The sequence below is a fragment of the Lacrimispora sp. genome, assembly GCF_032078915.1.
GTDB lineage: Bacteria > Bacillota > Clostridia > Lachnospirales > Lachnospiraceae > Lacrimispora.
Genome location: NZ_DAMAUN010000001.1, coordinates 115344 through 173014, shown reverse-complemented (window position 1 = coordinate 173014; position 57671 = coordinate 115344). Strand labels below are relative to the sequence as shown.

General features: G+C 45.3%; 51 protein-coding genes (2 of these 51 cut by a window edge). 41 read left to right on the top strand and 10 right to left on the bottom strand.

The features are described from left to right. Positions 1-1670, top strand: partial view of a sensor histidine kinase gene (locus tag RT269_RS00805; protein ID WP_313180108.1) — the 3' portion only. The gene continues 118 nt to the left of window position 1, outside the view; the window shows 1670 of its 1788 coding nt (coding positions 119-1788); the start codon falls outside the window, past its left edge; it ends in the stop codon at positions 1668-1670. A gap of 3 nt (positions 1671-1673) precedes the next feature. Next, a complete protein-coding gene (locus RT269_RS00800; RefSeq protein WP_313180107.1) occupies positions 1674-3218 on the top strand; it encodes a helix-turn-helix domain-containing protein in 1545 nt (514 codons plus the stop codon). 10 nt (positions 3219-3228) lie between these two features. Here the strand turns inward: RT269_RS00800 and RT269_RS00795 are convergent, their stop codons facing one another. From RT269_RS00795 to RT269_RS00785, 3 genes are all read right to left on the bottom strand, one after another. Then, positions 3229-4059, bottom strand: a complete 831-nt coding sequence (locus tag RT269_RS00795) for a carbohydrate ABC transporter permease (RefSeq protein ID WP_313180106.1) — start codon at positions 4057-4059, stop codon at positions 3229-3231. Positions 4060-4085: 26 nt separating this feature from the next. Continuing rightward, complete coding sequence (locus RT269_RS00790) at positions 4086-4967, bottom strand: carbohydrate ABC transporter permease (RefSeq protein WP_313180105.1); 882 nt, start codon at positions 4965-4967, stop codon at positions 4086-4088. 92 nt (positions 4968-5059) lie between these two features. Next, entirely contained in the window at positions 5060-6403 is a 1344-nt protein-coding gene (locus RT269_RS00785) for an ABC transporter substrate-binding protein (RefSeq protein ID WP_313180104.1), read from the bottom strand. 269 nt (positions 6404-6672) lie between these two features. On the opposite strand from RT269_RS00785, the gene RT269_RS00780 reads away from it, so the two are divergent. The 3 genes from RT269_RS00780 to RT269_RS00770 all read left to right on the top strand — a co-directional run bounded on the left by RT269_RS00780 (position 6673) and on the right by RT269_RS00770 (position 11027). Next, positions 6673-7806, top strand: a complete 1134-nt coding sequence (locus RT269_RS00780; RefSeq protein WP_313180103.1) for a glycoside hydrolase family 88 protein — start codon at positions 6673-6675, stop codon at positions 7804-7806. A gap of 19 nt (positions 7807-7825) precedes the next feature. Beyond that, positions 7826-9559 carry a DUF2264 domain-containing protein gene (locus tag RT269_RS00775; protein ID WP_313180102.1) on the top strand — a complete coding sequence of 578 codons (1734 nt, stop codon included), beginning with the start codon at positions 7826-7828 and terminating at the stop codon, positions 9557-9559. A 67-nt stretch (positions 9560-9626) separates the two neighbouring features. Next, a complete protein-coding gene (locus RT269_RS00770) occupies positions 9627-11027 on the top strand; it encodes a glycoside hydrolase family 18 protein (protein WP_313180101.1) in 1401 nt (466 codons plus the stop codon). 84 nt (positions 11028-11111) lie between these two features. On the opposite strand, the gene RT269_RS00765 is transcribed toward RT269_RS00770, so the two are convergent. The 3 genes from RT269_RS00765 to RT269_RS00755 form a co-directional block, all read right to left on the bottom strand. Next, the gene (locus RT269_RS00765; protein WP_313180100.1) at positions 11112-11822 is read right to left on the bottom strand and encodes a hypothetical protein; all 711 of its coding nucleotides are present in this window, start codon (positions 11820-11822) and stop codon (positions 11112-11114) included. Next, positions 11806-13347, bottom strand: coding sequence for a DUF1538 domain-containing protein (locus RT269_RS00760; protein ID WP_313180099.1), 1542 nt, complete (start codon positions 13345-13347; stop codon positions 11806-11808). Before RT269_RS00760 ends, RT269_RS00765 begins: the two co-directional genes overlap by 17 nt. 173 nt (positions 13348-13520) lie before the next feature. After that, positions 13521-14495, bottom strand: a complete 975-nt coding sequence (locus RT269_RS00755) for a helix-turn-helix transcriptional regulator (RefSeq protein WP_313180098.1) — start codon at positions 14493-14495, stop codon at positions 13521-13523. A gap of 252 nt (positions 14496-14747) precedes the next feature. Between RT269_RS00755 and modA the strand changes: the two genes are divergently transcribed. The 4 genes from modA (at position 14748) to RT269_RS00735 (ending at position 17855) form a co-directional block, all read left to right on the top strand. After that, positions 14748-15641, top strand: coding sequence for a molybdate ABC transporter substrate-binding protein (modA, locus tag RT269_RS00750; protein ID WP_313180097.1), 894 nt, complete (start codon positions 14748-14750; stop codon positions 15639-15641). A gap of 29 nt (positions 15642-15670) precedes the next feature. Beyond that, positions 15671-16369, top strand: a complete 699-nt coding sequence (modB, locus tag RT269_RS00745) for a molybdate ABC transporter permease subunit (RefSeq protein WP_025234677.1) — start codon at positions 15671-15673, stop codon at positions 16367-16369. Position 16370: 1 nt separating this feature from the next. Further along, a complete protein-coding gene (locus RT269_RS00740; protein ID WP_313180096.1) occupies positions 16371-17423 on the top strand; it encodes a sulfate/molybdate ABC transporter ATP-binding protein in 1053 nt (350 codons plus the stop codon). Between the two features lie 222 nt (positions 17424-17645). After that, positions 17646-17855, top strand: a complete 210-nt coding sequence (locus RT269_RS00735; RefSeq protein ID WP_312445116.1) for a TOBE domain-containing protein — start codon at positions 17646-17648, stop codon at positions 17853-17855. Positions 17856-17943: 88 nt separating this feature from the next. Here the strand turns inward: RT269_RS00735 and RT269_RS00730 are convergent, their stop codons facing one another. Further along, positions 17944-19494: a polysaccharide biosynthesis protein gene (locus tag RT269_RS00730; protein WP_313180095.1), complete on the bottom strand. Its 1551-nt coding sequence runs from the start codon at positions 19492-19494 to the stop codon at positions 17944-17946. A 228-nt stretch (positions 19495-19722) separates the two neighbouring features. Here RT269_RS00730 and nifS point away from each other — a divergent pair, with 228 nt between their 5' ends. From nifS to RT269_RS00700, 6 genes are all read left to right on the top strand, one after another. Then, the gene (gene nifS, locus RT269_RS00725; RefSeq protein WP_313180094.1) at positions 19723-20907 is read left to right on the top strand and encodes a cysteine desulfurase NifS; all 1185 of its coding nucleotides are present in this window, start codon (positions 19723-19725) and stop codon (positions 20905-20907) included. Positions 20908-20976: 69 nt separating this feature from the next. Beyond that, the gene (gene nifU / locus RT269_RS00720; protein WP_313180093.1) at positions 20977-21414 is read left to right on the top strand and encodes a Fe-S cluster assembly scaffold protein NifU; all 438 of its coding nucleotides are present in this window, start codon (positions 20977-20979) and stop codon (positions 21412-21414) included. Between the two features lie 47 nt (positions 21415-21461). Beyond that, positions 21462-22541, top strand: a complete 1080-nt coding sequence (gene mnmA, locus RT269_RS00715; RefSeq protein WP_313180092.1) for a tRNA 2-thiouridine(34) synthase MnmA — start codon at positions 21462-21464, stop codon at positions 22539-22541. Then, entirely contained in the window at positions 22538-23677 is a 1140-nt protein-coding gene (locus RT269_RS00710; RefSeq protein ID WP_313180091.1) for an N-acetylmuramoyl-L-alanine amidase, read from the top strand. Before mnmA ends, RT269_RS00710 begins: the two co-directional genes overlap by 4 nt. 133 nt (positions 23678-23810) lie before the next feature. Next, positions 23811-24701 (top strand): patatin-like phospholipase family protein, encoded by an 891-nt coding sequence (locus RT269_RS00705; RefSeq protein ID WP_313180090.1) that lies wholly within the window; start codon positions 23811-23813, stop codon positions 24699-24701. 47 nt (positions 24702-24748) lie between these two features. After that, the gene (locus RT269_RS00700; RefSeq protein WP_313180089.1) at positions 24749-25222 is read left to right on the top strand and encodes a GNAT family N-acetyltransferase; all 474 of its coding nucleotides are present in this window, start codon (positions 24749-24751) and stop codon (positions 25220-25222) included. A gap of 86 nt (positions 25223-25308) precedes the next feature. Here the strand turns inward: RT269_RS00700 and RT269_RS00695 are convergent, their stop codons facing one another. Continuing rightward, positions 25309-26535 carry an argininosuccinate synthase gene (locus tag RT269_RS00695; RefSeq protein ID WP_313180088.1) on the bottom strand — a complete coding sequence of 409 codons (1227 nt, stop codon included), beginning with the start codon at positions 26533-26535 and terminating at the stop codon, positions 25309-25311. Positions 26536-26808: 273 nt separating this feature from the next. Here RT269_RS00695 and argC point away from each other — a divergent pair, with 273 nt between their 5' ends. From argC to RT269_RS00665, 6 genes are all read left to right on the top strand, one after another. Next, positions 26809-27849 carry an N-acetyl-gamma-glutamyl-phosphate reductase gene (gene argC / locus RT269_RS00690; protein WP_313180087.1) on the top strand — a complete coding sequence of 347 codons (1041 nt, stop codon included), beginning with the start codon at positions 26809-26811 and terminating at the stop codon, positions 27847-27849. An 86-nt stretch (positions 27850-27935) separates the two neighbouring features. Further along, positions 27936-28382 (top strand): GNAT family N-acetyltransferase, encoded by a 447-nt coding sequence (locus RT269_RS00685; protein ID WP_313180086.1) that lies wholly within the window; start codon positions 27936-27938, stop codon positions 28380-28382. Positions 28383-28396: 14 nt separating this feature from the next. Beyond that, entirely contained in the window at positions 28397-28789 is a 393-nt protein-coding gene (locus RT269_RS00680) for an ACT domain-containing protein (RefSeq protein WP_313180085.1), read from the top strand. 1 nt (position 28790) lies between these two features. After that, positions 28791-30014 (top strand): bifunctional glutamate N-acetyltransferase/amino-acid acetyltransferase ArgJ, encoded by a 1224-nt coding sequence (gene argJ, locus RT269_RS00675; protein WP_313180084.1) that lies wholly within the window; start codon positions 28791-28793, stop codon positions 30012-30014. Between the two features lie 176 nt (positions 30015-30190). Beyond that, positions 30191-31102, top strand: coding sequence for an acetylglutamate kinase (gene argB, locus RT269_RS00670; RefSeq protein ID WP_313180083.1), 912 nt, complete (start codon positions 30191-30193; stop codon positions 31100-31102). Then, positions 31077-32276, top strand: coding sequence for an aspartate aminotransferase family protein (locus RT269_RS00665; RefSeq protein WP_313180082.1), 1200 nt, complete (start codon positions 31077-31079; stop codon positions 32274-32276). Before argB ends, RT269_RS00665 begins: the two co-directional genes overlap by 26 nt. Before the next feature lie 59 nt (positions 32277-32335). Here the strand turns inward: RT269_RS00665 and RT269_RS00660 are convergent, their stop codons facing one another. After that, entirely contained in the window at positions 32336-34234 is a 1899-nt protein-coding gene (locus RT269_RS00660; protein WP_313180081.1) for a PfkB family carbohydrate kinase, read from the bottom strand. A 309-nt stretch (positions 34235-34543) separates the two neighbouring features. On the opposite strand from RT269_RS00660, the gene RT269_RS00655 reads away from it, so the two are divergent. From RT269_RS00655 to RT269_RS00585, 15 genes are all read left to right on the top strand, one after another. Further along, positions 34544-35671, top strand: coding sequence for a BMP family lipoprotein (locus RT269_RS00655; RefSeq protein WP_313180080.1), 1128 nt, complete (start codon positions 34544-34546; stop codon positions 35669-35671). Between the two features lie 139 nt (positions 35672-35810). Then, entirely contained in the window at positions 35811-37328 is a 1518-nt protein-coding gene (locus RT269_RS00650) for an ABC transporter ATP-binding protein (RefSeq protein ID WP_313180163.1), read from the top strand. Next, complete coding sequence (locus RT269_RS00645; RefSeq protein WP_313180079.1) at positions 37325-38356, top strand: ABC transporter permease; 1032 nt, start codon at positions 37325-37327, stop codon at positions 38354-38356. The genes RT269_RS00650 and RT269_RS00645 overlap by 4 nt, the downstream gene beginning before the upstream one ends. Positions 38357-38370: 14 nt before the next feature. Next, complete coding sequence (locus RT269_RS00640; protein WP_312445148.1) at positions 38371-39303, top strand: ABC transporter permease; 933 nt, start codon at positions 38371-38373, stop codon at positions 39301-39303. Between the two features lie 15 nt (positions 39304-39318). Then, a complete protein-coding gene (locus RT269_RS00635; protein ID WP_313180078.1) occupies positions 39319-40257 on the top strand; it encodes a nucleoside hydrolase in 939 nt (312 codons plus the stop codon). A gap of 5 nt (positions 40258-40262) precedes the next feature. Next, positions 40263-41546 carry a M20 family metallopeptidase gene (locus RT269_RS00630; protein WP_313180077.1) on the top strand — a complete coding sequence of 428 codons (1284 nt, stop codon included), beginning with the start codon at positions 40263-40265 and terminating at the stop codon, positions 41544-41546. Then, the gene (locus tag RT269_RS00625; RefSeq protein WP_313180076.1) at positions 41539-42285 is read left to right on the top strand and encodes a glutamine amidotransferase; all 747 of its coding nucleotides are present in this window, start codon (positions 41539-41541) and stop codon (positions 42283-42285) included. Before RT269_RS00630 ends, RT269_RS00625 begins: the two co-directional genes overlap by 8 nt. Before the next feature lie 10 nt (positions 42286-42295). Next, positions 42296-43471, top strand: a complete 1176-nt coding sequence (locus tag RT269_RS00620; RefSeq protein ID WP_313180075.1) for a M20 family metallopeptidase — start codon at positions 42296-42298, stop codon at positions 43469-43471. After that, positions 43455-44486, top strand: a complete 1032-nt coding sequence (locus RT269_RS00615; protein ID WP_313180074.1) for a LacI family DNA-binding transcriptional regulator — start codon at positions 43455-43457, stop codon at positions 44484-44486. Before RT269_RS00620 ends, RT269_RS00615 begins: the two co-directional genes overlap by 17 nt. Further along, on the top strand, positions 44483-45370 hold the full coding sequence (locus RT269_RS00610) for a ribokinase (protein ID WP_313180073.1): 888 nt from the start codon (positions 44483-44485) through the stop codon (positions 45368-45370). Before RT269_RS00615 ends, RT269_RS00610 begins: the two co-directional genes overlap by 4 nt. A 342-nt stretch (positions 45371-45712) precedes the next feature. Further along, positions 45713-46549: a PRD domain-containing protein gene (locus RT269_RS00605; protein ID WP_313180072.1), complete on the top strand. Its 837-nt coding sequence runs from the start codon at positions 45713-45715 to the stop codon at positions 46547-46549. 253 nt (positions 46550-46802) lie between these two features. Continuing rightward, positions 46803-48668: a glucose PTS transporter subunit IIA gene (locus RT269_RS00600; RefSeq protein ID WP_313180071.1), complete on the top strand. Its 1866-nt coding sequence runs from the start codon at positions 46803-46805 to the stop codon at positions 48666-48668. Positions 48669-48729: 61 nt separating this feature from the next. Then, positions 48730-50199, top strand: coding sequence for a glycoside hydrolase family 1 protein (locus RT269_RS00595; RefSeq protein ID WP_313180070.1), 1470 nt, complete (start codon positions 48730-48732; stop codon positions 50197-50199). Between the two features lie 22 nt (positions 50200-50221). Further along, positions 50222-50926, top strand: coding sequence for a glucosamine-6-phosphate deaminase (locus tag RT269_RS00590; RefSeq protein WP_313180069.1), 705 nt, complete (start codon positions 50222-50224; stop codon positions 50924-50926). Positions 50927-51250: 324 nt separating this feature from the next. After that, the gene (locus tag RT269_RS00585; protein ID WP_313180068.1) at positions 51251-51643 is read left to right on the top strand and encodes a hypothetical protein; all 393 of its coding nucleotides are present in this window, start codon (positions 51251-51253) and stop codon (positions 51641-51643) included. A 168-nt stretch (positions 51644-51811) separates the two neighbouring features. On the opposite strand, the gene RT269_RS00580 is transcribed toward RT269_RS00585, so the two are convergent. Then, complete coding sequence (locus tag RT269_RS00580; protein ID WP_313180067.1) at positions 51812-52351, bottom strand: ECF transporter S component; 540 nt, start codon at positions 52349-52351, stop codon at positions 51812-51814. A 244-nt stretch (positions 52352-52595) separates the two neighbouring features. Here RT269_RS00580 and RT269_RS00575 point away from each other — a divergent pair, with 244 nt between their 5' ends. From RT269_RS00575 to RT269_RS00555, 5 genes are all read left to right on the top strand, one after another. Then, positions 52596-53507, top strand: coding sequence for an HD domain-containing protein (locus tag RT269_RS00575; RefSeq protein WP_313180066.1), 912 nt, complete (start codon positions 52596-52598; stop codon positions 53505-53507). Between the two features lie 192 nt (positions 53508-53699). Then, complete coding sequence (locus RT269_RS00570; protein ID WP_313180065.1) at positions 53700-54371, top strand: AroM family protein; 672 nt, start codon at positions 53700-53702, stop codon at positions 54369-54371. A 160-nt stretch (positions 54372-54531) separates the two neighbouring features. Further along, positions 54532-55701 (top strand): M20 metallopeptidase family protein, encoded by a 1170-nt coding sequence (locus RT269_RS00565; protein ID WP_313180064.1) that lies wholly within the window; start codon positions 54532-54534, stop codon positions 55699-55701. A 160-nt stretch (positions 55702-55861) separates the two neighbouring features. After that, complete coding sequence (locus RT269_RS00560; protein WP_313180063.1) at positions 55862-57487, top strand: ABC transporter substrate-binding protein; 1626 nt, start codon at positions 55862-55864, stop codon at positions 57485-57487. Positions 57488-57576: 89 nt separating this feature from the next. After that, a protein-coding gene (locus RT269_RS00555; RefSeq protein WP_313180062.1) for an ABC transporter permease crosses the window boundary here: on the top strand, positions 57577-57671 show its beginning. It continues 859 nt past the right edge of the window; the window shows 95 of its 954 coding nt (coding positions 1-95); the start codon lies at positions 57577-57579; its stop codon lies beyond the right edge, outside the window.

Below are 57671 nucleotides of genomic sequence, written 5' to 3'. Positions count from 1 at the left end.
GTATCGTTAAGGATACGAATGCGGCTAGCATTGAAAAACTGAAGTATTTAAGCATGAATATCGAGCGTCAAATAGATGCTGCGGAGCAGTTGCTTGGCTGGATAACATATAATCAACGTCTGGAACAAATTTTGAAAAAATCTTATGATCAGGTTTATGAAAAACAGATGGATATTATTGAATTCAGCTCCTATACCACGGAGTACGCCATCAATGCTAACGTAGAAAATAAGATATTTAAAATATTGATCGTGAATGAGGATGGTTCTTCCTTTCAGATGGGCAATGGTTATTCCCTTCTTCGGGAAGCGGATATCATGGATGCAGGCTGGATGGAAACATTCCAGAAAAGGACAGCGGATGAACTGGTTCTGAGCATGGACCGGTATGTGAAGGATACCTTTGTTTTCCCTATGAGCAGCCGTATTTATGATAATTTGACCGGCAGACCCATAGGCTGGTGCTTATTGATCTTTCAGAATAATATGTATTCAGACTATCTGATTTCCGGAAGCGAGGATAAAGGACAGGAGAACCTTTTTATCATCAACGGAAGTGGGCAGTGCATTGCACATACGGATAAAAACCTGGTGGGGTCAGATATGTCAGGCGTTTCTATGGTTAATGAGATTCTTCATTCCGGTCAGGAGACCGGTCATGTTACGGGAATCTATGATGGAGAGGCCATGATTCTCCATTACTATCAGATTCCGAATACAAATATGATAGAGATTCAGGGTACTTCCCTAGAAACATTCTTACAGGAGAAACGCAGCATGACCAGACTTCTGGCCGTGCTCATCATCACTACGGTGGCGGCAATTTTATTTGTAATTCTCTATCTGAGCAATATGCTGATGCGGCCGATTAATACTATCAGTGAGTACATCAAGAAAGTACCGGAAAGTGGTTTTAAGGGGAATATGGTCCTCAACGGGGATGACGAGTTTAAGAAGATAGCGATATCCATTAACAACATGGAACGGGAGATCCTCCAACTGATGGAACGGGAAAAGCGGGAAGTGGAAGTGAAGAAGAAACTGGAATTTGAGGTTCTTCAAAATCAGATTAATCCTCATTTCCTATATAACACTCTGAACTCCATCAAGTGGATAGCCACACTGCAGCATGCGGATACCATCCGGGATATGACATCTGCACTAGGCCGCCTTCTTCAGAATATCTCCAAAGGCACGGACAGTAAGATCCCGATTTATGAGGAGATGTCCCTATTAGATGATTATATTCTGATTCAGGACATCCGTTACAGCGGAAAGATACAGGTGGAATACCACATCGGGAACAGTGAGATCACCCAGGCCTATATTGTGAAATTTTTGCTGCAGCCAATTGTGGAAAACGCCATCTTCCATGGAATCGAGCCGAAGGATTCAGGCGGCAGGATTGATATCTATCTGGACCGCGTGGAAGAAGATATTCATATTAGCATCGTGGACGACGGAATTGGAATGACAGAGGAGCAGATTGCTTCACTTTTATATCCGGAAGAGGCAGGGAAAAACGTACGGGGACTCAGCGGAATCGGTGTCAGCAATATTCGAGAGCGGATTATGATGACCTACGGAAAAGAGTATGGAATCGAAATCACCAGCCGGCTGGGAGAGTATACCAAAGTGATGATTAAATTCCCCTATGAGAGAGAAGGTTGAAAATTGAATACAATCATGATAATAGATGACGAACCTCTGATCCGGCGAGGCCTGGAGAGCATGATTCACTGGGAAGATATGGACTGCCGGTTGGTTGGACAGGCTGCAAGTGGGGAAGAGGGGCTTATGAAAATCCGGGAATGGAAGCCGGATATTGTATTTACCGATATCAAGATGCCGAAGATGGACGGAATTGCCATGATGAAGGCGGCTGCGAAAGAAGCAGATCCCCCTGTATTTGTCGTCCTCAGTGGATATAATGATTTTGAGCTGGTCAGGGCGGCTATGCGTTTAGGAGCTGTGGACTATCTGATGAAGCTGAATCTGGAAGAAGAGGAATTGATCCGTGTAGTGAAAGAGGCAACAGAGCGGGTAGCCGAAAAGAGGAAAGAGCCGGTTTCGGTTCCTCCATCCTATGATTTTAAAGAGCATTTTCTTAAAGAACTTTTAAGGATGCGTCAGGATAAAGAGTTTTACCGGAAGATAGAGCCACAGTCTTTCAACTTAAAAGCAGGAGCCTCTTATCGGCTGCTTGCTATAAAGCTGTCAGAACTTCCGGACGCACAATGGATACAAAGTACATTGTCCCAGAATTTCCTGATCAATATCTGTAAAGAACAGATTTCAGAAGATGTAGAGGTCTATGAGTATCACCTGGAGGCTGATACATTTGTGCTTTATATTGAGAGCCCAGGAGTCCTTTCTAAAACAGCGCTGGTTTCTCAGTGTGAAGCGATGGAGTTGGCAATTAAGAAATATCTGAATCAGGAAATCAGGATTGGAATCAGTGCCCCCCATCATAATGCCATGCATCTTCCAGAGGCATTTGAGGAAGCCTTGCAGAGCATTGCCTTTCATATCGGCGGAGTTAATACCAGGATACATTTTTATATAGATCTTTTGAATACCCATTATCTGGAAAAACAGCTGGAGCACATAAAATCTGAGACGGATTTGTTTGATGCTATAGAAAACTTTTTGCTGCAGCTGCAGAAGTTTATTACCCAGCGTGCCACCAGGGAGGAAGCAGTCCACATCTGTTATCTGCTGATTTGTCAGATTTATGAATTAGATTCCAACAGCAAGCCTTTTTTTGTCCGCTGGTTCGGGAAAGAATATACCTCTGTCCGGGATTTTAGCAGCGAGGTGGATTTAACGATGGTAAGTGCCTGGGTACTTCGGCTGGAACAGGGGATTAACAGTTTCAGCCAGGAATATATGGGGGAAATTTACCGGTATAGAGTTAAGAAAGCAAAACAGTATATTTTAGAGAATGTTTATCAGAAGGTTTCTTTGAATCAGGTGGCGGCTGAACTGGAGATTACGCCGGGCTACCTGAGCAGAATCTTTAAAAAGGTCACTCAGCAATCTTTTTCTGACTACATTGCAGAGGTAAAGATTGAGGAGGCGAAAGAGCTTCTGCTTCAGGATAACAACCGGGTATATGAAGTGTCGAGTAAGCTGGGATATGAGGATCCATATTATTTCAGTAAAGTATTCAAGCGGGTGACCCAGATGACACCCAGCGAGTATATTGCCAGAAATTAAGCAATGCCTGTCAGCCCTTTAAACCACTGGTGGCTACCCCTTCGATGAAGAACCGCTGCATACTTAAGAACAGTGAGCCTACCGGAATCAGAGAGATCAACGCAGCGGCCATAATCAGGTTGTAGTCTGCCGAATACTGTGTGATGAACATACGAAGGCCCAATTGTATGGTTTTTAATTCATTGGAATTTAAGTAAATCATGGGCCCCATGTAATCATTCCACACATTAACAAAGCTGAAGATGACCAGGGTCGCAATCGCAGGCTTGGACAGTGGCAGCATGATTTTTTGATAGATTCCGAATTCATTGAGGCCGTCGATCCTGGCGGCCTCTGACAGTTCCGTCGGGACGCCTAAGTAAGCCTGGCGGATTAAAAACACGCCGAATGCCGTGAATGCCTGCATTAGGATTAAGGACAGGTGAGTGTCGGCCATATGCATTTTCCGGATCAGGATAAACTGTGGAATCATATATACCTGCCATGGCACCGCAATGGTTGCGACATAGCATAGAAAAATGAAGTCCCTGCCGGGAAATTTCATCTTGGCAAACGGATAAGCCGCAAAGCTGCTGGTCAGCACCTGAAGTAAGGTGATGATGATAGCTAATTTAAAGCTGTTTTTGAAGAAAAGCAGCAGGGGAATCTTTGTCCAGATGTCTGAAAAATTTTTCCAGGCAACCTGTTCAGGAAGCCAGTGCATGGGAACGGAAAAAACATCCTGGCTGGTTTTCAGTGAGGAGGACATCATCCAGAAAAATGGGAGCAGGATGATGAGGCTTAATATGATCAACAGACCATAAATGATAATCTTTTTAAAAGAACTAGTTTGTGAGTTCATTCCTCTTAATTCCTTTCTCTCGTTTTTTACATGTAGCTGACCCATTTTTTCTCTGCCCGGAACTGGACGATGGTGATAGCCAGGACTATGATAAACAATATCATGGAGATAGCACTTGCATAGCCGAATTCATAGTTAATGAAAGCAGTATTGTAGATGTTGAACACCAGTACATTAGTAGCCCGGCCCGGCCCTCCGTTGGTCATGACGGATACCAGGTCAAATACCTTAAAGCAGGCGATGGTGAGCATGATGCTGACGAAAAATGTGGTCGGTGTCAGCATGGGCAGGGTGATGCTTTTAAAACGCTGGAAGGAATTCGCCCCGTCCACTTTGGCTGCCTCGTAAAGTTCACGGGGGATTGCCTGAAGGCCGGACAGATACAGGATCATATAGTAACCCATGCTTTTCCAGATGCTTACGATAATGATAACCGGCATAGCCCAATCAATGGAGGAGGTCCAACCCGGTGGGTTTGCGACACCGAGGAACCTTAGAATATTGTTGACTGGTCCCAGCGTTGGGTGGAACAATAAGTTCCACACCACTGCGATAGCTACCAGGGATGCCACATGTGGAAAAAAGAAGATGGTACGGAAAATATTAATGCCTTTCATCTTCTGGTTTAAAATGATTGCAAGGCCCAGAGCTGCCGCCATGGTAAGCGGTACGGTGAAAACAGAGTAATATACCGTGTTCCATAGAGAAATCTTAAAGGTGTCATCGGTCCAAAGACGTTTGAAGTTTTCAAACCCCACGAATACCATGGGGTTGGCTGAATCCCATTCCATAAAGCTGAGCCCCATGGAGCACACGATTGGAATCAGGGTGAAAATCAGAAAGCCAATCAGATTGGGAAGTAAGAATAAGTAGGCTATTGCCATATTTTTAACTTTTCGCTTTGTCATAGTTATGCTGTTGCCAGCTCCTCCTTCGATTAGAATTTTAAAATCCTCTAGATCCAATGCAAGGCAGATTTAGAGGATTTTAATGGATTATACTATTTGTTCAGCAGCTTCTGAACACGTTTTGCCATATTGTCAAGGCCGTCATCCACGGTTTCTGCTCCGAGCATAATTAAGTCATGCTCTTCGGAAATTATTTTGTCAACGGCACCAGCTTCAGGAATCATCTGACATTCCAGCACGAAGGAATTAACAGTAATAGCTTCTTTGAATCCTTCCGGCATACCTTCTACATTCACCAGGGTGTTGATGGTTTTCTCATTCTGGTAAGCGGGAAGGGTTCCCAGACTTGCAAGGAGGTCAGCGCCGGGTTCGGAGCACATGAACTGAATGAACCGCCAAGCTTCTTCTGGATGAGCTGCATTTTTGTTGATAGCAATTGGAGTAGGGTTGCTGATAGCGATATTCGGATCCTGGCCCTCGAAGTGAGGTGCTTTTACCGCTCCCCATTCAACGCTTGTTTCACCCTTATTTTTGGCATTGATGATTAAGTTGGCAAACCAGGTACCCATAGGTTCCATGGCAACCTGCTCTTTATAAAATGGTCCGCTGTAATGGACATTTCCGGTTTTTAATGTACCGTAATCCATGGAAGTTTTATCTTCGTTCTGCATGCCCAGGAACAGTTCATATACAGGCTTTAAGAACTGGTAATCACCCTTGTCCATGGCATGATCTTTATCCATACCCCAGCGGTACAGGGAGCCTGGCCAGGTATGAAGATGGGAGCCATAGATCTTGTTATTACCTTCCCCGGAGGTCAGCTTCTTGGCCAGTTCGCGGTATTCGTCCCAGGTCATATCGTTGGAAGGATAATCCACGCCGGCTTTGTCAAACAGGGTTTTGTTGTAGTACAGCAGATAGTAATCGTTTCTGAACGGAAGACCATATAACTGATTACCGATCTTGATTCCTTCATCAGAACCGTAGTAGGGTGCCATATTCAGACCGCTTTTTGTAACCATATCATCCAAAGGCATCAACTGGTTCTTCTCTACCAGACTTGTGTAGATTGGCATGCTCTTGATTGTGATGACATCAGAGGTATCGCCGGAAGAAAGAAGAACCGGAATCTTGGTGTCGTAATCTGTTCCCCCGATATCAGTAACCTTTACCTTGATATCGGGATTTTCTTTTTCAAACGCTTCCACAAGCACTTTCCAGTAATCGGTTGTGCCATAATCCCAGACGGTGAAGGTGATTTCCACTGGTGCTTCACTGCCTTTTTGTGTGTTAGTGTTATCGGTCTGTGCAGCCCCCTGCTTTTCAGCCGGTTCGGTTTTAGCTCTTGTACTGCTGCAGCCGGTCAGCAGAGAAACACCACAGGCTGCGATACAGGTTAATGCGGCTGTTTTTTTCACCATTTGTTTCAGTTTCATGTAAACTCCTCCTGTTGTTTGCTTTAATATCTGTATTATAAAAAAATGGACGATGCAATTGAATGGAATATCTGTTATTATTTCGTCATTATTGAAACTCTGATGGATAATTTTTATTTTAACCCTATAAAATTATGGACTTTCATGGAATATATTGCAGTTGCTGCTGTTTGCAGGGATAAAATCATACAGTATTTATGAAAATCCTCCATGTATTTTCCGCCTATATTCTACTATACTTATGTCAGAATAAAAAGGAGGTTTTAAGAATGGAAGAGTGGATGAAACAATTATATAGGAAGATAGAGGGGAAGATAGAGGCGGAGTGCGGAAGGATCGGCGGAAGAATTCCGTATTGGACGAAAGATGGTGTCTATGCGGAAGATTATGCCGTGAAAGATATTTATTGGTGGACCAATGGGTTCTGGCCGGGTATTCTCTGGAAGATGTATTACGCAACCGGCAAGGAGGAATACAAACTGCACGCGCGGGAAGCAGAAGAAACCCTGGACAGGGCACTGCATGGTTTTATGGGACTTCATCATGATACGGGTTTTATGTGGCTCCATAGTGCAGTGGCTGATTACCGGCTGACCGGCTTAAAGGAATCCAGAGTGAGGGGACTGATGGCTGCCAATATCCTTGCCGGAAGATATAATCCGGCAGGAAACTATATCAGGGCATGGAACCAGGAATGCGTGAAAGAGGGGGAGGACTGTACCGGATGGATCATCGTGGATTCCATGATGAATATCCCTCTGCTTTACTGGGCGGGTGAGGAACTAAAAGATCCCAGATTTTACAACATAGCTAAGAATCATGCGGATACAATCATGAGAACGCTGGTCAGAGAAGACGGATCCTGTGGGCATATTGCCTGTTTGAATCCCGATACCGGAGAACTGGAACGGATTTTGGCGGGACAGGGATATTCGGATACATCGTCCTGGTCCAGGGGGCAGTCATGGATTTTGTACGGCTTTGCACTGAGCTACCGGTATACGGGGAATGCTGCCTATCTTGAAACTGCTAAAAGGACGGCCCATTATTTTATCTCTAATATCACTTTGACGGAATATATTCCGCTTTGCGATTTCCGCCAGCCGGATCAGCCGGCATACCTGGATGCATCCGCAGGATTGTGTGCGGCCTGTGGACTCTTGGAGATCGCGGAGCATGTGGAGGAGGGGGAGAAAGCCCTTTACCGGAAACATGGAGAAAGGATTGTAAAAGCCATATCGGAAATGTGCTGTAACTGGGATCCGGATGTGGATTCCATCGTGCAGCAGTGCAAGGTGGATTACCATGGCAGCGGCAGCCGGCAGACGGATTTGATTTATGCGGATTATTTCCTTGTGGAAGCGGTTTTAAGACTTCTTAATAAAGATTTTTTGATTTGGTAGAGAGGAAGAAGGTGTGGCAATGAAACAGATCATTGAGAGACTGCATAAAAGAGAGGATTTTGAAAAGCTTGTTTTAGAATTGCTGAATCCCTTAAAGCCATATTATTCTCATGAAGGGGCTGGGCTGAAATTAGGAAGCACGGCGGCGGTTTACGATGAGGACGCCGCCCTGGCGGAAGGATTTTTAAGGCCGCTATGGGGGCTTGTTCCATTGTGGGCCGGCGGAAGCGAAGAGTCAGAGTTTAAAAAGATTTATCAAAAAGGTCTGGTTGCAGGGACAAATCCGGATGGTGCAGAGTACTGGGGAGGATTTCAGGATGTGGATCAGCGGTTTGTTGAGATGGCCGCAATCTCTTACGGGATTTTAATGTCACCGGAGGTAGTATGGGAGCCGCTGTCAGAGCAGGAACAGTCGAATTTGGCCGGCTGGCTGGATGGAATCAACCATTATCAGTGTCCGCCCTGTAACTGGATGTTCTTTGGAATCCTGGTTAATATTGCATTAAAGTCTCAAGGACAGCCATACAATGAAAATCGTCTGATCGAATATCTGGATTATATTGAGTCATGCTATCAAGGGGATGGCTGGTATATTGATGGTCAGAATGGGGAAAAGGACTATTACGTTTCCTTTGCTTTTCATTATTATGGGCTTATTTATGCACGGTATATGAGCGCAGAGGATCCCAAACGGTGCAGGACTTATGAACAAAGGGCGTTTAGCTTTACCGGAGAATTTCTTTACTGGTTTGCGGAGGATGGTTCTGCATTGGCCTATGGACGGTCTTTGACGTATCGTATGGCACAGATATCGTTTTTCTCTATGTGTGTGGCCAATGAACTGGAGGTGCTTCCACTCCCGGTTATGAAAGGACTGATTGTGCGCAATCTACAGTTCTGGATGAAGCAGCCTATATTTGATAATGCTGGAATCCTGACGATCGGATATGGATATTCGAATCTGTTGATGTCGGAACAGTATAATGCCCCTGGTTCTCCATACTGGTGCATGAAGGCATTTGCACTGTTATCCCTTCCGGCAGCTCATCCGTTTTGGGAGATGGAGGCAGCCCCCTTGCCTGAAATGGATGTTCAGCGTGTAATCTCAAATGGTTCTATGCTGATGCAGCGTCTGGGAGGAGAAGTATCTGCTTATGTCAGGGGGCGCAGCCTGCCTCATCACCATGTACACATGGAGGAGAAGTATTCAAAATTTGTGTATTCCAGCAAATTCGCATTCAGTGTTCCGCGGTCTCTTCGGACTTTGGAGGAAGCAGCGCCTGACAGTGTTCTGGCCGTGGAGCATGGCGGGATGATACATACGAAAGGAATCACAGGACGTTCGTATATAGAGAAGAAAGAAGTTTATATGGAATGGTCTCCCTGCGAGGGAGTCGATATTGTAACAAGGATCGTGCTTCTGCCGAAGGGACACAGAAGAATTCATACAATCAGCAGCAGATTCACCTGTAAAGTTTTTGATTGCGGATTTGCCATACCTTGTGACAAAGAGACTAGAAAAGAGATATTGGCAAATGAGGGAGGTGCAGCGGTTTACAATAGCTGGACCGGTCATCAGGCCAGGTTCGTGGGTGAGAAGGGGAAGGGATTCCTGATCCATGCTGCGCCTAACACCAATCTGATGTATCCGAAAACAGTGATTCCCTGTGTTATGTACGAAGTTTTAGAAGGAACGCAGACGGTCATGACTGAGTTTCTGGAAATATCAGGAACGGAAAACCAGAGAGAATAATATCCATATATATGCAATTAAGCCATTTTTTTCTCGTTGTTCAAAGAATAACCAGCATGTTATACTTGTGAAAACTAAGAGAGAAAAGGATCATGTGATGAACAAAAGTATTATGAAGAAACTATTTCTGTCTGTTTCCGTTTTTATGGTGATCGTTCTGAGCTGTTATATAGGCAGGGTGGCATTTGCTGAAAAGCCTAATAGGATTTCCTCAGAACCTTCCCAAGACTCCACAACCATTACGGTTGCAGACACTACGGTACCTCTTTCCCCGAAAGCCATTGCAGATAATCCTGAACCGGCTGCTATCCTTGCCGCAGAGGAATCATATGCACCGCCCGCAACGGAACCGGCTTCATCGCTCGCAGCGGAATCTTCTGCTCTGCCTGCAGCAGAATCAACTAACCTGCAGGCTGGTAAATTAGTTGGATATTATGCAGCATGGGCGGCCTATTATAATTACTATCCTAACCAGATCGATGCCGGGAAAATGACCCATATTAATTATGCTTTTGCCAACATTGGCTCTGACTTAAAGCTGACCCTGGGATATCCTGACGTGGATTCTTCTAACATCAAGCTTTTAAATTCCTTAAAACAGACCAATCCGGATTTAAAAACATTGATTTCCGTCGGAGGCTGGAACTGGTCCGGGAAGTTCTCGGATGCGGCCCTGACAGAGGAGACCAGAACTGCATTTGCTGACAGTTGTGTTGATTTCATTAAAAAATACGGATTTGACGGAGTTGACTTAGACTGGGAGTATCCGGTCAGCGGAGGTCTGGCGGAAAATTCCAGGCGTGGGGAAGATAAACATAATTTTACTCTGCTTCTTAAAAAGATTCGAGAAAAATTGGATGCTAAGGGTGCTGCTGACAATAAGCATTACTTACTGACCATTGCAGGAGGAGGGGATACTTCTTACATAAACAATGTGGAGCTGTCAAAGCTGGCTCAGTATCTGGATTATGCAAATATCATGACCTATGATCTCCATGGATACTGGGATACTAATACAGATCTTCTTGCTCCTTTATATGACAACGATGATCCTTCTCCTCAGTATAAGGCGAGTGTGGATAAGGCTGTCAATGCCTGGCTTGGTGCCTCTTTTCCGGCCGAAAAGCTGGTAATGGGTGTGCCGTTTTACGGATATTTATATTCTTCTGTAAATAATTCAAACAATGGATTGTACCAGACCTTTGGCGGTTCCAATTCCATTGGGTATCAGGACATCAAAGATAATTATTTAAATAAATCAGGTTATACCAGTCATTTCCATTCCCAGTCAAAGGTTCCCTGGCTGTTTAATGGTACGATCTTTATAAGCTATGAAGATCCAAAGTCCATAAGTTATAAATCTGATTATATCAAATCGAAAAAGTTAGGCGGTGCTATGGTTTGGGAGCTGAGTCAGGATCCGAAGGGAGAACTTCTAAACGCACTGTATCATGGATTGAAACAATAAAAAAAGGCGTCTGCCCCATATCCCAGACAGGGAATATGGGACTGACGCCTTCTTTTGTTCCAGACAGTCCGTATAAGGGTTCTATTATTTTTCCAGAGTGCTGAGTCCTGCAACTTCGTCTACGGGAAGAGAAAAAGCAATGGCATGTTCTCCGGTTTCCCTTAACACCGTTTCGCAGATGGATTTAAGAACCGCCTGTTTATCCGTGAAGGGAACCAGGATGAGGAGAATTTCCTTCTCACTGGAAAGAGTCAAACCAAAAAGCTTTTTTGAATCATCAGCAAGAGCTTCTCTGGCTTTGACCAGGGTTCCTCCCTTGCAACCGGCATTTCTGGCAGCTTCCATAATAGGAGCGGAAAGGTCGGTATTGATGACAGTAGCAATTAGTTCGTATCTGATCGTATCTGACATAGAGCGATCCTCCTTGTGATAATCTGTGGATGTGGTCATATCCCCGGCTGACGGGGCATTTTCTAACATACTGGAGGCTGCGGCGCTGATCCCTGACAGGGGGATGGTAAATACAATGCCATAGCCTTGTTTTTCAAGCTCTAATTTTTCATGCAGAGCAGATAATAAGCGCTTGGTAGCCGCTTCCTCCACAATTCCGACAACCAGATCTTTTTCCGGCTCATCAAACCCAAGGCAATCCCTGATTGCAGAGCTTGCGGTTCCATGTCCTCTGGTAATGAGAAGCAGTTCCTGATGATGTTCTCTAAAAACGGAAGCTGCCTTTTCGCCCTTTCCCCTGGCAACGATAATCGTTATCCAGTTTATTTTACGATTGGAAGTCATCAGCCTCCTCCTTTCCTAAGTCAATAAATTCAAGCTCCATATTAAGAAGCGGCGCATTCGCCGGAACCTTCGCTTTTTTAGTCTTGTAGTTATAAGAGACGCCGATAAGCTGAATAATGATCAGGGGCGTCATGGCGACCATGGCTACGATACCAAAGGCATCGGTCACAATATTTCCTCCCAAAGCCTCACAGGCTCCCATGGCAAAGGGAAGCAGGAAGGTGGCCGTCATAGGACCGGAAGCCACACCGCCTGAATCAAAGGCAATGGATGTAAAAATCGGCGGGACCACAAAAGAAAGACCAAGGGCCAGGGCGTAGCCGGGAAGCAGGAGTACCAGTAATGGCAGGCCTGTCATGACCCTTATAACTGACAATCCAAGGGAGATAGCCATGCCGATGGATAATCCGGTCATCATGGTTTTTTCCGAGATGGAGCCTCCTGTAATATCCTCTACCTGCTTATTTAGAACCTGTACGGCCGGTTCGGCTTTTACGATATAGTATCCAATAAGCATGCCGATGGGTACCATGACCCAATTATAAGGGAGTGAGGCAAGCTGCTGTCCCAGATAATTACCGGCAGGCATAAAGCCTACATTGACGCCGGTAAGGAAAAGCGTCAGTCCGATGTAGGAGTAGATGAGTCCTACCAGGATTTTGATCAACTGTCTTTTTCGCAGCTTCAGAAAGAAGAGCTGAAATACGATAAAGAACAGCAGAACGGGGAAAAGAGCCAAGAATACCTCCCAGGCATAATCAGGAAGTTCATGCTGAAAAGCCAGCCAAAGATCCTGGGAATTGTTTATGGAAGGGATCATCAAGGGTTCATAATCGGTGGCAGAGGATTTATAGGCCAGACCCAGTATCATAACGGAAAGAATCGGTCCTATGGAACATAGGGCGACCAGACCGAAGCTGTCGCTATCCGAATTCTTACCCCGCCCGATGGTTGAGAGACCTACGCCAAGAGCCATGATAAAGGGCACCGTAATAGGACCTGTTGTGACGCCGCCGGAGTCAAAGGCCACAGCCAGGAATTCTTTTGGAACAAAAGCGGATGTAATAAAGAGTATGGCATAGCAGATCATAAGGATATGGGATAAGCTCCAGCCAAACAAGTTTCTTAAAAATGCAACTGCCAGGAATACCCCTACTCCTGCGGCCACAGAAAGGATCAGGACCATGTCAGGAACTGCGGGCGTCTGTCCCGCCAGGACTTGAAGGTCCGGTTCTGCGACGGTAATAATAAAACCAATGATAAAACAGGCAAAAACAATAAGCGGCAGCTTTTTGGATTTTGCCAGGTGGGCACCCGCTTTTTCCCCGATGATCATCATGGACATGTCTACACCAAGTGTAAAAAAGCCCATTCCAACGGTTAAAAGGGTTGCACCTACCAGAAACAGCATCAGTGGGTCAAGAGGCATGGGAGTGATGGTTATGCACAGGATCAACACGATACATGTAACGGGCAGGACAGATGATAGGGATTCTACTATTTTTTCTTTTAATTTTTGATTCAAAGAGATACCTCCTGTTGTCCGTCTTTAATGATAGGGATTCTTAAGAATGATAATTTGCACAGAATTGCGCATGAGCCTGCAGACTCTTTTTAGATCATGACTAGTTTAACACATAATTAGTTGCGAGTGCAACTAAAATCTTTATGAATAATTTATATCACTGGAAAAAGTTGTCAGTGATCCACAAATGTACAATTACCAGTCTTACCAATTTCATATCCTTTAAATGGAAGGAGACCGTTTTTAAATTCCTTAGAACTAATCGTGTCGGCAATTCTTTGAAAGGCCGGATGGTTTAAGGCTTCTTTAGAAAAGACTAAGTCCATGGAGGCAGAGGACAGAGGGATATAATCCAGCTGCGGGTAGGCAGCCAGGTGGGAGATATCGCCGATGCCCGCATCAGCGGCACCCGATGCAACTGCATTTGCAGCTGACATATGGGAGAGGCATTCCTTCTGGTATCCGGGGATAGCGGCCTTTTCAATGTTTTGGGCTGAAAGGCTGGAGTCCATATAGATCCGGTACCCATTTCCCTTCTCCCTGTTTATGAACCGGATATCCGGCCGGCATAAATCCTTTAAGGTGTGTATGCCCTTCGGATTTTCTTTTCTGATATAAAAGCCTGCCTGCAGGCTGCAGATATGGAGGATTACGGCTTCCTTTCCTGGCAGCAGGCTTTGAATCTGCTGGATTTCCTGTCCTTCCCGGCCGGTGCAGAAAGAGGTGAGGGCCATATGGGTCTTTTCATAGTACAGGGAATACAGGCTGTTATATTCATTCATATAGGAATGCAGGATGGGAAGGCTGTCCGTTCGCAGGCTCAGCTGGCTGCGAAACAGTTCCACAACTCTGGATTCCTGGCTGCTTATGATCAGGCCGCTGGCGTTAAGAAGGTAATCCATCTGCCGGATCGCGGAATCAGCGGTAAACAGGGGGATATCCATGATACCGGGAAGAGGCTCATCTGCCTGGAAAGAGCTGCTGCTGTTTGGAACCTTTAAGTATTCAGCCAGCTGTTCCTGGCTGATCCTTATCTGCTTGCCTACCTTATTTGCCCTTAATTCTCCTCTTTTTATCAGTTCATATACAGTGGATTTTTTGATTTTAAGCTGATCGGCGACTTCCTGGGTGGTATATATTTTTTCCATACGGTTTCCTCTTTATTTCTTATGGTTTCCATCAGTTATAAATAGTTATAGCATATTTCATCTCATTGTCAATCATAGCTGCAAAAGCCGGTTTAAATCCCGATGTTATTGCATAATTAGATTGGCATTGACATTCCATAAAATTTCAACTAAAATGAATTGGTAATTACCAAACGGGGCAAAACCCAACAAAACATAATTAAAATGAACAATGATTTATATTGTTGTTCAAAAAAACCAGGAGGGAATATTATGAAACAAGGAAAGAAATTACTGGCAGTAATGATGGCAGCCATGTTTGCAGCCGGTACGATTGCGGGGTGCGGTTCAACCGGTACAAAGGCTACGCAGGCGGATCAGACAACTGCAGCAGAGGAAACCAGCAAGGCTGAGGAAACTACGAAGGCAGAAGAAACCACCGAAGCAAAGGCAGAGAAGGAAGACGTTTATGTCTTTATTGCAGCCAGCTTAAAAAACACAATGGAAAAGATCAAGGAAACTTATGAAAAAGATCATCCAAATGTAAACATAATATACAATGCAGACAGCTCAGGCACTCTTCAGACCCAGATCGAAGAAGGCGCCCAGTGTGACATTTTCTTTTCTGCGGCTACCAAGCAGATGGATGCGTTAAAGGATGGCGGATTTGTAGTAGACGGCTCCATCAGCAACCTTCTTGAGAATAAGATTGTTCTGATTAAGCCAAAGGATGGGAAAACTGAAGTAACCGGTTTTGACAATATTACAAAGGCATCAAGCCTTGCTCTGGCAGGAGAGGATGTACCTGTAGGCCAGTATGCGAGAAAGCTGTTCACCAATCTGGGAACCCTTGATCAGGTAATGAAGATGGAAATTAACGAAGGCGCCAATGTTACTGCTGTTCTGACAGCTGTTGCAGAAGGAAGCAATGAAGTTGGAGTAGTTTATGCAACCGATGCGGCTTCCATGGCGGACAAGGTTGAAATCATTGCAGAAGCAGATAATACCATGATTGATCCTGCTGTTTATCCGGTAGGCCTGATCACTGACAAGGAGGCATCAGAAGGGCAGGCAAAGGCAGCCGCTGATTTTAAAGAGTTTCTGGTAAACGATGAAGGCGTTATGAAGCTGTTTACGGATGCCGGATTCGCAAAATCTTCTAAATAAATAATACATAAAAAAGGGGGTGAAAATCTATGCTTGAACTGATGAAAACAATAGATTGGAGTCCCCTTTTTATTTCTCTTAAAACGGGGATTCTGGCAACGGTACTGACCTTTTTTCTGGGGATAGGCGCCGCAAGGCTGATTATGAAGCTGAATAACACGGCAAAATCCATTGTAGACGGCATCTTAACATTGCCTTTGGTACTCCCGCCTACTGTGGCCGGGTTCTTTCTTCTGTTGATCTTCAGCCTTCGAAGGCCTTTCGGCAAATTTCTTTTTGAAGAATTTAATATAAAAATGGTACAGACATGGCCAGGCTGTGTCATAGCTGCTTTTGTTATCGCATTTCCTTTGATGTACCGGAATGCGAGAGCAGCTTTTGAACAGGTGGACGTTGACATGATCCATGCGGGAAGGACTCTGGGCCTGTCGGAGAGGAAGATTTTCTGGAAGATCATCGTTCCCATTGCGGCTCCTGGACTGGCTTCCGGGACCGTGCTCGCTTTTGCCAGAGCCATCGGAGAATACGGGGCGACCGCCATGCTGGCAGGAAACATCCTGGGAAAGACCAGAACGGTTTCCGTTGCAATTGCTTCCGAAGTTGCGGCAGGAAACTGGGATACGGCAGGATTCTGGGTATGTGTTATTGTTATCTTATCATTTTTTATTGTTGCTGTTATAAATTATATATCCGGAAAAAATATGAAGCATGTGAACAGGTGGATTTGATATGGCATTGCAGGTAAACATCCGAAAAAAGTTTTCAGGATTTGAATTAAATGTGGAATTTGAAACTGAGTCCGGCTGCATGGGGATCTTAGGAGCCTCAGGCTGCGGGAAAAGCATGACTTTAAAATGCGTGGCAGGAATTGAAACACCGGATCAAGGCAGGATCGTTTTAAACGGGAAGGTATTGTTTGATTCGGAAAAGGGGATCAATCTGCCTGCCAGAGAACGCCGTACCGGCTACCTGTTTCAGAACTATGCCCTGTTTCCCACCATGACGGTAGAGGAAAACTTAAGTATCGTGATTCCGGGGAAAAAACGGGATAAGCTTCCCCTTGTCGCTGAGCAGCTAAGGCGCTTTCAGCTGGAAGGGCTGGAAAAAAGATATCCCTCCCAGCTATCGGGAGGGCAGCAGCAAAGAGTGGCCCTTGCCCGCATGCTTTTATACAAACCGGATATTATCATGCTGGATGAGCCATTTTCTGCATTAGATGGCTTTTTAAAGGACACGCTTCAGATGGAAATGCTGGAACTGATCAGGGAATATAGCGGCGATGTGCTCATGGTATCCCATTCCAGAGATGAAATCTACAAATTCTGTGACCATATGATGCTCCTTTCAGAAGGAAAGACCATACTAAAAGGCTGCACAAAAGATATTTTCCGCAGGCCGGAAAGAATGGAAGCAGCAAAGCTGACGGGCTGCAAAAATATTTCATCCATAGAGAAAATAAGTGATTATGAGCTTTATGCCTGTGAATGGAAGATAAAGCTTAAAACAGAGGAGAAAATCGGAGATTCCATTAAGTACGTAGGAATCCGGGGCCATAACCTGATTCCGGTCCAGGAGCGGTCGGAGGAAAATGTCATGGGAATTGAATTGGCAGGGTTTGCCGATACGCCTTTCCAAAGGCAGTATCTGTTCCAGAACTCAGATGATAAAACCTCCTCAAAGGTCTGGTGGATCCAGGATAAAATGGACTTTGAAGAAGGAAAGCTTCAAAATATTCCTTCATTCATCAAGTTTCCCAAGGAAGACCTCCTGCTTTTGCTATAGTGTTTGTGAGAACCATTGACAATGAGAATAGAAATGCTTACAATCATTTTATGAAAAAGCAGTATAATCTTCTGGCTTACAATCCATAATTACTTCTATATATTTCCACTTTCCTGCCTTGTTTTTTTGCAAGGCCCGCCCCGTTTTACCGGGCGCAAAGGGATACCGGTATACCGAAGTATATTTCCATAGGCCAGGAATGGATGAGAGGAGGCATATGAGATGAAGCTCAGTGCAAGAAACCAGTTTAAGGGAAAAGTTATAGGAATTGAACCAGGTGCGGTAAATGCCATTGTTACCATTGATATCGGCGGCGGCAATATCGTATCTGCCACAGTTTCCATGGCAGCGGTAAAGGACTTAGGACTGGAAGTCGGAAAGGATGCCTATGCCATCATTAAAGCGACTTCTGTAATGGTCGGGATTGATTAAAGCAGAAATGATAAAAAACGGACGTTTGACAGTCCGTTTTTTACTTTTTAAATATGTAAAACGCAAATCCTCATCAAAGAAATAATCCTTAAAGGTCCCTGGATTTATCCCCCTTCATAATATGGGCGCCAAGGAGGAGTACCAGATAGAATATGCTTAATATCGTAATATGGAATGCAGTTTTTATAAATAATGGCATACTCTGAAATGGATCTGCTACGGAAAATACCGCAAAGTAGATACCGATGGCGAGTACCATCAGGGCCGCCGGCTTTAGGATCATATCCCAAGCGTTCCACACAAAACCCACCTTTTTCCGCAGGGTCAGCACATGCATCATGGCCAGAAGCAGCTCACTGGCCAGCATTCCCACCAGATAGGCTAAGATCCCATATTTGGGAATTCCAAAGAGAACAAATCCTAAACGTATTAACAATGCAATGGCGTTCTGGACAAAGGTGACAGAGGTTTTCCCCAGGCCGTTTAAAATGCTTCCCATGGTAGTTACCAGATAGAGGAAGGGACAAAGCCATGCTAATATGGTCATATAGGTTCCTGCGGTTTTGTCCTTAAATACGCTGACACCCAAGTCATTCCCGAACAGGGTGAAGATGCCGATGCACAGGATTCCCACGTACAGGCAGTAACGCAGTGACATGGAAATGGCATCACCGATCCTCCGGTTGTTCCCTTCTGACTGGGCCTCGGCTACCGTTGGCAGCAAAAGGACGGCCAGGGAATTAAATATGGTGGAAGGGAACAGAATAAAGGGCAAAGCCATACCGGTTAAAACACCGTATACGGAAAATGCTCCTGAATCGGTAAGCCCTGACATCTGCAGTCTGCTGGGAATCAGGATGGCTTCTGCGCTTGCAAGGATATTTAGGACCAGACGGTTCCCCATAAGAGGCATTGCCAGGTGCATAAGCCCGGGAGCCGTTTCATGGAAGGAAGAGGCAACCGCTGTGACGCCTTCGGGCATTTTTGGTGAAAAAAAGCGATAGGCCGTGATCGTATAAAGGGAAGAAACAATTTCTCCTATCAGATGCCCCATGGCTGCCAGCTGGACCGTGATTTTAATCCCGGATTCAATCAAGATATCTGCAATGAGGAACACGGCTCCGATTCTTATGAACTGTTCGATCACCTGAGCAGATGCCGGGACATGAGGGCGCTGCATACCATAATAGTAACCATTGATACAGGCGTGAATGGCCGCACAGGGGACGGATACCGCAATAAAGAGGAGAAGAGGGGCACAGCGGGGTTCCATCAGGATATTGACGGCCAGGAAGTCCTTAAACCGGATGATGGCGTATGCCAGGATCATGGAAATAGCCACTGAAATAATAAGGCCGGTTCGGAAAATGGAACGGCCTTTTCTCACATTAGCGGCTACGGACTGGGATATGGCGGTCTGAATGGAACCGGCGCATAAGGCAAAGCAGACGCCAAACACCGGGTGGATTAAGTTAAAGATTCCAAGTCCTTCTGCTCCAATGGTCCGTGAGAGAAAAATCCGGTAAAAAAAGCCTAACAACCGGGTGATCAGCCCGGCAGAAGTCAAAAGAAGGGTGCCGGTGAGAAGTGCATATTTTCTTGGCGAAAGTTTTTGGGGAAATTTCAGAGAATCATTCATGCAATCTCCTGAAAATGAGAATTATTATAAATATATGGAATGGGCTTCTTCTTCATGACATCTGTTGCAGTTCAGTTATGCCAGCTCCGATTGTACAAATTTTTATGCATGGCAGAACTGTAACTATAATGAGAATCATTCCTATTGAAATTCTAGGAAATGTGTGTATAATAGAATTTGTAGATGAAGCTTTTAACTTTAGGACTACAGAAAGGCGGAACTAACAATATGAAGCAATTGATTTATCTTGACAATGCAGCGACTACCCAAACACGGCCCGAGGTCGTGGAAGCCATGCTGCCTTATTTTACGGAGTATTATGGAAATCCATCCTCCGTATACGAGTTTTCCGGCATCTCAAAAAAGGCTGTCTCAGGAGCCAGAGAAACCATTGCAAACGCTCTGGGAGCCAAGTCTAATGAGATCTATTTTACTGCAGGCGGTTCAGAGTCTGACAACTGGGCACTGATTGCAACTGCTGAGGCTTATGCTTCAAAAGGAAAACACATCATCACCAGTAAAATCGAACACCACGCCGTGCTTCACACCTGTGAGTATTTGGAGAAGCAGGGCTTTGAGGTAACCTATTTAAATGTAGATGAAAATGGGGTTATAAAGCTGGAGGAGCTTAAAAAAGCGATCCGCCCTGACACCATCCTCATTTCTATCATGTTTGCCAATAATGAGATAGGAACCATAGAACCGATCAAAGAAATCGGAGAGATTGCAAAAGAACGTGGAATATTATTCCACACAGATGCGGTCCAGGCATTTGGCCATGTTCCTATTAACGTAGATGAATACCATATTGATATGCTCAGTGCCAGCGGCCATAAGATCAACGGACCCAAGGGTATTGGTTTTCTTTATATCAGAAGCGGCATCAAATCCCGTTCCTTCATTCATGGAGGCGCACAGGAAAGAAAACGCCGTGCCGGAACGGAGAATGTGCCGGGAATCGTAGGCTTCGGCAAGGCTGTGGAGCTTGCGGTTGAAGGCATGGCCGATAGAGCGAATAAGGAATGCGAGCTTCGGAATTATCTGATGGACCGGGTTATGGCAGAGGTTCCTTTTACAAGAATTAACGGACACAGAAAAAACAGGCTGTCCAACAACGTAAATTTTGCTTTTCAGTTTATAGAAGGAGAGTCTCTGCTGATCATGCTGGATATGAAAGGTATATGCGGCTCCAGCGGTTCTGCCTGTACTTCAGGTTCCTTGGACCCATCCCATGTGCTGCTTGCCATTGGCCTTCCTCACGAAATCGCCCATGGTTCCCTTCGTCTGACCTTAGACGAGCGCAACACAAAGGAAGAGATGGACTATGTTGTGGAATCCATTAAGGAGATCGTGGAAAAACTGCGCAGTATGTCCCCGCTTTATGAGGATTATATCAAGAATCAGGCGAAATAATGCAAAGCACCGCCTATTGGCGGCCAAAAACAAAGCAGATTGATTACCTTGAAATGGAGAAAATAAATTATGTATACTGAAAAAGTTATGGATCATTTTGAGCATCCAAGAAATGTAGGGGAAATTGATAACCCCAGCGGTATGGGTACCGTAGGAAATGCCAAATGCGGCGATATTATGAGAATTTATCTGGATATTGATGAAGATCAGATTATCCGTGATGTGAAATTTAAAACCTTTGGCTGCGGAGCCGCGGTTGCTACCAGCAGCATGGCTACAGAGATGGTAAAGGGAAAATCCGTTCAGGAGGCCATGGAGGTGACGAATATGGCAGTCTGTGAAGCGCTTGACGGATTACCTCCAGTAAAGGTTCACTGTTCCCTGCTGGCAGAGGAAGCAATTCACGCTGCCTTATGGGACTATGCAAAGAAAAACGGACTTGAGATTGAGGGCTTAAAGAAACCCAAGTCTGATATCGGTGAGGAAGAAGTGGAAGAAGAATATTAAGATGCCGGGCTTTTGCTTATCCGGCTAGAAAGTGGAAACATAAAGCTATGAGCAAAGGGAAAGTAGTAGTAGGAATGTCTGGAGGTGTGGATTCTTCTGTGGCGGCATGGCTCTTAAAGGAACAGGGATATGAAGTCATAGGTGTTACCATGCAGATATGGCAGGATGAGGATACCGGGACCCAGGAGGAAAACGGAGGGTGCTGCGGCTTAAGCGCCGTGGACGACGCCAGGCGGGTGGCCTGGGACTTAGAGATTCCTTATTATGTCATGAATTTTAAAGAAGAATTCAAATCCCAGGTCATTGATTATTTTGTAGGAGAATACCAGAAGGGGCGTACGCCCAATCCCTGCATTGCCTGCAACCGTTATGTCAAGTGGGAGTCTCTTTTAAAGCGAAGCTTGGGATTAGGGGCGGATTTTATTGCCACAGGCCATTATGCCCAGATTGAAAAGCTCCCAAGCGGAAGATACGCATTAAAGAAGTCCGTGACAGCGGCAAAGGATCAGACATATGCCCTTTACAATCTGACACAGAACCAGCTGGCCCATACCTTAATGCCGGTAGGCGCTTATTCCAAGGACCAGATCCGTGAGATCGCGGACAGGATCAACTTAATGGTTGCCCATAAGCCGGACAGTCAGGAGATCTGCTTTATTCCGGATAATGATTATGCGGGATTCATTGAAGAAAGTGCAGGGGAAAAAGCGCCGGAGGGGAACTTTGTGGATATTTCCGGCCAGGTGATCGGCAGGCACAAGGGAATCACCCATTACACCGTAGGCCAGAGAAAAGGACTGGGCTTATCCATGGGCCACCCGGTTTTTGTGGTGGAGATACGGCCTGAAACCAATGAAGTTGTAATCGGAACGGGCGATGACGTTTATGACCATATCCTGCGGGCCAACCATATTAACTGGATGGCAGTTCCCGGACTTCATGGAGAAACCATGCGGGTATCGGCAAAGATCCGCTACAGCCATAAGGGTGCCATGTGTACTATACAGGAAGTGGAGGATGGAGTGGTGGAATGCAGGTTTGACGAACCTCAGCGGGCCATCACTCCTGGGCAGGCCGTTGTATTCTATGATGGAGACTATGTTGTCGGAGGAGGAACCATACTTTGAGGAATGTAAGAAAAGGTCGCGGTTGGCTGTTATTGGCCTCTATCCTTCTTTGCACATTTATGCTTGCAGGCTGCGCCAGAAAATATGAAGCAGTAAAAGCACCTGCTCTGGAAGAAGCCCAGGGCGGGTTAGGCCAGGAGGAGGGAGAAGAAACGGCTCCCGTATCCATTGCAGAGGATAAAACCGGAGAAACTGAGGCCGGAAAATCAGCGGAGACAAGCTCCCATGAAGCTACTGTTACCATGGAGACAGCTCCTTCTTTTGAGGCGGCCGATGAGACCGTTTATGTTACCGGATCCCAGGTGAATATAAGAAAATTTCCTTCTGCTGACGGAGAGATCCTGGACAAGCTTGATAAGGGTGCTGTCCTTAAACGGACCGGATCCAGTGATAGCTGGAGCCGGGTAGTTTATAAGGACAAGGAATGCTATATTTCCTCCCGGTACGTGTCAAAAGACAAGCCGGTACAGGAGACGGCGAGCGCTGCTCCTGCTGTTTCCGGAAATGGGACGGGGAAGATCATTGCCATCGACGCAGGCCATCAGGCAAAGGGCAATTCTGAAAAGGAGCCCATCGGGCCAGGCTCTTCTGAGATGAAGGCAAAGGTGGCTTCCGGAACTCAGGGAACGGCAACCGGTATCCCGGAATACCAGCTCACTCTTGCGGTTTCTTTAAAACTAAAGCAGGAGCTTATAAACAGGGGCTATCAGGTTTATATGATCAGGGAAACCCATGATGTAAACATCAGCAATGCAGAACGTGCCCAGATGGCGGATAAAAGCGGAGCAGATATCTTTGTTCGGGTCCATGCCAACTCCTTAAATGACAGCAGCGTTCAGGGGGCTCTTACCATGTGCCAGACGGCTAAGAATCCTTACAACGGAAACTTATACAGCAAGAGCCAGGCTCTTTCCAAGGCTGTTGTGAACGGAATCTGCAATCAGACCGGATTTAAGAACCGGGGAGTTCAGGAGACGGATTCCATGAGCGGCATCAACTGGTGTAATATACCGGTTACCATTGTGGAAATGGGATTTATGAGCAATGCGGACGAGGATAAGAAGATGGCTACCGAGGAATACCGTGATAAGATCGTAAAAGGGATTGCCGACGGAATTGATGCATATTATAAATAAATCAAAGAAGAACAGTTGTTTTGAGCCTGACTCAAAGCCTGTTCTTTTTTGCATTTGCCGGACCAGGCATAAATGAATATGAAATGGCATACATTTTCCTGAAATGCGGCTGAGTAACAAGGAGAATGGATGCATGGCGGATTATGGACTGGCGATGGCAGGTGGCGGAACCAGGGGGGCAGCTCATGTGGGAGTTTTATCGGCGCTGGAAGAAGCAGGACTTCTTCCTGACAGGGTAGCAGGGGCCAGTGCCGGAAGCATTGTCGCAGGGCTTTATGCAGCAGGCATGACATTAGGAGATATGAGAGAAACGGTGCGGTGGCTGATAAAACATGGCAGAAGCATGATCGATCCGGATATTTTAGGAATTGCCCTATTTCTTCCTCAGTTCCTGATGGGAAGGGAGACAACGCTTCAAGGGCTTATAAAAGGGAACCGGCTTCAGCATTTTCTCTGCGATTTAACAGATGGGATGGAGATACAGGGAAACTGCTGCAAGGGCCTGCTGGTTCCGGCTGTGGATATTAACAGCGGGGATACGGTAGCCTTTACAAACATGTTTGCAGAAGAAATTCCCCTTTCCGCATTAAGACAGGAGCACGTAAAATGGGAGCGGAGCGGACTTCTTTGTGATATCATGATGTCAAGTTCCTCAGTTCCTGCCGTATTCCGGCCAAGGCAGATGAACGGCTTTCTGCTGGTGGATGGGGGTGTGACGAACAATCTTCCTGTAGACCTTTTGATCGCGGCAGGGGAAACAAGAGTCATTGCGGTGGATATTGGAGAAGAATATGAAATGCCTCATGATTATTCCATTATTGAGACTGCATTCCATTCCTTTTCCATTATGAGCAGGGAGCTTAAGGACTGCCGGTCCAAAGGTGAGATCCTTCTGTTAAAGCCGCCCATGCCAAAGGGAGCAGGACTTTTGACCTTTGAATGCATGGAAGAGTGTATGGAAAACGGCTATATTTACACAAAAAAGATGATCCCAAGGATCAGGCGGGTACTGGAAATGAGATAGGATTTATAGTATTCTATAAAAACAGATTACGATCAGGAGGAAGAGAAATGGAATTGACATACAGATATGCCGAAAGAAACGATACGGCTCTTATTTTTAAATTTATTAAAGAACTGGCAGAATACGAAAAAATGCTTGATGAGGTGATTGCCACAGAGGAACTGCTGGAAGACTGGATTTTTAACAGGCAGAAAGCTGAGGTGATCTTTGCCCTGGCTGATGGGAAAGAGGTTGGATTCGCATTGTTCTTCCATAACTTTTCCACATTTTTAGGAAAAGCCGGAATCTATCTGGAAGATTTGTACGTAAATCCGGAGTACAGAGGCTGTGAAATTGGTAAGGCATTATTAAAAAAGCTGGGGGAGATCGCGGTGGAACGGGGCTGCGGAAGGCTGGAATGGTGGTGTCTGGATTGGAACAAACCCAGCATTGATTTTTATCGTTCCATGGGAGCGGAGCCTATGGAGGACTGGACGGTTTACCGGATAGCCGGCAATGCCTTAAAAGAGCTGGCGGATTAACTTTGGATATTTGCATCATAGCCATATAAAAGGACGTACACAGAACCTGTATCTGTGTACGTCCTTTTTCTTGCTTACCTATTTATTTATTTATTTGTTTTTTCGATTTCCTGCATCTTCATAGCACGAACCTTTAACGGAAGTCCAAACAGAGTGATGAAGCCATCTGCGTCGTGGTGGTCATATAAGTCGCCTGTTGTAAAGGAAGCCAGGGACTCGCTGTACAAGGAGTAAGGAGAAGTGGTTCCTGCCTTAATGATATTACCCTTATAAAGCTTCAGCTTTACTTCTCCGGTCACATACTTCTGGGTGGATTCCACAAATGCCTGAACTGCTTCACGCAGGGGAGTAAACCATTTCCCTTCATAAACGATCTGTGCAAATTTATTGCCCATATCTTTCTTCACTTCCATAGTAGCTCGGTCTAACACCAATTCCTCTAATTGCTGATGAGCCTCAAGAAGGATGGTTCCGCCGGGAGTTTCATAAACGCCGCGGGATTTCATTCCCACCACCCGGTTTTCAACGATATCCACGATGCCGACGCCGTGCTTGCCGCCCAGTTCATTTAACTTGGCAATGATATCAGAAACTTTCATCTTCTCCCCATTGACGCTGGTAGGAATACCTTTTTCAAAGGTCATGGTCACATATTCCCCTTCATTGGGAGCCTTTTCAGGAGATACACCCAGTACTAATAAATGGTCATAGTTAGGTTCGTTTGCCGGATCTTCAAGCTCCAGGCCTTCATGGCTGATGTGCCATAAGTTACGGTCACGGCTGTAGCTGTTGTCAGCAGAGAAAGGAAGGTCAATTCCATGCTGCCTGCAGTATTCGATCTCATCTTCCCTGGACTGCATGGTCCATACATCGGTCATACGCCATGGAGCAATGATCTTTAAATCAGGAGCCAGAGCCTTGATTCCCAGCTCAAAACGGATCTGGTCATTTCCTTTGCCCGTAGCGCCGTGGCAGATGGCGGTAGCGCCTTCTTTCCTTGCGATTTCCACCAGCCTCTTTGCAATGGCCGGACGTGCCATGGATGTTCCTAATAAGTATTTGTTTTCATAAACCGCATTTGCCTGCACACATGGAATGATGTAATTGTCGCAGAAGTCATCAACCAGATTTTCAACATATAGTTTGGTAGCTCCGGATAATTTGGCTCGTTCTTCCAAGCCGTCTAATTCATTTCCCTGACCGCAGTCGATACAGCAGCAGATTACTTCATAATCAAAATTTTCCTTTAACCACGGGATAATGGCTGTGGTATCAAGACCACCGGAATAAGCTAAAATAACTTTCTCTTTCATTTATAGATCCTCCTCGATTTTAAATGGATTTTTTTCATTGAACTTTCATAAATATACACCAAAACCATGAAAAATGCAAGGATAAAATAAAAAATATAAAAAAAACTTGCATAATATACGTTGTCAATGTATAATTATAAACTATCAGTGATAGAAAAAACTGGAAAGGCGTTCTTTTTAACGGAAGAGCCTGTATAAATAAGGTATAAAATGCCGGAAACCAGCAGATATAAAAAATATATGATTTATGAAAAAATATAAGGAGAGATGAATATGATTAAGGCAGGAATAATAGGATCCACCGGATATGCGGGCGGCGAGCTTGCAAGGCTTTTGCTACAGAGAGACGATATAGAGATCCTATGGTACGGATCAAAAAGCTATGTAGATCAGAAATACGCTTCTATTTACCAAAACATGTTTCAGATTGTGGACGATTCCTGCCGGGATGATCATGTGGAGGCCCTGGCTGAAATCGCAGATGTGATTTTTACGGCAACGCCTCAGGGCTTTTGTGCCTCTCTTATGAATGAGAAGATTTTAAGTAAGACAAAGGTGATCGATTTAAGCGCAGATTACAGGATCAAGGATGTGGCAGTCTATGAAGAATGGTATAAGCTGGAGCATAAGACGCCTCAGTTTATAAAGGAAGCAGTTTATGGGCTTCCGGAAATCAACCGGGAGAAAATTAAAAATGCCAGACTCATTGCCAATCCGGGCTGTTATCCTACCTGCTCCACTCTGTCCATTTATCCTCTGGTAAAGGAAGGACTCATTGACCCCAGCACAATCATCATTGATGCCAAGTCAGGAACCTCCGGTGCCGGAAGAGGAGCTAAGGTGGATAACTTATACTGTGAGGTCAATGAAAACATCAAGGCTTACGGCGTAGGCGTTCACAGACACACACCGGAAATCGAGGAGCAGTTATCCTATGGGGCGGGCGGTCCGGTCACCATAAGCTTTACTCCTCATCTGGTGCCCATGAACCGGGGCATTCTCATAACGTCCTATGCGGCTCTCACCAAGTCAGTTTCTTATGAGGAAGTAAAGGCGGTCTATGATAAATATTATGGGAAAGAATACTTTGTCCGGGTTCTGGAAAAGGATGTGGTTCCCCAGACCAAATGGGTGGAGGGAAGCAACTTTGTGGATGTGAATTTCAAGATTGATCCAAGAACTAACCGGATAGTCATGATGGGTGCTATGGATAACCTGGTAAAGGGAGCCGCAGGACAGGCGGTGCAAAATATGAATATCCTGTTTGGACTGCCGGAGAATAAAGGGCTTAAGCTTATTCCTTTGTTTCCGTAGGGATTGCGGGGGAAGGCTGAGTCAAGAAAGAAACAACCGCATAATACAATAGGGCGGGATAATAAAAGGGGATAAGGAGAGTATATATGATACTTCGTACCATGACATTGGATGACTATTACCAGGTACATAAGCTATGGACAGGAATCAAAGGATTTGGAATCCGTACGATAGATGATTCAAAGGAAGGCGTGGAAAAGTTTTTAAAGAGAAATCCCCAAACCAGCGTGGTGGCAGAAGAGGATGGAATTATCATTGGATCCATCTTATGCGGGCATGACGGACGGCGGGGCTGTATGTATCATGTTTGTGTGGCAGAGGAATACCGACAGAACGGTGTAGGGCATAAGATGGCTTTGGCTGCAATGAAACGTCTGCAAGAAGAAGGGATCAGCAAGGTAAACCTAATTGCCTTTAAGACCAATACGGTGGGAAATGAATTCTGGAGCAAGTCCGGCTGGACATATCGCAATGATCTCAATTATTATGATTTTGACCTAAATGAAGTTAACTCCGTAAATTTTGTTGATTAAGTGAGGGAAATGAGATGAATTTAAAAAGAATATCTGCAGAATTTTCCGTATGCAAGCTATCTGGTCCAGCGGATATTGGAACACTTGACATGACTTCCGGATTCTGGTTTCTGGGTAAGACAGACGAGGAGCTGTCGCTGGTATGCGAAACTTCCTCAGTTCCCGAAAATGTTGTGGAACGGGAGGATGGTTTTCAGGCATTCCGTATAGAAGGAATCCTGGATTTTTCCCTCATCGGGATATTATCGAAAATATCAACGGTACTGGCAGATCATGGAATCGGAATATTTGCAGTATCTACATTTAATACGGATTACATTCTTGTGAAAAAGAAAAATTACGAAAAGGCTTTGAATCATCTGGAGGCCGAAGGGTATACGGTCACAGGAACAAAGGAGGAAAACTGATATGAAGCAGATAGACGGCGGAGTAACCGCGGCAAAAGGATTTAAGGCTGCATCCACTGCAGCGGGAATTAAATATAAAGACAGAAAAGACATGGCTATGATTTACAGCGAGGTGCCCTGTAAGGCAGCAGGAACCTTTACCACCAATATTGTAAAAGCAGCCCCGGTTAAATGGGATAAGGTCGTTGTGGAAAATTCCACTTGCGCCCAGGCAGTTGTTGTCAATGCAGGCATCGCCAATGCCTGTACCGGAGAGGAAGGGCTTCGTTACTGTATGGAAACAGCAGAGGCGGCGGCAGAGAGCCTTTCTATCCCTGTCAGTTCCGTACTGGTGGCGTCCACCGGAGTGATCGGGAAGCAGCTTCCTATGGACCGCATTGCAGCAGGCGTGAAAGCCATGGTGCCTGCTCTTGATAGCAGCCAGGAAAGCGGGACGGCAGCGGCCATAGCCATTATGACTACGGATACGGTAAAGAAAGAAGTTGCGGTCCAATTTGAAGCCGGAGGAAAGACTATCACCATGGGCGGCATGTGCAAGGGTTCCGGAATGATCCATCCCGACATGTGCACCATGTTAAGCTTTGTTACCACGGATGCGGCTATATCCAAAGAGCTTTTGCAGGAAGCCTTAAGAGAGGATATCAAAGACACCTATAACATGATTTCCGTGGATGGGGATACCTCCACCAATGACACTGTGCTCCTTCTTGCAAACGGCATGGCGGGGAATGAGGAGATCCAGACAAAGAACGAGGATTATGAGGCGTTTTGCAAGGCGCTTAATTTCATCAATGAAGTTCTTGCAAAGAAGATGGCAGGCGATGGGGAAGGCTGTACCGCATTGTTTGAGGTGAAGATCATTGGTGCGGAAACAAAGGAACAGGCGGTGACCCTTTCAAAATCAATCATTACCTCCAGCCTGACAAAGGCCGCTATTTTCGGCCATGACGCCAATTGGGGCAGGATCCTTTGTGCCATGGGTTATTCCGGAGCCGTGTTTGACCCGGAAAAGGTGGACTTATATTTTGAGAGCGCAGCAGGAAAGTTAAAAATCATTGAAAACGGAGTTGCCCTTTCCTACAGTGAAGAGGAAGCCACCAGGATCTTATCAGAACCGGAAGTGACAGCAACGGCGGATATTAAATTGGGAGAAGCCACAGCAACGGCCTGGGGATGCGACCTGACCTTTGATTATGTGAAGATCAATGCGGATTACCGCTCATAAGAAGGGGAATATCTGTATATCAAAAACGTAGGCTGGAAACACCATGCAGGCCTCCCTTTACACCTGGTAAAACGGGACGGTCTCTGCCAGAAAACAGGCAGGAAAGAAGAAACACCCTTCGGGTATACCTCTATGCCCAGAAAACATGGGCATAAAGGAGGAAAGGAGAAATTTATATGCAACTGGATCATAGCATTATGGAAAAAGCAGAGGTACTGATAGAAGCCCTTCCATATATACAGCGTTTCAACCGCAAAATCATTGTAGTGAAATACGGCGGCAGCGCCATGGTGGATGAGGAATTGAAAAAACAGGTCATTCAGGATGTAGTGCTTTTAAAGCTGGTGGGCTTCAAGCCAATCATTGTTCACGGCGGGGGAAAGGAAATCAGCAGGTGGGTAGAGAAGTCAGGCATGGAGCCTCATTTTGTCAATGGCCTCCGGGTAACCGATGAACCTACTATGGAGATCGCAGAAATGGTACTTAACCGGGTCAACAAAAGTTTAGTGCAGTTGGTCAATGAGCTGGGAGTAAAAGCCGTTGGAATCAGCGGAAAGGATGGCATGATGTTAAAATGCCAGAAGCGCTATTCAAACGGAGAGGACATTGGTTTTGTGGGAGATATTACGGAGGTGGATCCTCAAATCATATATGATTTACTGGAAAAGGATTTTCTTCCCATCATTTGTCCTGTGGGCTTTGATGGGGATTTTGAGACCTACAATATCAACGCCGATGATGCGGCCTGTGCCATTGCCACGGCTATGGAAGCAGAGAAGCTGGCTTTTTTGACAGATGTTGAGGGCGTTTATAAGGATTTTCAGAATAAGGAATCCCTTATTTCAGAAATGTCCATGGAAGAAGCGCAGGAATTTGTGGAAAGCGGGATGCTTGGAGGGGGTATGCTCCCCAAGCTTCAAAATTGCATCGATGCCATGAAGCAGGGAGTGTCCAGGGTACATATCATGGATGGACGGATTCCTCATTGCCTGCTTCTGGAAATATTCACGAACAGGGGAATCGGAACGGCTATAATGAGTACAGGAGAGGAGCGTTTTTATCATGCAAAGCAAGCAGGAATACATTGAGAAAGCAGAATCGGAGATTTATAAGACCTACAACCGTTTTCCTATTGTTTTTGACCATGGGGACGGTGTCCGCCTTTATGACACGGATGGAGAGGAATATCTGGACTTTGGAGCCGGGATCGCTGTCATGGGTTTGGGCTATAATGATCCGGAGTTTAATGTAGCCTTAAAGGAGCAGGTGGATAAGCTGCTTCATACCTCCAATTTATTTTATAATGTCCCGGCCGTGGAAGCGGGAGAATTGATTCTAAAGGCCTCGGGCATGGATAAGGTGTTTTTTACGAACAGCGGAACGGAAGCGGTGGAAGGCGCCTTAAAGATAGCCAGAAGATACGCTTACAATAAGGATGGAGGCCATGACCACGAAATCATTGCCATGAAACATTCCTTTCACGGCAGGAGCTTTGGAGCTCTTTCCGTAACAGGTAATGATCATTACCAGGAACCTTTTAAGCCATTGCTTCCGGGAATTAAATTTGCTGATTTTAATGATCTGGACAGTGTAAAAGACCTGCTGAATGATAAGACCTGCGCCATAATCATGGAAACAGTTCAGGGAGAAGGGGGCATCTATCCGGCCAGCGAGGAATTTTTAAAGGGTGTAAGAGCACTTTGTGATGAGCATGACATGCTGCTGATTCTTGATGAGATCCAGTGCGGAATGGGGCGGACCGGTACCATGTTCGCCTGGCAGAAATACGGTGTAAAGCCGGATGTGATGACCATGGCAAAGGCTTTGGGAAACGGCGTGCCAGTGGGAGCTTTCCTGGCAGCAGGAAAAGCCGCGACAGCCATGTCCCCCGGCGACCATGGAACCACCTACGGCGGAAACCCGTTTGTGACAGCTGCGGCGTTTAAGGTGCTGGAACTGTTTGAAAAGAGAAAGATCGTGGACCATGTAAAGGAAATGGGAGAGTACCTTACAAAGAAGCTTAAATTTCTGGCGGACCGGTATGATATGATAACTTCACAGAGAGGAATCGGGCTGATCCAGGGCCTGGAGTTTTCTGTGCCGGTTGCTCCCATTGTGAACCAGGTATTGTTAGAACAAAAGCTGGTGCTCATCAGTGCCGGGGCCAATGTTATTCGCTTTGTTCCTCCGCTGGTGATCGAAAAAGAGCATGTGGATGAAATGGTGGAGAAGCTGGAGGCGGTACTTAAGAGTCAGTTTTAATATTTTTGCCGGAGCTTTCGGAAGGAATTCTGAAGGCTCCGGCTTTTAATAATCTGCTCTTACATCTTCAACAATTCCGGCTCAATCCTGTTAATATAAGTTTCCAAAGAGTTCCGGTCAATGAGTGCAGGAATCACTCCCTGTCTGGAAACACAGAAACCTGCAGCGTATGCGGCGATTCTGGCCGATGTTTCCATGGAATATCCGAATGATAAATAGGCGGCCAGTGCCGCAATGAAAGCATCTGCTGCTCCGGTAGTATCCACAGGGGGAAAGGGGGAGGCAGGTAAGTATCCCTGGAAGGAGGCATCCTTTAGATAGCAACCGGAATGCCCCAGGGTGATGATCACGGTCTTTGCCCCCTGTCTCATAAATTCAACAGCTTTCCCTTCCACATCAGCAATATCCGGACACAATAATTCCGCTTCTTTCCGATTCGGAACAAAGATATCGATCAGCTTCATGAGAGAAGGACGGATGGATTTCATGGCGGCCGGCTTTAAGATATTTTCTGCTCCATATTTTTTTGCCAGCCTGGCAGCCGTTTCTATGGCTGTCTCAGGTACTTCGGTTTGAAGAAGGCAGTATCCGGAATGCTCAAATGCTTTTTCATAAGAGGTAATATCAGCCGGTTCCAGATTTTCATTGGCTCCGGTCAGGATGGTGATCATGCTTTCGCCGTCATTCTGGACATGGATATAAGCTTTTCCTGTATCCATGTGGGCATCTCTTTTTAAGCCCTGGACATCTACCTGGTTTTCTTCCATGCAGGTGTATATTAAATTGGAGTCATAATCGCTTCCCACCTTGCCGATAAGAGAAACTTCGTTCCCGAGTTTTGCGACGCCTACGGCCTGATTAGCTCCCTTTCCTCCTGGAATGACAGAGTGCCTGCTGGTGCTGACGGTTCGTCCCGGTTGGGGAAGTTCATCCACGTTTAAAGTTACGTCTATGTTAACACTTCCGACCACCACAATCTTTTTTCCATGGGATGCAAAGGGAAGGTCAATGCTTTGCGTATTTTCCAGAGGAAAGTCTGCATGGAAAGGTGAAAATTCCTCTTCCCGTTTTTCACACTTTTCTATCAGACGGCTGCAGATAAAGCATCCGAATTCATAATAAGGAATCCGGATGCTGGAAATGCCTGGAAAGGCGATGTTTTCACGGGCATCATCCCTTAAGCTAATAAGAGACAAATCCAAAGGAACATGGAACCGTAGTTTTGATAAATGTTCCAAGAGAACAAGAGCGGACGCATAATGAGTACTGATAATTCCTGTTGGGGTGTGGGTCAATATGCCATTGTACCAGTCTTCTGATTCAAGTGGAAGATTCATGGAGCTGTTGTAAGAAATGCTGTGGTCAAACAAACATTTTTTAAACCCTTCGAGAACCATCTCTGACCGCAGGCTGTTCTGCTTTGTGAGACATCCAAGCTTTGTGTGGCCATACTGAATCAGAATTTCTGCTGCGGCATACCCCATACCTGAATAATCAATGGAATAAGAAAGAGGATCTTCCCTGCTGTTGACATAGCAAACCTCTATGCCCTGTTCCTCAAAATAATGTCTGTCACCCAGGCTGTCTCCGTTTACTGGTTCCCAAATGACCCCGTCTACATGATTCTTGCAAAGGGAAGTGATATTTTTCAGCTCATTTTCAGGACTGTCTGTACTGTCATAGATTAGAATACTATAACCGCTTTTCTGTGCTGCGCTTATGATACCGTTTATCAATTGACTTGTTTTCCCAATGGATTTAAGGAGAACACCCAAAATAAAGGTTTTTGCTTCGGGATTATTTTTAACCGTACTGTATGGGGTATAATGATAGTCTTTTACAATTTTAAGGACGCGGTCTCTGGTTTCAGGACTTATGTTCTTGTCTTTGCTGTTCACTATTTTTGATACGGTGGATATTGAAACACCGGCCAACTGGGCGATTTCCTTGATTGTCATCTGGCTTTCCCCCTTTTATTTATTGATTATAACAAATAATGAATGATATAAAGTATATTATGTAGCAGATATATGTATTTGTCAATAAGTGTCATGAATGAAACTGACAAAACGATATAAGAAAGCAGTTTAATAAAATATTTTTTTGTGCAAAAATACTTGACATCTCATTCTGAAGATGATAGCATTAGCTTAAGAAATACAGATAATGAAGCTGTTTTATTTTTGGGCTAAAAGGAAAAACGTTTTACCTAAAGATAAGAGTAAAATGATATCCTTTTACACTATATTTTTAAAGGAGGTATTTCAATGAAAAAAAGAGTTTTGAGCATTCTGATGACGGCAGCGCTGGCAGTATCGCTGACCGGCTGTTCCGGAGGGGCAGGAGCAGCAAAGGAGACAGGTAAGACGGTAGAGGAAACCGCAGGGACAACTGCTAAGGCAGCATCAGAGAATGGGGAAGGAAAGGAAAAAGCAGGTGCCGGAAAAAGGGTATGTATCGTGTATTCCGGAAATTTAGGGGACAAGTCCTATAATGATTCCTGCAATGAGGGGGCTAAAGAGGCTGCCGCAGATTATGGAGTGGAAATTAAAAATCTGGAGGGCACATCTGCAGAAGAATGGGAGGCAAACTTTTTATCTGCTTGCGAGGACGGTTATGATCTTGTTATCTGCTCTTCCTCTAACTTTGAAGAGTACATGAAAGAGCATTGTGCCAGCTATCCGAATGTAAAATTTGCAATTATTGACACCACGGTGGAAGGCGATAATATCGTATCTATCAGCTTCGCACAGAATCAGGGTTCTTTCCTGGCAGGTGCGGCAGCAGCCATGTTTACCCAGAAAACAGATATCGATGGGGTAAACCCGGACAAGATCATTGGATGGGTAGGAGGAATGGATATTCCGGTTCTTCATGATTTCTTTACTGGATATGAGCAGGGAGCAAAATACATAGACCCGGATATTAAGGTTCTTCAGTCCTTTGCAGGAACATGGAACGATCCGTTAAAGGGCAAGGAGCTGACTCTGGCGCAGTTTGATCAGGGAGCGGATATCGTAATGAACGTAGCATCCGGCACAGGCCCTGGAATCCTGGAAGGAGCAAAGGAAGCAGGAAAATATGCCATAGGTGTGGATTTAAATCAGGATAATGACCAGCCGGGAAGCGTGCTGACCTCTATGGTAAAGCGTGTGGACACAGCCTGCTATCTGGCAATCCAGTCAGTGGTTGAAGGTACATTTAAGGGAAATTCCACTTCTTATCTGACCATAAAAGAAGAAGGCGTCGGCCTGACTGATTTCAGTGTGATGAAAGAGCATCTGGGAGATAAATTTCCTGAAGACATAGTAGAAAAAGTAAAAGAACTGGAAGAGAAGATCGTTTCCGGGGAAATAGTTGTAGAGAATTATACCGGTTTCGGTGCAAATAAATAGCAGGAACTGAAAAGAATGCAGAATGGTTTGGATTTCCTGATTCCCCTCGGGTTTCCAAACCATTTTACAATCATAAGGTGCGGGAGACGGCTATTAACATAAAGAAGAGGGTGATAGTTTGAGCGAATATGTAATTGAAATGAAGGATATTGTAAAATCATTTGGAAATGTTCATGCAGTAAGGAACGGGCAGTTCACCTTAAAAAAGGGTGAGATCCATTCTCTGATCGGTGAAAACGGAGCCGGAAAGTCCACCATGATGAAGCTGCTTTACGGTATGTATCCCATTGATGACGGAAGCATCCGGATCCATGGAGATCATATCTCATCCATCTCTCCTAAAATTGCCATTGAAAAAGGCATCGGAATGGTGCATCAGGAATTTATGCTGGTCAATGAACTGACAGTATTGGAAAACATTATTCTGGGATTTGAACCCCGGAATGGTATCACCATTGATTTTGATAAGGCCAGAAAGACGGTGGAACAGTATATTAGTCAGTATGGAATGGATATCCAGCTCGGAAAGAAGATTAATCAGATATCAGTGGGTGAGGCACAACGGGTGGAGATCATCAAAACCTTAACCAGGGGAGCCAATGTGATCATTCTGGATGAGCCTACGGCAGTCCTGACACCCCAGGAAACGAGACATCTTTTTGTAATTCTTCAGAATTTAAGAAAAGATGGAAAATCCCTGGTGTTTATCTCTCATAAATTGAATGAGGTCATGGAGATTTCTGACCGCATCAGCGTAATGCGTCAGGGAAATTATATTGGAAGCGTAAATAAGGAAGAGACTTCCCCGGTAGAGCTTGCAAAAATGATGATCGGAAGAGAAGTGTTTTTAAATATTGAAAAAACTCAGACAAAGCCGGGGGAAAAGGTTCTGGAAGTAAAGGATGTATGGGTATCAGGAGAAAAGGAGATCTCAAAAATCAGGGGAGTATCACTGGATGTCCGGGAGGGAGAGATCGTTGGTATAGCGGGTATCGATGGAAACGGACAGAGTGAGCTGATTGAGGCAATCGCAGGACTCCGGCAGGTCGAGAAAGGAAGTGTGCTTTTAGACGGAAAAGAGATAGCGGGCCTTAGTCCTAAGCAGATCCGGAAGGCCGGACTGTCCCATATTCCGGAAGACCGCAATACAAGGGGCTTAAACCGGTCCATGAGCATCAAGGAAAACCTCATAGCCGTACAGGTAGGGGAAACTCCATTTTGCCGGGGGGTCGTACGAAATGATAAGGAAACGCTGGAATATGCTAAAAAGTTGTCTGAGGTTTTTGACATCCGTCCCAGAGATCCGGAGATATCTACCCAGTCCCTGTCAGGTGGAAATGCACAAAAGGTCGTGGTTGCAAGGGAAGTTTCTATTGGGGGGAAGCTTCTGGTTGCATCCCAGCCTACCAGAGGTGTTGACATCGGAGCCATTGAATCTATCCGGAAAATTCTGCAGGAGGTCAAAGCCAAAGGAATGGGAGTTTTGCTGGTTTCTGCTGACTTGGAGGAAATCTTGTCCCTTTCAGACCGGATCGTTGTCATGCACGAAGGCAGGATAACAGGAAGGTTGAAAGCAGAGGAAGCCAACGAGGATAATCTGGGATTACTGATGATGGGGGGAACTGCATCGGCGGAAGAAAGGGGAAGTGCAACATGAATGTAGCGGTAAAGAGCATACAGAAAATTTTACTTACCATGCTGTTTGCATTGGCAATCGGAGCCTTATTTATCCTATTTATCGGGGAAAATCCCCTGGAAGCCTATGGGGCGCTGCTGCGTGGAGCATTTAACGGGAAGCTCAAGATAGGAACCACCCTGGCCAGCTTCACTCCCCTTCTCCTCACTTCTTGTGCATTTGCGGTCGCGGCAAAAGCGGGAGCATTCAACGTAGGAGTGGAAGGTGAGGTTTTTCTGGGAGGCATTACTGCCGCATATATTGGAATCAACTGGACATTTCTTCCGGCTCCTGTTCTCTTAATCGTCTGCTTTCTGGGAGCCATGGCAGTGGCGGCATTGTGGGCACTTATTCCAGCTGTGCTGAAGGCATATTACCGTGTGAGTGAGGTTTGTGTGACCATTCTCATGAACAGCGTAGCTCTGTACATAACCTCTTATCTGGTCAGTGGCCCCATGAGTGCAGGCGTGGCCAATGCCCAGTCTCTGCCGGTGACGGTAAACCTGCCTCAGTTTATGAAGCCAAGCAGTGTCAATGCGGGACTTTTCATAGCCCTTGTCACAGTGGTTCTTATGATCTGGGTCTTAAACAAGACAACTTTTGGATATAAGGTAAAAACAGTGGGAACCAACCCATCTCATGCGGATTATGTTGGCATTAGTCCCAAGAAGATATTTATACAATCCATGATGCTTAGCGGAGCATTGGGCGGTATGGCCGGCTGCATTGAAGTTTTGGGGGTTCATGGTTATTTCCTGAATAATTTTGCGGCGGGGCTTGGTTCCAACGGCATGCTGGCCTCTCTGATCGTTAAAAACAATCTGTTTTTTGCACCCTTTATGTCCTTCTTCCTGGCGGTGTTAAAATCAGGAGCCATGGGGATGCAGCAGAGTACTGGTGTACCAAAATCGATTGTTGACACCATAACAGCAGTTTTCATTATTGTGGCAACCATGGAGCTTTTGTTTCAGTTTAAGGATAAGAAAAATAAAAAGGAAAAGAGCAAATAGGAGGAGGCAGGACTATGGATTTAGGAAAAATTTTCAGTGTATCCTTGATATATGCAACCTTTCGTTCTGCCACGCCTATTATTTATGCGGCATTGTGTGCAGCCATCACTCAGCAGGCAGATATTTTAAATATCGGAACGGAAGGAATCATGCTGACCGGTGCATTTGCGGCAGTAGCAGTCAGCTATTTAACCGGAAGCTGGCTTTTGGGAGTTGTAGTTGCCATGATAGCAGGGCTTATTATGGCCATGATCATGGCAGTAGGCCATATCCGTTATAAAGCGGAGATCTGTGCCATCGGCATGGGCATCAATTTATTTGCACTGGCGATCACCAAGTTTCTTTTAAACAGTGTTTTGGGAAAAAGCGGTACGTTTTCAGAACCAGGGATCATTGCGATCCCAAGAGTCAGTCTTCCATTTCTGGCTAAAGTCCCATTTTTGAAAGAGATTTTTGACAACTGGTGCATCACTGAGTGGTTTGTGATTGTACTGATTATACTAATCTGGTTTGTATTTTATAAAACGGTCTGGGGCCTTCGCTTAAGGGCAGTAGGCCAGTTTCCAATGGCAGCACAGACGGCAGGAATTAATGTAAATTCCATGAAATACCGGGCCATAGCCATATCGGGCCTGATCGGAGGTCTGGCAGGAGCCCATTTATCCCTGGGATACAGCAAAATGTTTACGGAGAATATGACAAATGCCAGGGGATTTATGGGAGTGGCGGCTATGTATTTCGGAGGTGCCCACCCAATCCTGACTGCAGCAGGATGTCTGGTGTTCGGGTTGACAGATTCCATAGGTGCCAGGCTTCAGGCTTACGGTGTGCCGTCCCAGCTGGTACTTTTGATGCCTTATGTGGTGACTATAGCCACCTTGGCAGTATCCATGGCATCTAAAATGGCAAGGGAAAAGAAGAAAAAGAGTGCATTGGCAAAAGCTTAAAAAGGAGAATAATCAATGGAAAAACAGAAGGTTATCCTGGACTGCGATCCGGGACACGATGATGCGGTGAACATATTGCTGGCAGGAAAAAACAGTGGGATAGAGGTGCTGGGTATCACAGTGGTGGCAGGAAACCAGTCTCTTCAAAAAACCACAAGAAATGCCCTGAATATCTGTCAGTACCTGGGACTTAATATCCCCGTCTATGCCGGCTGCGGACAGCCCATGATCCGGGATAAGCAGCTCCTTGCAGGAGATATCCATGGAGAAAGCGGACTTGACGGTCCGGTTTTTGAACCATTAAAGAAAAAGGAAGAGACGGAGCATGGGGTAATGTTTCTCGTTAAAACTCTGATGGAATCGGAAGGTGACATTATTCTGGTGCCAACAGGTCCCCTGACCAATATTGCCATGGCCATGAGAATGGAGCCTCGCATTATACCAAAGATAAAAAGAATTGTTCTCATGGGAGGCTGCTATCAGCTGGGAAATGTAACTCCGGCTGCTGAATTTAATATTATAGCCGATGCAGATGCGGCCCATGTGGTATTTACCAGCGGCCGCCCCATAACTATGGTAGGGCTTGATGTGACCAGGAAAGTGCTTTGTTATCCCCAGGTGGTAAAACGGATGGAAGAGATCGGCACTCCGGCAGCCCACCTGTTTACAGAGCTGATGGGACATTTCAACAAGAGCCAGAAGGAAGTCTTCGGATGGGAGGGCGGTCCTCTCCATGACCCGGTAACCATTGCTTCCATAATTGATCCAGAGCTCCTGGTAACAAAACCTATGTTTACGGAAGTGGATATCAGAAGCGTACAAAGCTACGGAAGGACCAATTGTGACTTCTTTGGCTACAGTCATAGAGAAGCCAATGTGGATGTGGCCGTGGATATTGATGTGGAACGTTTCTGGGATCTGATCGAGACGGGAATCCGGGCTTATGGTTCGTGAGGTGGATGATGGAAAGGTTAAAAGAAGTACTGGAAAGCAACAGGGAAGAATATGTTAAATATTTATCAGAACTGATTGCCATAGATACCCAGGATCTTGGACATGGGATTGCAGGTGGAAGAGAAAAAGAGGGGCAGGAATATTTGATCCGGCTGTTGGATGAGATGGGAGCGGATCATATAGAACGAGATCCCATGACCGAAGAGACGATCGCAGCCTCTATAGAAACATATGGGGAAGGCAATCCTGGTCATGACTATAAGGACCGCTATAATGTCTATGCTGTTTTTAAAGGGAAGGGAAGCAAGAGCCTGATGTTTAACGGCCACATGGATACCATGCCTCCGGGGGATGAATCCCTGTGGAATGTGCCTCCTCATGCTCCGGAAATCGCAGAGGGAAAACTGTTCGGCCTGGGGGCTGCGGATATGAAAGGGGGCCTTATGGCATCCGTCATGGCAATAAAGCTTTTAAAGGATGCCGGTCTCTCTCTACCTCTTAACGTCCACATCTGCTCGGTGTGTGATGAAGAGGGAGGCGGCAACGGCTCCATTCAGGCGGTTATGAGAGGAAAACGGGCAGATGGAGTGGTGGTCTGTGAACCAACATCCGGAGAACTGATTCTGGCTCATATGGGATTTGTTTTTATGAAAGTTCGGGTCACCGGGAAATCCAATCATTCCGGCGCAAAATGGCTGGGTGTGAGCGCCATTGAAAAGGCAATAAAGATCATAGAAAGACTGAATGAACTGGAGCATGGCTGGCTGCTTGGCCTTAAGCACCCCCTTCTTCCTGCACCTAATTTAAACGTAGGGACCATTCATGGAGGAAGCGCGGGATCCACGGTTGCCGGGGATTGTGAATTTGAGATGTGCATCCACTACCTTCCTGGCCTGATGAGCCATGAGCAGGTGGTAGCTGAGGTCACAGACGAGATCAAACGTCTGGCAGAAAGTGATTTATGGCTGCGGGAGCATATGCCGGAAATCAGTATATATCAGGCAGGAGGTCCTTTTGAGATGGAAAAGGGACCGTTTGTAGACAGCTTTGAAAGAGCGTTTGAAAAAGCGGAGGGAAAACCAGTGGCCATAAAGGGCTCACCGGCTGGCTGTGACTCCAGGTTGTGGAGGAATATAGCCGGTTGTCCAACCATACAGTTTGGACCCGGAAATCTGGAACAATGCCATTCCGTAAATGAGTATATTCAGATAGAAGAATATCTTAAGGCAATTCATATTTATGCACAATTGATTTTAGAATGGGGAAAGGAAGACAGGACAGATGAATAAGAAAATACTATTGGCAGGAGAATCCTGGATGAGTTATACTACACATGTAAAGGGGTTTGATTCTTTTTATACCTCTTCCTATGAGACAGGAGAAAAGTGGCTGAAAAAGGCACTGGAGAAAGCTGGTTATGAGGTGACGTTCCTTCCAAATCACCTGGCATCGGACGAATTTCCATTCACTATGGAAGAATTAAAGCAGTATGACGGGGTCATTCTGTCCGATATCGGAGCAAATACCCTGCTGCTTCCAGTGGCGACATTTACACACAGCCGTAAGATGCCGGACCGTTGTAAGCTGATCCGGGATTATGTTCTGGATGGAGGTGCACTTTTAATGATCGGGGGATATATGACATTCTCCGGCGTAGATGCAAAGGGAAAGTGGCATGATACCGCTGTCCAGGAAGTTCTTCCTGTGGAGGTTTTGACTGTGGATGACAGAATGGAACACTGCGACGGTGCAAAGCCTGTTGTAGAAGAATCCCATGAAGCCATATCCGGACTTCCGTCGGACTGGCCGGAGGTATTGGGGTACAATAAAACAGTGGCAAAGCCGGAAGCAATTGTACCCGTTACCATAGAAAATGATCCGTTTCTGGCACTGGGAACCTATGGAAAAGGAAGAAGTGCGGCATTTACCACGGATTGCGCCCCTCACTGGGCTCCGCCGGAATTTTGTGAGTGGGAATATTACAATCAGCTTTGGAAGGGGATCCTTGACTGGCTGACGGAGAAATAGAGGGATTGGAATGAAGAAGGAAGGCTGGGAAGAGGAAGCGGTACAGCTTTTAAAGGATTTGATGGGAATCAGGACCGTCAACGGAAAAGACGGAGAGAAACCGGCTGCAGAATATATCTGCCAATACTTAAATAACCGTGGATTGAAGGCTTTTGTTCAGGATATCGGAGAAGGAAGGGGAAACGTAATTGCCCTGCTCCCGGGATATGATACGGACAAGGGAATGATCTGGAATGGACATTTGGACACGGTGGACTACGGTCAGCTTGAGAGCTGGGACCGGCCGCCATGGACCCCGGTGATACATAACGGTTTCCTCTTTGGGCGGGGAGCCAGTGACATGAAGAGCGGACTGGCTGCCATGGTATATGTTCTCGGTATGCTGGGGGAGGCTGGAAAGAAGCCGGAAACCCCCATCCAGTTTCTGGGGACATGTGACGAAGAGCGGGGAGGGACCGGAGCAAAGGCCATCATTTCCGGCGGACATATGATGGAAGCATCGACTTTACTGATTGGAGAACCTACGGGCTGTACCGTGGGGATCGGACAAAAAGGCTGTATCTGGCTAGAATTGGAAGTAATAGGTAAGACCAGTCACGGGGCATATCCGGAAGAAGGCTGCAATGCAGTCACCTGTGCATATGAAGCGGCCGAGCGTCTGATAGACTGGATCCGTGGACATGACCATCCGGTACTTGGAAGCGCTACTGCCCAGATTACAGAAATCCAGGGAGGGATACAACCAAACATGACACCGGATGTGTGCACTGTTTTAATAGATATCCGGACTGTACCGGGACTTACTTATGAAAAGATTCTCTGCCGGCTGGAGACGGTATTTCAGGACATCTGCCGGAAATCCGGAGAAATCCCCAGTCTGACTACCACAATTAAGAATCACAGAATAAGCATTGAAGCGGATAAGGCTTCCTGGGGAGTTTCCCGGCTGGTAAAGAGTATGGAGGCTGCCGGAATTAAGGAAGCCTATTCAGGAATTTCCTACTTTACGGATGCCTCCATACTGGCGGAAGGAAAAGAAGGGCTAACGACCGTCTTATTTGGGCCAGGTTCGGCAGATATGGCGCACAAGCCCAATGAATGTGTACGCATCGCGGATTACCTTAAGGCAGTACGGGCATTGACAAATATGGCATCAGCGAGGATTGAGGATGAGAGCGAAAATTAAGGACATTGCGAATGACACAGGACTATCTGTGACGACGGTATCTCTGGTATTAAATGGGAAAGCCCATAAGATACCGGAGGATACAAAAAAACGGATTATGGAATCGGCACAGAAGCTTAACTATCGGCCGAATCAGCTGGCAGTCAGTCTTGTTAAAAAGAGAAGCAAAACCATAGGCCTTATTATTCCTGATATCGGAAATATCTTTTACGCCAATATGGTAAAGGGGATTGAGGAGTGCTGCAGGGAGTATGGCAGAACACTGATCTTGTGCAACACCAACGATCTCCATATGAGGGACATGGAATATATCCATTTTCTGGCTGATCAGGGTGTAGACGGAATCATCTATGTCATGTCCAGAGAAAGTGATGAGACAGCCGGTAAAGAATCGGTTCGCTTATTGGAACAATTGCAGCTGCCCTTTGTGCTTCTGGACCGCTTTCTTACGGATGTGGACTGCGCAGAAGTTATCCTGGATCATGAAATGGGAGGGTATCTGGCAGCGAGACATCTGGCAGAGCTTGGCCATAAGAAGATCGCCTGTGTAACAGGTCCTGCAAATTTGGCAGATTCAGAAAGAAGATTGAAAGGATATGCCCGCGCTCTGCAGGAATTTCATATTCCTTTTGATGAAAGACTGGTTTATGAAGGTGATTATACCATGGAATGCGGGGAGCGTGCTGTAGCAGCGCTGATGCAGTATGGATATACGGCGGTATTTGCCTGCAACGACCTATCAGCTTTTGGAGTGTGCAGGCAGCTGTCCCAATATCATAAGAAAGTGCCTGAAGATATATCAGTGGTAGGATATGATGATGTTTTATATGCGGAAATGATGGCGGTTCCTCTTACAACGGTCAGACAGCCTGTATATGAGATGGGAGTGGAGTCAGTCAAACGGCTGATTTCCCTGATAAAAAAGAAAAAAGTAGATAATAAGATTGCGGTATTTGAACCGAAATTGATTATAAGAAGCAGTACTATGGGAATTGGACAGGAGTGCAATCTATGAAAATATTGAATTTTGGTTCTTTGAATATTGATTATGTTTACCAGGTGGAACATTTTGTCAGAGAGGGAGAAACCATATCCTCTGATTCTTTGGAGATATTTTGCGGAGGAAAAGGCCTCAATCAGTCTCTGGCACTGAGCAAAAGCGGCGTCAAAGTCTGGCATGCAGGAGCGGTCGGGGAACTGGACGGTGATATATTGACCCAGCAGCTGGAGCAGTTCGACATAGATACAAGAAATATTAAGCGGGTAAAGAATAAGACTGGTCATGCCATAATACAAAAGAATCAGGAAGGGCAAAATGGCATCCTTTTATATGGCGGAGCGAATCAGGAAATAACAAAGGATCAGGTGGACCATGTTTTAAATGAGTTTGGGGAAGGGGATTTTCTCATTCTTCAAAACGAAATTAACGAAGTTGGATATATTATGGAGCAGGCATACGGGAAAGGAATGAGAATCGTTTTGAATCCTTCCCCCATGAACCGCAAAATATGGAGTTACCCTCTTCATTATGTGGAGTTTTTTATATTGAATGAGATTGAAGCCGGGGATATCTGTCAAAAATCCGGTAGCGGCAGTGAACTCCTGGGTCAGCTGGCTGAAAAATTCCCGGGCGCAAAGATTCTTTTGACACTTGGACAAGATGGTTCTTTATACAAAGACGGCGATCAGGTGTTTGAGCAGGAAATCTATCAGGTACAGGTGGTTGATACAACAGGGGCCGGAGATACCTTTACCGGCTATTTTATAGGGGGACTTGCTCTGGGAGAAGCTCCCGGACAGGCTTTGGATCATGCGGCAAAGGCAGCTTCCATTGCAGTATCCAGAGCCGGTGCAGCACCTTCGATACCCACGAGGGATGAAGTTTTAAATGGATATTAAGCTAAACGCAAAAAGGGGGAGCACCCGGGAGATCAGATCCCAGGGCTTCCTTTTTAGCAGCGCTGAATGATACAGAGATTACTTGTGTGCTAATGATAAGAAAAACGACATGGAACTGTGCTAAATGCACAAAAAAAATGTACTATAAAAAATAATATGAGAAATCTGTATTAAAAATCTTGACGAAATATATTTGATTTAGTATAATAAGTGAAAGAAATACGATTTACTGGAAGTGTTACTGTTCGGCAGGCCTGGCCAGGATGATGTAAGGTTGCAGATAATAATTTTAGCTGCGGTTTTACATGATCTTGGCCTTTTTTATTTGAGAAGGTGAATTTATTGTATGTAGAAAAGCGTATCAATAATAATGTACTTTTGGCTTCAGAGGATGGACAGCAGATGGTTCTGGTGGGGAAAGGCATTGGTTTTCAGGCTTACCCTGGTAATAAAATAGATAAAAGCAAGATTGAGAAAACCTTTTATCCTAAAAACAACATGACGTTCACTCAAATGGCAGCCCTTATGACGGGGTGTGGACCAAATGAGTTAAGGGCAGTGTTTAAAATTGTAAATATGGCCAAGGAGACGTTTAAAGAATTAAATGACAATATGTTCTTTTCCTTACTTGATCATTTATCGTTTGCCCTTAAGCGTCGCGAAATCCAGATGGATATAGTAAATCCGCTGGAATGGGAGATAAAGAAATTCTACTCCAGAGAATACCAGATGGGCATTAAGGCATTAGAAATTATAAAGGCTGATTTAGGGACGCAGTTTCCTGACAGCGAAGCCGCATTTTTTGCCCTTCACATTGTTAATGCACAGATAGATAGTGTAACAGGTGAGGAGATTTTTGGGATCACGGAAATGACAAATTCTATTTTAAAACTGGTTAAGTATTTTTATCAGTGTGAGTTTGATGAGGACAGCGTGTTCTTTAACCGTTTTATAACTCATGTAAGGTATTATTTGATGAGACGGTTAAAAGGTGAGGAGGTCGCCTCTACAGAAAGGGAGATTATTGACTCAGTCCGTAAAGCAGATTCCCAGGCTTACGAATGTGCGAACAAGATTGCCCAGTATATTTATGAGAGGCAGAGATGGGAAACATCCGAAACAGAGAAAATGTTCTTAATGCTGCATATTATTAATTTAGTAAAAAAGGTAAATAAATAAGGGATTCGTTACAGTTCGGCTGGCAAGACCCAAACCTGCCTGACAGTGGATTACTGTCAGACAGGTCTGGGTCTTTTGTTTATATTATGTTCTGCCATTATCCCCTGCTCTGCGCAGAGGAAGTGCGGCTGCAGAAGGCATCGTGCTCCGATGAGGTTTTGATGGAACTAAAAATCTGCTATTTGGCTGTGAAAGCGCGCACCAGTCAGGCAGATGGAAAATTGCAATTTTATAATGTAAATGGAGGAGAAAAATGGAACGAGAAGAATTAGCAAGAAAAATTATAGAGCATGTAGGCGGGATAGGAAATGTCAAGTCTTTGTCCCATTGCATGACACGGCTTCGGTTTTTCTTATTGGATGACAATAAAGCCAGTGAAGAGGAATTAAAGAAACTTTCCATACTTGGTGTCCAGAAGCAGGGAGGCCAGTACCAGGTTATCGTCGGAAATGACGTATCCAAGGTATATAAGGAAATCATTAAGCAGTATCCGGGGATTGCCGGAGGAGAAAATTTCACGGATAACGCCGGAGAGAAGAAAGGAAGTATTTTTAACCGTATGCTTGCAACACTGACTGCCATATTGGTTGCACCGCTTTCCGCTATTATCGGCGGCGGTTTGATATTGGGTATCCGGTATATGTTTACTACCCTGCACATTTTGCCGGGTGACAGCCCACTTATTTTCCTGCTTACGGTAATCGGTAATTCATCCCTTTATTTTTTCCCATTTCTGCTTGCAGTTTCGGCTGCCAAGCGTTTCAATACCAACATTTACATGGCTATGGGGATAGCTGCTGCCATGTTGGATCCCAATATCATAGCAAAGGTTGGGGAAGATCCGGTAAGGCTTTTCGGGGCAATACCTATTCCTATGATTAATTATGGAAACAGTGTTATACCAATTATACTGGCGGTATGGTTCATGAGCAAGGTATATGGCTGGCTGGATGACCATCTGCCATCAATGATTACCGTTATATTTGTTCCTCTGTTGACTTTTTTGATTGTTATTCCAATAAACTTAATATTAATCGCACCTCTGGCTACTTACCTGACAACTTATGTGTCAAATGGCCTTGAGTGGCTGATAAACTTGAATCTTGGAATCGCAGGTTTTGTGATCGGTTCGACTCGCCCGCTGCTGGTATTGGTAGGTTTGCATCATGCCGTCCGCCCCCTTCAGTATATGCAGTTAGAAACCCTTGGATATACCATAATTTCCCCGGCTACTTTTATATCCACCATGTCCCAGGCAACCGCCGCATTTGCCGTTGCTGTACTTGTTAAAGACCGGAAGAGTAAGCAGATTGCAACTTCTTCCACCATTTCAGGCTATTTAGGTATTACCGAGCCTGCTCTGTATGGAATTATCTTTAAATATCGGGCAGCTCTGGTGGGCTGTATCTTAGGTGGTGGCCTTGGGGGTATGGTAAGTACCATGATGGGGGCGAAGGCCTTTTCATCAGGGCTGCCCAGTCTATTGACAACCCCGATATTCATGGGGGACAAGCCCCTATCCATAGTTTTCGGCCTGATTGTAATGTTTGTGTCTACATTCGGAATTACGTGGTTTCTTGGAAAAACTGTGTTTAAGCTGAATGATAACGTGGTTTTAACCAATGGAATATCTGAAGTCGAAGCGGCTAAGGGGAAAACAGAACCAGGGCATCTGGTGTTCAGCCCTGTCAGTGGGCAGATTTGTAAACTGGAGGATATTAATGACGAAACATTCTCCAGCAAATTATTAGGTGAAGGTATCGGAATTGTTCCGAGTGAAAACTTGGTTGTCGCTCCTGGGGATGGTACGGTCAATACAGTTTTCCATACCAACCACGCACTTGGTCTGATTACGGAGGATGGTACGGAAGTACTTATTCATATCGGACTTGATACGGTCAAACTGGAAGGGGAATTCTTTACTGCCAGATGTAAGGCAGGGGATAAGGTGAAAAAAGGAGATGCTCTTATTGAGTTTGACCGGGAACAGATTGCAGCAGCTGGTTATGATACCACGGTTATTGTAGTGATTTCCAATACCCCGGCTTATAGGAATATCCAGCCTGAATTTGAAAATGGGCCTATTTTTGCAGGTGAAAAGATATTAACTGTCAGATAGAAGCATTGGTATACCTCTATGTCCAAAGAGAATGGACAGTAATAAGGAAAGGAGAATGGATATGTTAAAACATGCACCTAACGGCTTTCCAATAGGATTTCTATGGGGAAGTGCGTCCGCAGCATGCCAGATAGAGGGTGGCTGCAGCGAAGGAGGGAAGGGCCTGAGTGTTGCAGATGTGGCAATGAAGCAGGGAAAGGAAGTTCCACGAATAGAGTATAAAAATGTTACAAAAGAGCAGATAAATGCAGCAGAAGGCTACGTTGGGGAGGAACTGTATCCCAAGAGACATGGTGTAGATTATTATCACCATTTCAAGGAGGATATTGCCTTGTGTGCCCAAATGGGATTCACAGCCTTTCGAATGTCGATTGCCTGGAGCCGGCTTTTTCCAAATGGTGATGAGTTAGAGCCTAATCCTGAGGGAGTGGGATTCTACCATGAGGTGTTTAAAGAATTGATGAAATATAAAATGGAACCCATTGTGACTCTTTCCCATTTTGAGATGCCTCTTCATCTAGTCATCCAATATGGGGGCTGGGCTGATCGTAAGCTGATTGATATGTTTGTTCGTTACTGCAAAGTTTGCTTTGACGAATATGGAAGCTATGTCACTTATTGGATCAATTTTAATGAAATGAACGGTACCCGCTTTAATACTTTTTATTCAACCGGCATCGTCCGGGAGGATTGGGGAGATAAATTTGAGCAGGCTACCTACCAGGCCGCTCATAACCAGTTTGTCGCTTCCGCTAAAGCTGTCAAATATTTAAGAGAGACAAGGTCTAATGCCAGGATGGGCTGCATGGTGGTTCCATTTACCCGTTATCCAGGTACATGCAAGCCGGAGGATGTGATGAAGATGCAGCATGACATGCATTTGGACTGCTATTTTTATACGGATATTTACATGAGGGGAGAGTATCCTGGATATGCGCTCCGTTACTTTGATGACCATCAGATCCAACTTGAGACGGAGGATAAGGATTTTGAACTGATAAAAACATATACGGTCGATTACCTGACTTTCAGCTATTATTCAACCAGCATATCCAGCGTAGAGCAGGAGGGCTGGGAAACAACAGACGGGAACTTAAGCCGGCAGCTAAAAAATCCTTACCTGGAAGCCTCTGAATGGGGCTGGCAGATTGATCCCATGGGACTGCGCTATCAGCTTAGCTGCTTTGCCGACCGGTATCCGGGAGTCGAAATGATGGTAGTCGAAAACGGCCTTGGCGCTCAGGATATTGTAGAAGCAGACGGCAGCATCCAGGATGATTACCGCATTGATTATCTTCGCTGCCATATTGAACAGATCAAGGAATCCATTCGTGATGGGGCCAATGTGATTGGATATACATCCTGGTCATCCATGGATTGTATTTCTTCTGGAACTTCTGAAATGGCAAAGCGTTATGGGTTCATTTATATTGATTTGGATGATGACAATGAAGGGACTCTTGAAAGAAAACCCAAGAAATCGTTTTACTGGTATAAGAAGGTAATCGAGACCAACGGAGAGCAATTATAAAAAAAGAGGGGAGTATTTTAATATGCAATTAATTATCACAAAGGACTATGAAACCATGAGCCAGATGTCCCTTACTCATGTACTGGCTCATATGTACACAGGGGATAACCGAAGGGTCAACCTTTCCATTACGGCAGGAAAAACCCCGGAACGCCTGTATCAGCTGCTTAAAGAGGAATATAGAGGAAATCCCTATTTTAAACATGTCCATTTTTATAACTTTGATGAGATACCGAGGGAGGGGGAGGAAACCGGTGTAACCATGAATGATTTAAACCGTATGTTTTTTGATCAGGCTGAGGTGCCCAGGGGGCTGGTTCACGTTCTGGATACAAAGAACTGGAAAGATTACGATAAGAAACTTAAAGAGGATGGCGGATTAGATATGCTCATCATGGGGCTCGGTACGGATGGACATTTCTGTGGAAATCTTGCAGGTACGGTAGAACATTTCGGCATGGAGACCCGTATGGTAACGAAAGAGAAATATCCTATTTCATATTTTGAAAGAGAGACGAGTCCGGATCATTATGTGACATTTGGGCCGAAAACTGTAACGAATGCCCGTCATCTCATCATGATCATTAATGGCAGCCACAAAGCAGAAATCTCAAAAAAAGCCTTGTTCGGCCCGGTAACGCCAGAGGTTCCTGCCAGTGTGTTCCAGCTGCATCCTAATTATACAGTCATCATGGACGAGGAGGCCGCATCTTTGCTGGATTATTAAAGCAGAGGAAAAGCAGAATGAATCCGATACTAGTGCTCATCAGCACTTGGACGAATGTTATTCGCATTAATATTTTTGCCGGAGCTTTCGGAAGGAATTCTGAAGGCTCCGGCTATTGTGTGAAATAAGTAACAAAGCGAATAATGGGTCGGCCTGGCTGCAGAGAAGGAAATTTGAGCGGAACTGTGCAAGCTTACTTACTTTTCACAATGAAAAGATATATAATATAAAAAAACTGTCACGTTTTTTTTTGCTTGTACGTTATATAGATATAGGCCTATAAACTGCAAACATAAAACTGGCATTATATTAGGAGGTGAAAGCATGAAAGTAAATAAAAAAAGCTTGGTTGGACTTCTTTCTTTTATATTTATATGTATAACTGGTATTTTTCTTATTCGTATATTATCCCTATATTCAGTGAAAGAATCTCCAATTTTGCAAGGAACTTACACATGTGATGAGCTTCCCTTTGCATCAATGGTATTTGATCTGAATGATAACTATACATTTTATTATTATGATTATGATGAAATGGACAAAGGGACTTATTCTAAGGGAACAGATAATGAACATTTTATCAATAGTTCTAAGTTTCATAATACTAAAGTACTATATAATGGAAAAAAGCAGACATTTATAATTAAGCTGGATGGAGAAACCTACTTATTCAAACAGTTGGATCGATTACCGATTATTAATCTTGAAACAGATTGAATAATTCATAAATGTACCTTTCGAACATCTTATTCAAATCTAAGATAGACGGTATAATTCTGGAAGTCTTGGAAGTGATGAAAACAAGGGATCGAAAGGGTTGGATATTGAGGTTAAATGCAAAAAGAGGAAGCCCCAGGAGATCAGATCCCAGGGCTTCCTTTTCTGTTACGAGGCTGTCTCTCGATTCAGTTCCCGGATCTCACGAACACGCAAAAGAATAGGAAGCAAAACTCCGGCTGCAATTAAACTGAATAAATTCTGCACCAAATTGAATGGAACATTAGAAATGGCTGCCGGCCAGCTGTATACTGCAAGTTCAAAAACAAAATATCCGCCTGTAACCACTGTGCTGCAAACCACTCCGGCGACTAAAAAAGGCAGTACCCGAAAGCCCCTCGTTGGTCCACGGGAAGGCAGATGTTTATACAAATATCCACTTAAAAATGCCGCCAATGCCTTAATGATCAGGGTAGCGGGTGCATAAAAAGCGTAACCGGACAGCAAATCCGCCATCATAGAGCCTATCCCTCCTGCGGCGGCACCTGCCATAGGTCCTAAGAGCATGCCGCTTAGCAATACCATCCCGTCCCCCAGATGAATATAGCCGCTGAATGCAGATGGTATATGTATTACCATAGTTGCTGCAGTGGTAAGAGCTGCCATCAAAGCGCTGAAAACGATCTTTTTTGTTCTGTTATTATTCATGTCTTCTCCTCTCTTGCAGGTCATTTTAATTCATATTAAACCTATCATATAGAAAAACTGGCATTTTATAAATATCCAATTTGGATAAAATTATACATACCAGTTTTGCTTAAGCAGTTTTAGCCGCTTCATGAAGAGGATGCAAACCCAAAGGGAAATAGGGCATTTTTGGAATAGCGGGATATTTCTTTTTCAATTATAATCAAATTACCACGTGGAAATTAAAATAATGGAAGCGGTCAGGATGGAAAAGGAGAACTGGGTACTAGCATGCGCGGTCTATATAGACGAACATTTAAAGGAAGAACTGTCAGTGGAACGCATTTCCGCATGGGCAGGATATTCTCCCTGGTATTTTTCCAGACGTTTTAAGGCGGAAATGGGAGTTTCGCCCATGGAGTTCGTAAAACAACGGCGTCTTTTTGCGGCGGCCGGAGAAATCCGCAGGGGAAAGAGGATCATAGATGCAGCCTTGGAGTATGGCTGGGAGACACACAGCGGTTTTACCAAAGCTTTTTGCGGTCAGTTCGGGTATGCCCCTGTTCTCTTAAGAGCGCTCTATATTCGTGATGCTTCTATGGAAGGAGAAAGGGATCACTTGGAATTATATATAAAGTCAATGGAGCCTTATAAAAAACCGGAGGAGTTGTGGGAAATTCTTTGCCGGACACTTATAGAAAATGGAACAGAACATGATCAGGAGAATTTAAACAGAATCTATGAGCTGGCATCATTCTGCTACAAGGGACGGAAACGGTATTCGGGGGAAGACTATATCACTCATCCCTTAAATGTTGCTTTGATTCTTGCAGATATGGGAGCCGATGAGGAAACTGTATATGCCGGACTTCTGCACGATGCCGAAACTGGTATCTGGGAAGAAGGACTAAAGGAAGAGAAAGCCGGAGAAAGGATTTTGGATGTCCTTCTGGCGTACCGGGAATTTGAAGGCAGGCATGAATGTCCGGATGAGAGAGGGGCATTGATCGCTCTGGCCGACCGGCTCCACAATATGCGCACCATAGAATTTGTGGAGCCATCTACCTGGAAATGGCGGGCGGAAGATACGATGAAAATATTTTCTCCCATAGCTGCAAAATACGGAGATATCAGGCTTCGGTCAGAGCTTGATGAGCTTTCCATGAAATTCCTTTGAATTACAGATTCAGCAATTGCTGCACGCAGCCATACCCGTTTGAGAAGCGGAATGGCTGCGTGTTTTTTATGTGAGGTTGACAGCAGGAGATGCCCCTGTTAAAATCAAAAAAATTAATTTATCTATCTAAGGAACCAATGGACGTACAAAAAACGATTAAGCGGTATTTATTATAAGGAAGGAGCGATTAAAATGAAGATTGGTGCCATAACGGTGGGTCAGAGTCCGAGAACTGATGTTACCGAAGATATCATGGATATTTTTAAAGGCAAGGCTGAAGTCCTGGAAAAGGGAGGACTGGATGGTCTGACAAGAGAGCAGATAGAGAAATTTAGCCCAGAGGAGGGTGATTATGTGCTGGTCACCAGATTAAATGACGGAACCTCTGTTACGTTTGGAGAACGTCATATCATCCCAAGGATTCAACATGCAATTGAGCAATTGGAAGAGCAGGGAGCGGACTTTATTATGATGTTTTGTACAGGAAAATTTCCGGACACCTTAAAAGCAAAGGTTCCCCTGATTTATCCTTGTGAAATTTTAGACAGAACCGTTCCTCTTCTGACAGCCGCCTCCTCGATTCTTGTAGTGACGCCATCTCCTTTGCAAATAGCTCAAAGCGAGAAAAAATGGTCCAGGATCGTAAGGAAGGTTAAAGTTGTCTCCGGCTCCCCTTATGGAGAATGGAAGGAGCTGGAAGAAACAGCCAGGCTTGGGAGGGATACAAAAGCGGATCTGGTGATTCTGGACTGCATTGGCTTCAACCGGGATATGAAACGGCTGTTCGCGGAAGAGACCGGAAAGCCGGTAATTCTTCCCAGGACCTTATTGGCCCGCCTTGTTTCTGAATTGACAGATGTTTAATTAAAAGAAAAAACGGTATATATTTAAATCTGACCCCATCACTGTGCATGATGTTTAAATTGTGCACGAAAAACCGTGCAAACTGTTATTTACAAAAAAAACCCACCCTGATAAAATACTTATCAAATATTCGCTAACAGGAACAGAGAGGATTGATTGGATGAGTGACCTGTTATCCAGAGCAAAAGAACTTGAGGATTATGGAATTGATATCAGGCGCAGGATACATAAAAAACCGGAAATCGGCTTTGACCTTCCGGAGACCGTAAAGCTTGTCAGGGAAGAGCTTAAGTCCATTGGTTTTGAACCCGTTGCCTGCGGAACTGCAGGGATCACGGCGCTGGCCGGAAAGCCTGGAAAGACTTTTTTACTAAGAGCTGATATGGATGCCCTGCCCATGAAAGAGGAAACAGAACTTCCTTTTGCATCGGAGAATGGCTTCATGCATGCCTGTGGCCATGATATGCACACCAGTGCATTGCTGCTGGCTGCACGGATATTGAAAGAGAGAGAAGGGGAATTGAAAGGAACGGTGAAACTCATGTTCCAGCCCTGTGAGGAAGGGGTAGGAGGCGCTTTGGACATGGTAAAGGCAGGCGTTCTTGAATGCCCTTCCGTGGATGGAGCAATGGCTCTCCACGTGCTCCACGAGAAGTCCGGAATCGTTGGATATTCCCGGGGCACAGCTTGCGCTTCCAGCGATATCTTTACCATTACGGTAAAGGGAAAGGGCGGTCATGGAGCCGCACCTCATCTCTGCGTTGATCCGATTCATATAGCTGTCCACATTCATTTGGCACTGCAGGCCCTTAACAGCCGCGAGGTAAATCCTGATGAGATGCTGGTATGCAGTATCTGCCAGATAAACGGTGGAACAGCCACCAACGTATTTCCGGAGACGGCGGTATTAAAAGGAACCATACGCACCATGAATGGAAAGGTGAGAAGCTTTACCAGAGAACGTCTGGTCCAGATTGCAGAACAGACCGCCGGCGCATTCCGGGGAGAAGCAGAGGTGGAATTTCTTCATGAGGGTGTTCCGCCCATGGAAAATAACGGGGATCTTCTGGAGGCTTCCATCGGTTATATCGACGGCCTTCTGGGAGAAGGAACCTGTAAGGAACTGCCCAGAATGACCGGTTCGGAGGATTTCTCCATAATATCTCAGATGGTTCCCTCTGTTCTTTATTGGGTGGGAACCGGTTCAGTGGAGGAAGGATACCCTTACGGCGTTCACGATCCAAGAGTCACATTTAACGAGGACAGCCTGCACAAAATGGCTGCCATCTATGCCAATACAGCCATTTGCTGGCTGAGAGATCACTCCTGATAACCAGGAAAATAAAATTTCATATGTTTCGGATATAACGATAGTTAAAGGCGACTATGCTTACTTTGACTGTCGTTTTATTAATATACAAGGAAATACCCTACGGGTATCCCTTTATGTCCAAAAAGCATGGACAATAATAAGGAAAAGAGGAATCATTATGAAAAAAAGAATTTTGGCGGCAATTCTAACGGTAGCTGTCTCAGCCGGATTAAGCGCATGCGGTTCCGGTTCTTCGGCCACAACGGCTGAAACGACAGCGTCAGCTCAGGGAACAACGGAAGAAACAAAAGCTCCTGCGGGGGAGCCGGTCTCCGGCGGTGTTATGACTATTTCCCTTTCTTCCTCACCTAAAAACCTGGATCCTGTCAAGTATACGGGAACCTATGAATCTCAGATCATCGGCACAGTCTGTGATACTCTTGTGGAATATAATACGGATCTTACGGAAATCCAGCCAGCCCTGGCAAAATCCTGGACCGTAAGCGATGACGGGCTTGCTTATACTTTCACGCTGCGTGACGATGTATTCTTCCAGCCCGGTAAGTATCAGGAAGGAAGAAAAATGACAGCAGAGGATGTGAAATATTCCCTGGAGCGCTCTCATGAGCTTTCCGCATTGCAAAGGCTGGACATGCTGGACCACTGTGAGGTTATCAGTGATACGGAGGTGGTCTGCTATTTACCTGAGCCAAACGCAGTATTCCTGACTGCACTGACTGATGCAGGCAATGTGATTGTACCAAAGGAAGAGGCAGAAGGCTGGGGAGAAGATTTTGGTTCCCACCTTGTAGGCACTGGCCCTTTTACTCTTCAGTCCTTTGAGCTGGATCAGCAGGCTGTCCTTGTGCGCAATGATAAATACTGGGCTGCAACCCCTTATCTGGATGGAGTTACCTTTAAGCCGGTCAGTGACGGAAACCAGGCAGTAAATGCCCTTCGCACCGGAGAGGTGAATCTGGCCACCAGCCTTAGCGGCGAAGCTGTAAAAATTGCGAGAGAGGATCCGAACGTAGAACTCATGGAGATGCCGGGCCTACACGTTGCTTACATTTATTTTAATCAGGTAAATGGACCAACTGCAGATATCAAGGTCAGAGAAGCGATCATCAAGGCGGTTAATATCAAAGACCTTACGGCAGGTGTGTACCAGTACCAGGAAGCACAGCCGGCCAGTCTGCCTCTGCCTCCGGGTTCCTGGGGATACGATTCCAGTCTGGAATCAGAAGTTCCCGCTTATGATCCGGAAGGGGCAAAAAAGCTTCTTGCAGAAGCCGGATATCCTGATGGGTTTGATATGGATATTTATATTTCCAACACAGAGGCCAGGATTAAGATGGCAACCTTATTCCAGGCGTACTTAAAAGAAAACTTAAATATCAATGTGAACATTAATACCAGCGAATGGGGTACCTTCAGCGAAATCGCATCGTCGGGAAAAGCAGATGTATTTGCAATGTCATGGACCTGGTATCCTGATCCCTATTTCTTTTTAAATAAAATATTCCATACAAGTTCCATCGGATCCCTTGGAAACGGACAGGGCTTCAGCAACAAGGAAGTGGACCAATATCTGGATGATGCGCTGCTGACCACAGACCAGGAAAAGAGGGCGGAAGCTTATAAGAAGGCGCTTGCGGTAATTGTTAAGCAAAATCCGGGCATCTTCTATGCAAATGAGAATGTAAACTGGGGCGTAAGTCCCAAGGTTCAGGGGCTGGAACTGCGTGCCGACGGCAAGGTTAAGATCTGTACTCCGGATATAAATGTCTGGTTATCCAGATAAGGTTACTGTTTCGTCATGCCATTCATCATTTGGCGGATAGGGATATTGTTCAGCAATATCCCTGATTTAAAAGACACAGGAGGAGATATATGTTAAAGACAATTCTAATCAGATGCCTGCAGATTATTCCGTCTCTTTTTGTGGTTGTCACGCTGACGTTTGTACTGACCAGAATGATACCGGG

Excerpts from the sequence above, each read along its gene's own strand:
- RT269_RS00795 (WP_313180106.1), bottom strand. The coding sequence starts at position 4,059 with ATGAACTCACAAACTAGTTCTTTTAAAAAGATTATCATTTATGGTCTG.
- RT269_RS00790 (WP_313180105.1), bottom strand. The coding sequence starts at position 4,967 with ATGACAAAGCGAAAAGTTAAAAATATGGCAATAGCCTACTTATTCTTA.
- RT269_RS00785 (WP_313180104.1), bottom strand. The coding sequence starts at position 6,403 with ATGAAACTGAAACAAATGGTGAAAAAAACAGCCGCATTAACCTGTATC.
- RT269_RS00780 (WP_313180103.1), top strand. The coding sequence starts at position 6,673 with ATGGAAGAGTGGATGAAACAATTATATAGGAAGATAGAGGGGAAGATA.
- RT269_RS00775 (WP_313180102.1), top strand. The coding sequence starts at position 7,826 with ATGAAACAGATCATTGAGAGACTGCATAAAAGAGAGGATTTTGAAAAG.
- RT269_RS00765 (WP_313180100.1), bottom strand. The coding sequence starts at position 11,822 with ATGACTTCCAATCGTAAAATAAACTGGATAACGATTATCGTTGCCAGG.
- RT269_RS00755 (WP_313180098.1), bottom strand. The coding sequence starts at position 14,495 with ATGGAAAAAATATATACCACCCAGGAAGTCGCCGATCAGCTTAAAATC.
- modA (WP_313180097.1), top strand. The coding sequence starts at position 14,748 with ATGAAACAAGGAAAGAAATTACTGGCAGTAATGATGGCAGCCATGTTT.
- modB (WP_025234677.1), top strand. The coding sequence starts at position 15,671 with ATGCTTGAACTGATGAAAACAATAGATTGGAGTCCCCTTTTTATTTCT.
- RT269_RS00740 (WP_313180096.1), top strand. The coding sequence starts at position 16,371 with ATGGCATTGCAGGTAAACATCCGAAAAAAGTTTTCAGGATTTGAATTA.
- RT269_RS00735 (WP_312445116.1), top strand. The coding sequence starts at position 17,646 with ATGAAGCTCAGTGCAAGAAACCAGTTTAAGGGAAAAGTTATAGGAATT.
- RT269_RS00730 (WP_313180095.1), bottom strand. The coding sequence starts at position 19,494 with ATGAATGATTCTCTGAAATTTCCCCAAAAACTTTCGCCAAGAAAATAT.
- nifS (WP_313180094.1), top strand. The coding sequence starts at position 19,723 with ATGAAGCAATTGATTTATCTTGACAATGCAGCGACTACCCAAACACGG.
- nifU (WP_313180093.1), top strand. The coding sequence starts at position 20,977 with ATGTATACTGAAAAAGTTATGGATCATTTTGAGCATCCAAGAAATGTA.
- mnmA (WP_313180092.1), top strand. The coding sequence starts at position 21,462 with ATGAGCAAAGGGAAAGTAGTAGTAGGAATGTCTGGAGGTGTGGATTCT.
- RT269_RS00705 (WP_313180090.1), top strand. The coding sequence starts at position 23,811 with ATGGCGGATTATGGACTGGCGATGGCAGGTGGCGGAACCAGGGGGGCA.
- RT269_RS00700 (WP_313180089.1), top strand. The coding sequence starts at position 24,749 with ATGGAATTGACATACAGATATGCCGAAAGAAACGATACGGCTCTTATT.
- RT269_RS00695 (WP_313180088.1), bottom strand. The coding sequence starts at position 26,535 with ATGAAAGAGAAAGTTATTTTAGCTTATTCCGGTGGTCTTGATACCACA.
- argC (WP_313180087.1), top strand. The coding sequence starts at position 26,809 with ATGATTAAGGCAGGAATAATAGGATCCACCGGATATGCGGGCGGCGAG.
- RT269_RS00685 (WP_313180086.1), top strand. The coding sequence starts at position 27,936 with ATGATACTTCGTACCATGACATTGGATGACTATTACCAGGTACATAAG.
- RT269_RS00680 (WP_313180085.1), top strand. The coding sequence starts at position 28,397 with ATGAATTTAAAAAGAATATCTGCAGAATTTTCCGTATGCAAGCTATCT.
- argJ (WP_313180084.1), top strand. The coding sequence starts at position 28,791 with ATGAAGCAGATAGACGGCGGAGTAACCGCGGCAAAAGGATTTAAGGCT.
- argB (WP_313180083.1), top strand. The coding sequence starts at position 30,191 with ATGCAACTGGATCATAGCATTATGGAAAAAGCAGAGGTACTGATAGAA.
- RT269_RS00665 (WP_313180082.1), top strand. The coding sequence starts at position 31,077 with ATGCAAAGCAAGCAGGAATACATTGAGAAAGCAGAATCGGAGATTTAT.
- RT269_RS00660 (WP_313180081.1), bottom strand. The coding sequence starts at position 34,234 with ATGACAATCAAGGAAATCGCCCAGTTGGCCGGTGTTTCAATATCCACC.
- RT269_RS00655 (WP_313180080.1), top strand. The coding sequence starts at position 34,544 with ATGAAAAAAAGAGTTTTGAGCATTCTGATGACGGCAGCGCTGGCAGTA.
- RT269_RS00650 (WP_313180163.1), top strand. The coding sequence starts at position 35,811 with ATGAAGGATATTGTAAAATCATTTGGAAATGTTCATGCAGTAAGGAAC.
- RT269_RS00645 (WP_313180079.1), top strand. The coding sequence starts at position 37,325 with ATGAATGTAGCGGTAAAGAGCATACAGAAAATTTTACTTACCATGCTG.
- RT269_RS00640 (WP_312445148.1), top strand. The coding sequence starts at position 38,371 with ATGGATTTAGGAAAAATTTTCAGTGTATCCTTGATATATGCAACCTTT.
- RT269_RS00635 (WP_313180078.1), top strand. The coding sequence starts at position 39,319 with ATGGAAAAACAGAAGGTTATCCTGGACTGCGATCCGGGACACGATGAT.
- RT269_RS00630 (WP_313180077.1), top strand. The coding sequence starts at position 40,263 with ATGATGGAAAGGTTAAAAGAAGTACTGGAAAGCAACAGGGAAGAATAT.
- RT269_RS00625 (WP_313180076.1), top strand. The coding sequence starts at position 41,539 with ATGAATAAGAAAATACTATTGGCAGGAGAATCCTGGATGAGTTATACT.
- RT269_RS00620 (WP_313180075.1), top strand. The coding sequence starts at position 42,296 with ATGAAGAAGGAAGGCTGGGAAGAGGAAGCGGTACAGCTTTTAAAGGAT.
- RT269_RS00615 (WP_313180074.1), top strand. The coding sequence starts at position 43,455 with ATGAGAGCGAAAATTAAGGACATTGCGAATGACACAGGACTATCTGTG.
- RT269_RS00610 (WP_313180073.1), top strand. The coding sequence starts at position 44,483 with ATGAAAATATTGAATTTTGGTTCTTTGAATATTGATTATGTTTACCAG.
- RT269_RS00600 (WP_313180071.1), top strand. The coding sequence starts at position 46,803 with ATGGAACGAGAAGAATTAGCAAGAAAAATTATAGAGCATGTAGGCGGG.
- RT269_RS00595 (WP_313180070.1), top strand. The coding sequence starts at position 48,730 with ATGTTAAAACATGCACCTAACGGCTTTCCAATAGGATTTCTATGGGGA.
- RT269_RS00590 (WP_313180069.1), top strand. The coding sequence starts at position 50,222 with ATGCAATTAATTATCACAAAGGACTATGAAACCATGAGCCAGATGTCC.
- RT269_RS00585 (WP_313180068.1), top strand. The coding sequence starts at position 51,251 with ATGAAAGTAAATAAAAAAAGCTTGGTTGGACTTCTTTCTTTTATATTT.
- RT269_RS00580 (WP_313180067.1), bottom strand. The coding sequence starts at position 52,351 with ATGAATAATAACAGAACAAAAAAGATCGTTTTCAGCGCTTTGATGGCA.
- RT269_RS00575 (WP_313180066.1), top strand. The coding sequence starts at position 52,596 with ATGGAAAAGGAGAACTGGGTACTAGCATGCGCGGTCTATATAGACGAA.
- RT269_RS00570 (WP_313180065.1), top strand. The coding sequence starts at position 53,700 with ATGAAGATTGGTGCCATAACGGTGGGTCAGAGTCCGAGAACTGATGTT.
- RT269_RS00565 (WP_313180064.1), top strand. The coding sequence starts at position 54,532 with ATGAGTGACCTGTTATCCAGAGCAAAAGAACTTGAGGATTATGGAATT.
- RT269_RS00560 (WP_313180063.1), top strand. The coding sequence starts at position 55,862 with ATGAAAAAAAGAATTTTGGCGGCAATTCTAACGGTAGCTGTCTCAGCC.